At 41.2% G+C, this 57671-nt stretch carries 53 protein-coding genes and 2 pseudogenes (1 of these 55 running past the window's edge); 50 read left to right on the top strand and 5 right to left on the bottom strand.

The genetic code is table 11. From position 1 onward, the window contains the following. From glsA to V6Z54_RS00255, 5 genes are all read left to right on the top strand, one after another. Window positions 1-407, top strand: partial view of a glutaminase A gene (gene glsA / locus V6Z54_RS00275; protein WP_034281651.1) — the 3' end only. Its footprint begins 523 nt before the window's first position; 407 of the gene's 930 nt are visible here — the last part of the coding sequence; its start codon lies beyond the left edge, outside the window; it ends in the stop codon at window positions 405-407. A gap of 122 nt (window positions 408-529) precedes the next feature. Next, window positions 530-811, top strand: coding sequence for a YlaN family protein (locus V6Z54_RS00270; RefSeq protein ID WP_003212509.1), 282 nt, complete (start codon window positions 530-532; stop codon window positions 809-811). 210 nt (window positions 812-1021) lie between these two features. Further along, window positions 1022-2233 (top strand): putative lipid II flippase FtsW, encoded by a 1212-nt coding sequence (gene ftsW / locus V6Z54_RS00265; RefSeq protein WP_338527584.1) that lies wholly within the window; start codon window positions 1022-1024, stop codon window positions 2231-2233. Between the two features lie 79 nt (window positions 2234-2312). Beyond that, window positions 2313-5759 (top strand): pyruvate carboxylase, encoded by a 3447-nt coding sequence (gene pyc, locus V6Z54_RS00260; protein WP_338527583.1) that lies wholly within the window; start codon window positions 2313-2315, stop codon window positions 5757-5759. A 100-nt stretch (window positions 5760-5859) separates the two neighbouring features. Beyond that, window positions 5860-7296 carry a deoxyribodipyrimidine photo-lyase gene (locus V6Z54_RS00255; protein ID WP_338527582.1) on the top strand — a complete coding sequence of 479 codons (1437 nt, stop codon included), beginning with the start codon at window positions 5860-5862 and terminating at the stop codon, window positions 7294-7296. 38 nt (window positions 7297-7334) lie between these two features. Here V6Z54_RS00255 and V6Z54_RS00250 read toward each other — a convergent pair whose 3' ends face one another. Next, on the bottom strand, window positions 7335-8258 hold the full coding sequence (locus tag V6Z54_RS00250) for a heme A synthase (RefSeq protein WP_041084950.1): 924 nt from the start codon (window positions 8256-8258) through the stop codon (window positions 7335-7337). 393 nt (window positions 8259-8651) lie between these two features. On the opposite strand from V6Z54_RS00250, the gene cyoE reads away from it, so the two are divergent. From cyoE to ctaG, 6 genes are all read left to right on the top strand, one after another. Then, window positions 8652-9569, top strand: coding sequence for a heme o synthase (cyoE, locus tag V6Z54_RS00245; RefSeq protein WP_034281660.1), 918 nt, complete (start codon window positions 8652-8654; stop codon window positions 9567-9569). A 279-nt stretch (window positions 9570-9848) separates the two neighbouring features. Further along, window positions 9849-10916, top strand: a complete 1068-nt coding sequence (gene coxB / locus V6Z54_RS00240) for a cytochrome c oxidase subunit II (protein ID WP_041084948.1) — start codon at window positions 9849-9851, stop codon at window positions 10914-10916. A 175-nt stretch (window positions 10917-11091) separates the two neighbouring features. Then, window positions 11092-12963, top strand: coding sequence for a cytochrome c oxidase subunit I (ctaD, locus tag V6Z54_RS00235; protein ID WP_039178285.1), 1872 nt, complete (start codon window positions 11092-11094; stop codon window positions 12961-12963). After that, entirely contained in the window at window positions 12960-13583 is a 624-nt protein-coding gene (ctaE, locus tag V6Z54_RS00230) for a cytochrome c oxidase subunit III (RefSeq protein ID WP_087977219.1), read from the top strand. The genes ctaD and ctaE overlap by 4 nt, the downstream gene beginning before the upstream one ends. A 2-nt stretch (window positions 13584-13585) precedes the next feature. Then, the gene (gene ctaF / locus V6Z54_RS00225) at window positions 13586-13915 is read left to right on the top strand and encodes a cytochrome c oxidase subunit IVB (protein WP_024426910.1); all 330 of its coding nucleotides are present in this window, start codon (window positions 13586-13588) and stop codon (window positions 13913-13915) included. A gap of 30 nt (window positions 13916-13945) precedes the next feature. After that, window positions 13946-14824, top strand: a complete 879-nt coding sequence (gene ctaG / locus V6Z54_RS00220) for a cytochrome c oxidase assembly factor CtaG (RefSeq protein ID WP_338527581.1) — start codon at window positions 13946-13948, stop codon at window positions 14822-14824. A 69-nt stretch (window positions 14825-14893) separates the two neighbouring features. On the opposite strand, the gene V6Z54_RS00215 is transcribed toward ctaG, so the two are convergent. Next, a complete protein-coding gene (locus V6Z54_RS00215; RefSeq protein ID WP_024426911.1) occupies window positions 14894-15259 on the bottom strand; it encodes a YugN family protein in 366 nt (121 codons plus the stop codon). Window positions 15260-15420: 161 nt separating this feature from the next. Between V6Z54_RS00215 and V6Z54_RS00210 the strand changes: the two genes are divergently transcribed. The 9 genes from V6Z54_RS00210 (at window position 15421) to coaD (ending at window position 20479) form a co-directional block, all read left to right on the top strand. After that, window positions 15421-15843 carry a CBS domain-containing protein gene (locus tag V6Z54_RS00210; protein WP_075612378.1) on the top strand — a complete coding sequence of 141 codons (423 nt, stop codon included), beginning with the start codon at window positions 15421-15423 and terminating at the stop codon, window positions 15841-15843. Between the two features lie 122 nt (window positions 15844-15965). After that, window positions 15966-17009: a CAP domain-containing protein gene (locus V6Z54_RS00205; RefSeq protein ID WP_041084945.1), complete on the top strand. Its 1044-nt coding sequence runs from the start codon at window positions 15966-15968 to the stop codon at window positions 17007-17009. A 111-nt stretch (window positions 17010-17120) separates the two neighbouring features. Continuing rightward, complete coding sequence (locus V6Z54_RS00200) at window positions 17121-17534, top strand: YlbD family protein (protein WP_041084944.1); 414 nt, start codon at window positions 17121-17123, stop codon at window positions 17532-17534. Between the two features lie 19 nt (window positions 17535-17553). Further along, window positions 17554-17802 (top strand): YlbE-like family protein, encoded by a 249-nt coding sequence (locus tag V6Z54_RS00195; protein WP_039178297.1) that lies wholly within the window; start codon window positions 17554-17556, stop codon window positions 17800-17802. A gap of 72 nt (window positions 17803-17874) precedes the next feature. Beyond that, complete coding sequence (locus V6Z54_RS00190) at window positions 17875-18282, top strand: hypothetical protein (protein WP_073979455.1); 408 nt, start codon at window positions 17875-17877, stop codon at window positions 18280-18282. Window positions 18283-18339: 57 nt separating this feature from the next. After that, complete coding sequence (locus V6Z54_RS00185; protein ID WP_007499807.1) at window positions 18340-18789, top strand: YlbF family regulator; 450 nt, start codon at window positions 18340-18342, stop codon at window positions 18787-18789. A gap of 65 nt (window positions 18790-18854) precedes the next feature. Continuing rightward, complete coding sequence (locus V6Z54_RS00180) at window positions 18855-19127, top strand: YlbG family protein (protein WP_003212137.1); 273 nt, start codon at window positions 18855-18857, stop codon at window positions 19125-19127. A 280-nt stretch (window positions 19128-19407) separates the two neighbouring features. Further along, window positions 19408-19995, top strand: coding sequence for a 16S rRNA (guanine(966)-N(2))-methyltransferase RsmD (rsmD, locus tag V6Z54_RS00175; protein ID WP_258954567.1), 588 nt, complete (start codon window positions 19408-19410; stop codon window positions 19993-19995). A 1-nt stretch (window position 19996) separates the two neighbouring features. Next, window positions 19997-20479, top strand: a complete 483-nt coding sequence (gene coaD / locus V6Z54_RS00170; protein WP_024426917.1) for a pantetheine-phosphate adenylyltransferase — start codon at window positions 19997-19999, stop codon at window positions 20477-20479. Between the two features lie 13 nt (window positions 20480-20492). Here coaD and ylbJ read toward each other — a convergent pair whose 3' ends face one another. Beyond that, window positions 20493-21701: a sporulation integral membrane protein YlbJ gene (gene ylbJ, locus V6Z54_RS00165; protein WP_305960431.1), complete on the bottom strand. Its 1209-nt coding sequence runs from the start codon at window positions 21699-21701 to the stop codon at window positions 20493-20495. 156 nt (window positions 21702-21857) lie between these two features. Here ylbJ and V6Z54_RS00160 point away from each other — a divergent pair, with 156 nt between their 5' ends. Beyond that, window positions 21858-22637 carry a patatin-like phospholipase family protein gene (locus tag V6Z54_RS00160; protein WP_041084940.1) on the top strand — a complete coding sequence of 260 codons (780 nt, stop codon included), beginning with the start codon at window positions 21858-21860 and terminating at the stop codon, window positions 22635-22637. 4 nt (window positions 22638-22641) lie between these two features. Beyond that, window positions 22642-23670 (top strand): SepM family pheromone-processing serine protease, encoded by a 1029-nt coding sequence (locus V6Z54_RS00155; protein ID WP_039178313.1) that lies wholly within the window; start codon window positions 22642-22644, stop codon window positions 23668-23670. Window positions 23671-23910: 240 nt separating this feature from the next. Here the strand turns inward: V6Z54_RS00155 and V6Z54_RS00150 are convergent, their stop codons facing one another. Next, window positions 23911-25155 carry a nucleotidyltransferase gene (locus V6Z54_RS00150; protein WP_073979509.1) on the bottom strand — a complete coding sequence of 415 codons (1245 nt, stop codon included), beginning with the start codon at window positions 25153-25155 and terminating at the stop codon, window positions 23911-23913. A 206-nt stretch (window positions 25156-25361) separates the two neighbouring features. On the opposite strand from V6Z54_RS00150, the gene V6Z54_RS00145 reads away from it, so the two are divergent. The 3 genes from V6Z54_RS00145 (at window position 25362) to gerR (ending at window position 26754) form a co-directional block, all read left to right on the top strand. Then, window positions 25362-25880 carry a DUF177 domain-containing protein gene (locus tag V6Z54_RS00145; RefSeq protein ID WP_019743276.1) on the top strand — a complete coding sequence of 173 codons (519 nt, stop codon included), beginning with the start codon at window positions 25362-25364 and terminating at the stop codon, window positions 25878-25880. 21 nt (window positions 25881-25901) lie between these two features. After that, window positions 25902-26075, top strand: a complete 174-nt coding sequence (gene rpmF, locus V6Z54_RS00140) for a 50S ribosomal protein L32 (protein WP_008354700.1) — start codon at window positions 25902-25904, stop codon at window positions 26073-26075. Window positions 26076-26214: 139 nt separating this feature from the next. Further along, window positions 26215-26754 (top strand): sporulation-specific transcriptional regulator GerR, encoded by a 540-nt coding sequence (gerR, locus tag V6Z54_RS00135; protein WP_041084939.1) that lies wholly within the window; start codon window positions 26215-26217, stop codon window positions 26752-26754. A 45-nt stretch (window positions 26755-26799) separates the two neighbouring features. On the opposite strand, the gene V6Z54_RS00130 is transcribed toward gerR, so the two are convergent. Further along, window positions 26800-27279 carry an N-acetyltransferase gene (locus V6Z54_RS00130; RefSeq protein WP_041084938.1) on the bottom strand — a complete coding sequence of 160 codons (480 nt, stop codon included), beginning with the start codon at window positions 27277-27279 and terminating at the stop codon, window positions 26800-26802. Between the two features lie 210 nt (window positions 27280-27489). Between V6Z54_RS00130 and V6Z54_RS00125 the strand changes: the two genes are divergently transcribed. The 25 genes and pseudogenes from V6Z54_RS00125 to V6Z54_RS00005 all read left to right on the top strand — a co-directional run bounded on the left by V6Z54_RS00125 (window position 27490) and on the right by V6Z54_RS00005 (window position 57548). Continuing rightward, a complete protein-coding gene (locus V6Z54_RS00125) occupies window positions 27490-28389 on the top strand; it encodes a 2-dehydropantoate 2-reductase (protein WP_269103639.1) in 900 nt (299 codons plus the stop codon). Window positions 28390-28454: 65 nt separating this feature from the next. Beyond that, on the top strand, window positions 28455-30074 hold the full coding sequence (gene bshC / locus V6Z54_RS00120) for a bacillithiol biosynthesis cysteine-adding enzyme BshC (RefSeq protein ID WP_041084936.1): 1620 nt from the start codon (window positions 28455-28457) through the stop codon (window positions 30072-30074). 128 nt (window positions 30075-30202) lie between these two features. Then, window positions 30203-30634: a division/cell wall cluster transcriptional repressor MraZ gene (mraZ, locus tag V6Z54_RS00115; RefSeq protein ID WP_003211163.1), complete on the top strand. Its 432-nt coding sequence runs from the start codon at window positions 30203-30205 to the stop codon at window positions 30632-30634. Between the two features lie 66 nt (window positions 30635-30700). Further along, on the top strand, window positions 30701-31633 hold the full coding sequence (rsmH, locus tag V6Z54_RS00110) for a 16S rRNA (cytosine(1402)-N(4))-methyltransferase RsmH (protein ID WP_060699162.1): 933 nt from the start codon (window positions 30701-30703) through the stop codon (window positions 31631-31633). Window positions 31634-31670: 37 nt separating this feature from the next. Beyond that, window positions 31671-32018 carry a cell division protein FtsL gene (gene ftsL, locus V6Z54_RS00105; protein WP_039178324.1) on the top strand — a complete coding sequence of 116 codons (348 nt, stop codon included), beginning with the start codon at window positions 31671-31673 and terminating at the stop codon, window positions 32016-32018. A 7-nt stretch (window positions 32019-32025) separates the two neighbouring features. Continuing rightward, entirely contained in the window at window positions 32026-34176 is a 2151-nt protein-coding gene (locus V6Z54_RS00100) for a penicillin-binding protein (protein WP_073979510.1), read from the top strand. A 126-nt stretch (window positions 34177-34302) separates the two neighbouring features. Beyond that, the gene (locus V6Z54_RS00095; RefSeq protein WP_041084935.1) at window positions 34303-36222 is read left to right on the top strand and encodes a stage V sporulation protein D; all 1920 of its coding nucleotides are present in this window, start codon (window positions 34303-34305) and stop codon (window positions 36220-36222) included. A 211-nt stretch (window positions 36223-36433) separates the two neighbouring features. Next, the gene (locus V6Z54_RS00090; RefSeq protein ID WP_338527580.1) at window positions 36434-37909 is read left to right on the top strand and encodes a UDP-N-acetylmuramoyl-L-alanyl-D-glutamate--2,6-diaminopimelate ligase; all 1476 of its coding nucleotides are present in this window, start codon (window positions 36434-36436) and stop codon (window positions 37907-37909) included. A 135-nt stretch (window positions 37910-38044) separates the two neighbouring features. After that, window positions 38045-39019 (top strand): phospho-N-acetylmuramoyl-pentapeptide-transferase, encoded by a 975-nt coding sequence (mraY, locus tag V6Z54_RS00085; protein ID WP_034317997.1) that lies wholly within the window; start codon window positions 38045-38047, stop codon window positions 39017-39019. Then, a complete protein-coding gene (murD, locus tag V6Z54_RS00080) occupies window positions 39020-40375 on the top strand; it encodes a UDP-N-acetylmuramoyl-L-alanine--D-glutamate ligase (RefSeq protein WP_338527579.1) in 1356 nt (451 codons plus the stop codon). Window positions 40376-40434: 59 nt separating this feature from the next. Continuing rightward, the gene (spoVE, locus tag V6Z54_RS00075; protein WP_024424259.1) at window positions 40435-41535 is read left to right on the top strand and encodes a stage V sporulation protein E; all 1101 of its coding nucleotides are present in this window, start codon (window positions 40435-40437) and stop codon (window positions 41533-41535) included. A gap of 198 nt (window positions 41536-41733) precedes the next feature. After that, window positions 41734-42828 carry an undecaprenyldiphospho-muramoylpentapeptide beta-N-acetylglucosaminyltransferase gene (gene murG, locus V6Z54_RS00070; protein ID WP_073979461.1) on the top strand — a complete coding sequence of 365 codons (1095 nt, stop codon included), beginning with the start codon at window positions 41734-41736 and terminating at the stop codon, window positions 42826-42828. A gap of 31 nt (window positions 42829-42859) precedes the next feature. Then, window positions 42860-43771 (top strand): UDP-N-acetylmuramate dehydrogenase, encoded by a 912-nt coding sequence (gene murB / locus V6Z54_RS00065; RefSeq protein ID WP_338527578.1) that lies wholly within the window; start codon window positions 42860-42862, stop codon window positions 43769-43771. A gap of 127 nt (window positions 43772-43898) precedes the next feature. Next, window positions 43899-44678 (top strand): cell division protein FtsQ/DivIB, encoded by a 780-nt coding sequence (locus tag V6Z54_RS00060; RefSeq protein WP_073979462.1) that lies wholly within the window; start codon window positions 43899-43901, stop codon window positions 44676-44678. Beyond that, a complete protein-coding gene (locus tag V6Z54_RS00055; protein ID WP_024424255.1) occupies window positions 44675-45364 on the top strand; it encodes a DUF881 domain-containing protein in 690 nt (229 codons plus the stop codon). Before V6Z54_RS00060 ends, V6Z54_RS00055 begins: the two co-directional genes overlap by 4 nt. Before the next feature lie 20 nt (window positions 45365-45384). Continuing rightward, window positions 45385-46110, top strand: coding sequence for a DUF881 domain-containing protein (locus tag V6Z54_RS00050; RefSeq protein ID WP_041084931.1), 726 nt, complete (start codon window positions 45385-45387; stop codon window positions 46108-46110). Next, window positions 46110-46478 carry a small basic family protein gene (locus V6Z54_RS00045; protein ID WP_003210988.1) on the top strand — a complete coding sequence of 123 codons (369 nt, stop codon included), beginning with the start codon at window positions 46110-46112 and terminating at the stop codon, window positions 46476-46478. The genes V6Z54_RS00050 and V6Z54_RS00045 overlap by 1 nt, the downstream gene beginning before the upstream one ends. A 159-nt stretch (window positions 46479-46637) precedes the next feature. Then, window positions 46638-47960 carry a cell division protein FtsA gene (gene ftsA / locus V6Z54_RS00040; RefSeq protein ID WP_024424253.1) on the top strand — a complete coding sequence of 441 codons (1323 nt, stop codon included), beginning with the start codon at window positions 46638-46640 and terminating at the stop codon, window positions 47958-47960. A 33-nt stretch (window positions 47961-47993) separates the two neighbouring features. Further along, window positions 47994-49139, top strand: a complete 1146-nt coding sequence (gene ftsZ, locus V6Z54_RS00035) for a cell division protein FtsZ (RefSeq protein WP_024426931.1) — start codon at window positions 47994-47996, stop codon at window positions 49137-49139. Between the two features lie 308 nt (window positions 49140-49447). After that, on the top strand, window positions 49448-53758 hold the full coding sequence (locus tag V6Z54_RS00030; protein WP_338527983.1) for a S8 family serine peptidase: 4311 nt from the start codon (window positions 49448-49450) through the stop codon (window positions 53756-53758). A 250-nt stretch (window positions 53759-54008) separates the two neighbouring features. Further along, the gene (spoIIGA, locus tag V6Z54_RS00025) at window positions 54009-54938 is read left to right on the top strand and encodes a sigma-E processing peptidase SpoIIGA (protein ID WP_338527574.1); all 930 of its coding nucleotides are present in this window, start codon (window positions 54009-54011) and stop codon (window positions 54936-54938) included. Window positions 54939-54996: 58 nt separating this feature from the next. Further along, window positions 54997-55721 (top strand): annotated as a pseudogene (gene sigE / locus V6Z54_RS00020) (RNA polymerase sporulation sigma factor SigE). Between the two features lie 143 nt (window positions 55722-55864). Then, window positions 55865-56689: pseudogene (sigG, locus tag V6Z54_RS00015) on the top strand (RNA polymerase sporulation sigma factor SigG). A gap of 185 nt (window positions 56690-56874) precedes the next feature. Beyond that, a complete protein-coding gene (locus V6Z54_RS00010; protein ID WP_338527577.1) occupies window positions 56875-57096 on the top strand; it encodes a hypothetical protein in 222 nt (73 codons plus the stop codon). A gap of 290 nt (window positions 57097-57386) precedes the next feature. Continuing rightward, the gene (locus V6Z54_RS00005) at window positions 57387-57548 is read left to right on the top strand and encodes a hypothetical protein (protein ID WP_338527576.1); all 162 of its coding nucleotides are present in this window, start codon (window positions 57387-57389) and stop codon (window positions 57546-57548) included. Window positions 57549-57671 lie beyond the last annotated feature (123 nt).

Below are 57671 nucleotides of genomic sequence, written 5' to 3'. Positions count from 1 at the left end.
ATATGAAGCAATATCATATTATTAGAGGGAACGTAGAAGAGGTTATGGACGTGTATACGAAACAATGTGCCATCATGATGAACAGCTTAGATTTGGCGAAAATTGCTTGTGTTTTTTCATTAGATGGCAGACATCCAGAGACGGGGCAGCAAATTCTTTCAAAAGATGTCGCTAGAATTTGTAAAACCTTTATGGTGACGTGCGGCATGTACAATGCAAGCGGGGAGTTTGCCATTAATATCGGCATACCAGCTAAAAGCGGTGTTTCAGGTGGGATTATGGGAGCGGCTCCATATGATTTTGGGATCGGAATTTTTGGTCCTGCACTGGATGAAAAAGGGAATAGCATTGCTGGGATTAAGCTGCTTGAGCTCATGAGTGAAAAATATGAGATGAGTATCTTTTAATGATGAATGTCTTCTTTTTATTTTTACAAAGCGAACTGTACAAATCTGCTTGCAATTTTGGGCGTTTCGCTTTATGATAAATAGAAGAATTAGGTACTCGCCTGGGGAACGGAGGGATACTTTTGGCGTCAGAAATTTTAGTCGATCATCGGCAAAAAGCACTGGCTTTATTAAAATTGGATGCAGATAAAATTTTAAAATTGATCCAAGTGCAAATGGACAACTTAACGATGCCGCAATGTCCTCTTTATGAAGAGGTTTTAGATACTCAAATGTTCGGATTATCGAGAGAAATTGATTTCGCTGTCCGGCTTGGATTAGTTGATCAACATGAAGGCAAAAAACTACTCGATAAACTTGAGAGAGAGCTTTCCGCACTTCATGATGCGTTCACAAAAAAATAATGATTAAAAACTCAAACTTCCACAACACAAGTTTGAGTTTTTTTGTCCTCTATTTTCTTTTGATGGATTAACGGCAAACGGACTTGATTCTTTCATGAATGACGAACAATATAAAAGAGGTAAAACGGGATCAAACGGAGAAAATGTAGTAGAATAAGAACAGCTAAGAAGATATCAAGCAGTAGAAACAGACGTTAGGAAGAGGATTATATGTTAAAGAGAATGCTAAAATCGTATGACTACTCATTATTGTTCGCCATTATCTTAATCAGCGCATTCGGTTTGGTTATGGTGTATAGCTCAAGTATGATTACATCTGTTATCAGATACGATGCCGCGCCAGATAACTTTTTTAAGAAACAGCTCTTATTTATGATTGTTGGAGCAGCCATCTTGATCTTTACAGCATTAGTTCCATATCAGCTGTTTTCAAATAAGAAATTCCAGATTGGTATGCTGCTGCTTTCAGTTTTTTCCCTCATCTATGTGTATTTTGGCGGTCATATTGCAGGGAACGCAAGAAGCTGGATCAAATTAGGACCTTTTAGTCTTCAGCCAGCTGAATTTGTGAAGATTGTCGTCATCATCTATCTTGCTGCGGTGTATGCCAAAAAGCAGCATTATATTGATCATATTTTACGAGGTGTTACGCCTCCGATCGTGATTGTCTCTATCCTGTGCGGATTTATCATTTTGCAGCCAGACTATGGGACAGCCTTTATCATTGGCATGATTGCCCTTGCGATGATTTTATGCTCAGGTTTTAGCGGCAAAACGCTAGCGAAGCTGCTCGCGCTATTTAGTGCAGTAATGGTCGTCGTGACCCCATTTATTATTCTTTTTTGGGATAAAATTTTCACGCAAAATCGTCTCGGACGTTTTGAGAGTTTCCAAGATCCATTTAAAGATGCAGGGGCTACTGGGCATCAATTGATTAATTCATATTATGCCATTGGATCAGGCGGCTTTTTTGGACTCGGTCTAGGAGAAAGCGTTCAAAAGTACGGGTATCTGCCAGAACCGCACACAGACTTTATCATGGCAATTATCTCAGAAGAGCTTGGCTTTTTCGGCGTATTTTTCGTTCTCGCTCTTCTTGGTTTCATCGTCGTGAAAGGTTTTTATATTGCGAGAAAGTGTGAAGATCCGTTTGGAAGTTTGCTTGCAATAGGAATTTCCTCCATGATTGCGATCCAAACTTGTATCAATTTAGGCGGTGTTTCAGGTCTTATTCCAATTACTGGGGTGACACTTCCGTTTATCAGCTACGGGGGATCGTCTATCATTTTACTTAGCATCTGTATGGGAATGCTGCTGAATATCAGCATGTTTACTGAATATAAAGAGCGTTACAAAAAGAAAAAATCACTGAGCAAACCATCGGTTGAAAAAAATGGATTGCAGAAAACTTTGAATTTTTAGAAAACAAAAGTGTACAGTTTTCATTTCTTCCTTTATTATAGAGTACATATAAAATTTTAAGGGATATGGAGGAGTGAGAATGTCACAGAGAACAATTCAAAAGGTTCTAGTTGCAAACAGAGGGGAAATCGCTATCAGAGTCTTCAGGGCCTGTACGGAGCTCAACTTACGTACAGTGGCCATTTATTCCAAAGAAGACTCTGGCTCTTATCATCGCTATAAAGCAGATGAAGCATATCTAGTTGGAGAAGGGAAAAAACCGATTGATGCCTACCTTGATATCGAGGGGATCATCGAAATTGCAAAACGAAATGACGTGGATGCGATTCATCCAGGTTACGGATTTTTATCCGAAAACATTCATTTTGCAAGACGATGCGAAGAGGAAGGCATTCAATTTATCGGTCCAACTTCTCAGCATTTAGATATGTTTGGAGATAAAGTAAAGGCGCGAGAAGAAGCGAAAAAAGCTGGTATTCCAGTCATTCCAGGAAGTGACGGACCAGTTGATTCGGTCGAAGAAGTCGAAAAATTCGGTGAAGAATACGGTTACCCGTTTATTATTAAAGCTTCACTAGGCGGCGGCGGCCGTGGTATGCGGATTGTCAGATCAAAAGAAGAGCTGAAGGAAGCCTATGACCGTGCGAAGTCAGAGGCAAAAGCTGCTTTTGGAAATGACGAAGTATACGTTGAAAAGCTGATTGAGAATCCAAAACATATTGAAGTGCAGGTGATTGGTGACAATCACGGCAATATCATTCATTTATATGAGCGTGACTGCTCTGTTCAAAGGCGGCATCAAAAGGTCATTGAAGTGGCGCCAAGTGTGTCTCTAACAGATCAATTGCGTGAAGACATTTGCGAAGCAGCTGTCAAGCTGGCCCAGAATGTATCGTACATTAATGCTGGAACTGTAGAATTCCTTGTTGCAAAGGGAGAGTTTTACTTTATTGAAGTTAATCCAAGGGTGCAGGTAGAACACACGATCACAGAAATGATCACAGGTGTCGATATCGTCCAAACCCAAATTCTTGTTGCAAAGGGGCATAACCTTCACAGCAAAGAAGTTGGTATTCCAAAGCAGGAAGATATCTTTACACACGGCTTTGCCATTCAATCAAGGGTCACAACAGAAGATCCGCTCAATGACTTTATGCCAGACACAGGAAAAATTATGGCCTACCGTTCAGGTGGGGGATTTGGTGTACGTCTTGATACAGGGAACAGTTTCCAAGGTGCGGTCATTACACCTTATTACGATTCACTATTGGTCAAGCTGTCCACATGGGCGCTCACATTTGATCAAGCGGCTGCTAAAATGGTCCGAAATTTACAAGAATTCAGGATTCGCGGGATTAAAACAAACATCCCATTTCTTGAAAACGTAGCTAAGCATGAGAAGTTCTTAAAAGGAGAATACGATACATCGTTTATCGACTCAACGCCAGAGCTATTTAATTTCCCTAAGCAAAAAGACCGCGGAACGAAAATGTTAACTTATATTGGTAACGTTACCATTAATGGGTTCCCTGGTATTGCTGAGAAAAAGAAGCCTCATTTTGACAAGCCAGACGTACCGAAGCTTCCTCTCAATCAAGAGATCCCGTCTGGGACAAAACAATTGTTAGATACGCATGGACCTGACGGACTTGCCAACTGGGTGAAAGAACAAAATAACGTCCTTTTAACTGATACAACCTTTAGAGATGCGCATCAGTCTCTGCTTGCGACACGCTTCAGAACTCATGATTTAAAGAAAGTTGCCCAGCCAACAGCAGGTTTATGGCCAGAGCTGTTTAGTATGGAAATGTGGGGCGGGGCTACATTTGATGTTGCGTACCGTTTCTTAAAAGAAGATCCTTGGCAACGATTGAAAGAGCTTCGTCAAGAAGTGCCAAACACACTGTTCCAAATGCTATTAAGATCATCAAACGCTGTCGGATATACAAACTATCCGGATAATGTGATCAAAGCATTTGTAAAAGAATCTGCCGAGGCAGGCATTGACGTGTTCCGTATTTTCGATAGCTTGAACTGGGTCAAAGGCATGACGCTTGCCATTGATTCTGTTCGGGAATCAGGCAAAGTGGCAGAGGCGGCCATTTGTTATACGGGGGACATCCTTGATCCGTCTCGTCCAAAATATGATCTTAGGTACTATGTATCTCTTGCGAAGGAGCTTGAATCTGCCGGCGCACATATTTTAGGTATTAAAGATATGGCGGGGTTATTAAAACCGCAGGCAGCCTATGAGCTAGTCTCTGCTTTAAAAGATGAGCTTACAATCCCTATCCATCTTCATACGCATGACACGAGTGGAAATGGACTGTTCACCTATGCAAGGGCGATTGATGCAGGTGTTGATATTGTGGATGTTGCCGTCAGCTCTATGGCAGGACTCACATCGCAGCCAAGTGCAAGCTCACTTTATTATGCTTTAGATGGACATGAAAGAAAGCCAGACATGAACGTCCAATCTGTCGAACGCCTTTGTCAATACTGGGATTCCGTCAGAAAATACTATCATGAATTCGAAAGCGGCATGAATTCGCCTCATACAGAAATTTATGAGCATGAAATGCCTGGCGGTCAATATAGTAACTTGCAGCAGCAGGCGAAAGGTGTCGGGCTTGGCGAACGCTGGAATGAAGTAAAGGAAATGTACAGACGTGTGAATGACATGTTTGGTGATATTGTAAAGGTAACACCATCCTCTAAAGTAGTTGGAGATATGGCACTTTATATGGTGCAAAATGATCTAACAGAAGAAGATGTCTATGAAAAAGGAGCAACACTAGACTTCCCGGATTCTGTTGTGGAATTATTTAAAGGCTATTTAGGCCAGCCGCATGGCGGATTCCCAGAAAAACTACAAAAGCTGATTTTAAAAGGGGAAGAGCCTCTTACTGTCAGACCTGGTGAAAAGCTAAAGCCAGTGGACTTTGAAGACATTAAGAAGCAGTTCAAAGAATCTCATGACCTGACGTTAACAGAGCAAGACGCAATTGCGTATGCCTTATATCCGAAAGTCTTTTCTGAATTTGTCCAAACAGCAGAAAGCTATGGTGACATCTCTGTTCTTGATACACCAACGTTCTTCTACGGGATGAGGCTCGGAGAAGAGATTGAGGTAGAAATCGAAAAAGGAAAAACCCTAATTGTCAAACTCGTATCAATTGGTGAACCGAATCCAGATGCTACAAGAGTTCTTTACTTTGAGTTAAATGGTCAGCCGCGTGAAGTGGTGATTAAGGATGAAAGCATCAAATCCTCCGTTCAAGAAAAAATGAAGGCGGACCGCTCGAATCCAAATCACATCGCCGCATCGATGCCAGGCACTGTCATCAAAGTACTCGTGGAAAAAGGGCAGAAAATTTCACAAGGCGAGCATTTGATGATCAATGAAGCCATGAAAATGGAAACGACTGTACAAGCCCCATTTTCTGCGGTCGTAGATGAAATACATGTGACAAATGGAGAACCAATTCAAACCGGTGATCTGCTCATTGTATTAAAGCCTGAATAAGAAGTGAGACACATCCACCGTGATGTGTCTTTTTTTTGAGCGCATTAAAATGTGCAGCAGCAAGTGAGAGTGATTACACTATAGAGTGAGGTGAAGAAGGTTGGACAAAATTGTTGTGATTTGGTTTCGCCGGGATATGCGATTACATGATCATATCGCCTTATCAAAAGCGATCACATATGCAAAAAAACACGAGTACAAATTATTTGCTCTTTATCATCTAGATCCATTTTTTACTGAAATGGACCTCGATTTAAACAACGAACATTTTTTTCAAAACTTGGCGTATTTCATCAGGGAAGCAAGAGAATCTCAAATGTATGTTCACCTTCTCCATGACGATGTCTTGCGCGCCTTTCAGCAAGTTATCGATGTGTATGACATCAAAGCTGTCTTTTTTAATGAAGATCAAGTGGGAATCGGACAAAGGCGTGACCATCACGTAACCGCTTTTTTAGAAAAGAAGGGCATTCATGTGTCAAAATGGCAAGATACTCATCTTCACGGGGCGCAAGATATTTTAAAAGCGGATGGCACTCATTATCAAGTGTTTACTCCATACTATCAATCATGGCGAAAGCAAGAGAAGCAGCCTGTGATAAAAGTTGACAAATCATTTCTCAGCAGCGCTCATACGATTTGTGATGAGTCACTTTCGCACAAAGGAAACGTCAAACTACGCAGCATGATCAAGAGATGCTCAAGGAAATTTGATCAAATTGGCTCACACAAAGCGATGAACACGCTGCATGACTTTATTCAAAAAAGACTAGCGCGTTACCATGAGAAAAGAGATATTCCATCTGTTTTTGGAACGAGCAAGCTGTCACGATTCTTAAAAACAGGGACCATCTCAATTCGAACGATCTTTCATGCGGTTCATGAGGAAGCGCTGTTTGAAGACGAGGGCAGAGAAACCTTTATCAAAGAGCTGGCATGGCGAGATTTTTACCATATGATTTATGCTCATTATCCAGAGATGAAAGAAAAAGAAATTAATTCGGCGTTTCAAGGAATGAAATGGAATGAAGATGAGACGCTGTTTAACGCATGGTGTAAAGGTGAAACAGGCTTTCCCCTCGTTGATGCAGGGATGCGGCAGTTAAATGAGGAAGGCTGGATGCATAACCGTTTAAGAATGGTCACCGCCTCATTTTTAACAAAGGACTATTTGATTGATTGGAGAAAGGGAGAAGCGTATTTTGCAAAAAAGCTTGTGGATTATGATGAGGCTTCGAATATCGGAGGATTTCAGTGGGCAGCTTCTGTTGGGACAGATGCCGTACCGTACTTCCGTATTTTTAACCCAACGACTCAGTCAAAGCGATTTGATCCGAGCGGGGAATATATTAAAAGATATGTACCAGAGCTTAAGCATGTCGATGAAAAATGGATTCATGAACCAAGTAAATTGCCGATCGATGAACAACTGAAATCGAGCTGTGTACTAGGGGATACATACCCGCTGCCAACAGTTGATCACGGGGAAAGACGCAAAAAAGCCATCTCGCTATTCGAAGAAGCTAAACAACAATAAAAAAATCCCCCTCTCGGCATGATTGGGGGATACAAATCTTATTTAAATGGCTCTTTGCTTTCATATTTAAACCGGGCAATAAGTAAGCAGAAGTAGCATAGTACCCCAAACAAACAAGAAATAAAGAATGAATGAGCCAGCGCGTAACCAAGTGCAAGCTGAGAATAAACAGACATCACACCTGAAATGGCTTGAAGTGTAATCAGAATGGCAGAGATGATCCATCCATAATACAGCTGCTTCTGTTCTTTATAATGTTTCATGGCATGGAACATAGCGACAAATATCCAGACGAATAAAAGAAGTGCTGCTGCTCGGTGAGACATTTGAACCCACTGATTAAAATACGTTGGAAGTGCACCGTCTTTTGAACAAAACGGGAAGACAGAACAAGCAAGGCTTGACTTTGTATGTCTCACATAAGCGCCCGTATAGACCACGATATACGTATACGTGATCAACCCATAAATATGGAACTGCATTTTTTTGCCAATATGAAGCGGCTTCACAAGCTTTGTTTCAGATCTGGTTGCTTCAAAGACAAGAAGGGCAAGCAGTAATACTGAAGCAAATGAAATGAGTGAAATACCGAAGTGCAGTGCCATCACAAGTGCGTTAGAACCAAATACGACGGCAAGAGCTCCTAACAGCGCTTGAAGCATTAAGAATATAATGGACATGATGACCAAAAATTTGGTTTCACGGAATACTGGACTGATTTTTTTCCAGCATAAGACCGCCAGTGCCAGAACAAGAATGGTGGAAACCCCTGTTGACATGCGGTGACTCCATTCGATGATGGAAGCGGGGTTCATTTCAGGAAAGAAACGACCGTGGCAAAGGGGCCACTGTCTACCGCAGCCAAGACCCGAACCGGTTTTCGTAACAAGCGCACCGCCAATCAGTACGATCAGCATCACAAACGTTGTGATCACGCTCAATAGCCTTAAAGCAAATTTCATCAAATTATTTCACCTTCTCTAAAAAACTTCTGATGTAAATGAAAACCTCACATGCTCTCAAGTTTAAGCCAAATGCGTGTTCTGTTGCAATTCATAATGACCAAAGTTCACAAAAAAATGATATGTTAGTTCACAAAGTTTACAGATTTAGAGTGCTTGATCTTTCTTTGACAGTCTGATAGAAATAGAGGAGAGAATATTTCATTTTGCACCACCTTCTGAAACACACATATATCCTAATAAATTCACGAAAAGTTCACAAATAACTTCAAGTTTGTCGTTTATTATTTAATAGGATGTTTTTTTACAGCTGTTTATCTTGTATGATAGAGTTGTAATGATTTTACGTGTCATTCGTTCGTTTGAAGGTTTGGGCAAGGGAGGTTATACACATTGGCAAATTCCAAAACAGCCGCGGAAGCAGCTATTCATGGACAAATAGAAGAAACAACAGCGTGGAAAGATTTTCTTGCTCTGATTAAAATGGGCATCGTCAATTCCAATTTCATTACGACATTTACTGGAATGTGGCTTGCTTTTTATTTTACAGGTATGAGTTTTCTTGGAAATCTTGATATTGTGCTGTTAACAATGATTGGTTCTTCTCTTATTATTGCCGGTTCATGCGCGATTAATAATGCGTTTGACCGTGATATTGATATATTAATGGAAAGAACAAAAACAAGACCGACGGTTACAGGTAAAATTCAGCCGGGGCAAGCGTATGCATTTGGCATTTTGCTTGTTGTATTAGGACTTATTATGCTTCTGATGACGACCATTACATCAGCAGTGATTGGATTTATTGGAGTCTTTACTTATGCGGTTCTTTACACCATGTGGTCTAAACGCCATTACACCATCAATACAGTTATCGGAAGTGTATCTGGTGCGGTTCCGCCATTAATCGGCTGGACAGCGGTCACAGGAACAATTGATACAACGGCTTGGGTTTTGTTTATGATTATGTTCATTTGGCAAATCCCGCACTTCCTGTCACTTGCGATTAAGAAAACGGAAGATTACCGTAAGGCGGGCATTCCAATGCTGCCAGTTGTTTACGGCTTTGAAGTCACAAAACGCCAGATCATCATTTGGACAGCATGTCTTCTTCCACTTCCATTTTTCTTAGGTGGATTAGGATGGCCGATTGTCGCACTTGGTACACTGCTTAATATTGGATGGCTTGTTATTGGCCTTATGGGCTTTAAAATGAAAGACATCATGAAGTGGTCAACACTCATGTTCGTTTATTCATTAAACTACTTAACTATCTTTTTCGTAGCGATGATTATTATTACACTATTCTAGAGTAAAATACACTTTGATCACATCAAAACAATGGCTATATCTTATAACACAACATTTTCTAACAACTATGAAAGCCGCCTGATATTCAGTTCTATTTAGGCGGCTTTCTGTTTATACATAGATGGTATTTTGAGTAAAAACATCATTTTTTTATGAAAAGAGGAAATGTAAGTGCTTTTATAAGAGGCGGGGGTTATCGATGGGTGAGAAGTGATTTTATAAATAAGAGGTAAAAAGCGAAAGGCAAAGGAGATCAAGCAAAAGGGGTTGGGACAAATTATGATAAGAAAATGGCGTGTTTATTCACTGTTTCTCTTACTGACGCTCGTTTTAGCGGGCTGTGGTGAACCATACTTATCAACACTCAAGCCAGTTGGGGAAGTAGCAGATAAACAGTTTTTCCTAACGGTACTGAGTACACTCATTATGGTTCTTGTCGTCATTGTTGTATCGATCATTTTCTTTTACGTCATCATTAAATTCAAACGTTCTAAAGTGGGAGAAGATACGATTCCAAAGCAGGTGGAAGGGAACCGCAACCTAGAAATCACATGGACAGCGATTCCGATTCTTCTACTCATTATTCTCGTTGTACCTGTTGTGGCATACACGCTTGAACTAGGGGATACAAGCGCTATGGATAAGAAAAAACGAGATCCTGAAAAGACACTTGTTGTCAATGTAAGAGCAAGCTTATATTGGTGGGAATTTGAATACCCTGATTATGGGATTGTCACAAGTCAGGAATTGATCGTACCAACAGATCAAAAGGTGTACTTTAAGCTGAAAGCATCCGATGTCAAACACTCATTCTGGATTCCATCGGCTGGTGGTAAAATTGATACAAACACAGAAAATGAGAACAAATTTTATTTAACCTTTGACTCGAAACGAACGAAAGATGCAGGGGAATATTTCTACGGGAAATGTGCGGAGCTTTGCGGACCGTCACATGCTTTAATGGACTTTAAAGTTAAAACGCTTTCTCAAGATGAGTTTTTAGGATGGACGAAAAAAATGGCTGATTACAAGAAGCCTAAATCCACAAAAGATCTCGCTTTAGAGGGTGAAAAGCTATTTAAAGAGAAAAACTGCTTGAGCTGTCACGCAGTAGAGCCTGGTGACGAACGGCCGGAAGCAGCAAGGACAGCACCAAACCTTGCGACCTTCGGAGAGCGGACGAAAGTAGCTGGAATCAAAGACATGAACAAAGAAAATGTGAAAGCATGGCTGAAAGATCCAGAAAGCTTTAAACCAGGGAATAAGATGACAGGAACGTACCCTAAATTAAATGACTCAGAAGCAGATGCACTTTACGAGTATTTAAAAGGTCTTAAAGTCGAGTAACAACTAGAGCAGATATGCAAGAGGGTATGTGATCGATGTGAAGTTTTTGTTAAGAGCTCCCGAATATGTCTCTACAACCGAGAAGTCGTCATCTGTCAGACATAGTCTGTTTAAAGGATCGTTAAGAAAGACATCTATATGAAAAGGGGCAAATGGGAGATAAGAGGGGGATTTCATGGTGAGTACAATAGCTAAAAAGCGGGGGTTTGGCGCTGTCTTATGGGATTACTTGACAACGGTTGACCACAAAAAAATTGCCATATTATATTTAGTGGCAGGGGGATTTTTCTTTTTGGTTGGCGGAATCGAAGCGATGTTTATCCGTATTCAGCTAGCCATCCCTGAAAGTGATTTTGTCAGTGCAGGGGTTTACAATGAAATCATGACGATGCATGGAACGACAATGATTTTCCTGGCAGCTATGCCGCTTTTATTTGCATTAATGAATGCGGTTGTACCAATTCAAATTGGTGCACGTGACGTAGCATTTCCGTTTGTGAATTCACTTGGTTTTTGGTTATTCTTTTTCGGAGGAATTTTCTTAAACCTTGGATGGTTTATGGGTGGAGCACCTGATGCAGGCTGGACTGCATACGCTTCGCTCACGCTGAATTCAGAAGGGCATGGAATGGATTTCTATATTTTAGGTTTGCAGATAGCGGGTATTGGTACGCTGATTGCCGGGATTAACTTTCTTGCAACGATTATTAATATGAGAGCGCCTGGTATGACGTATATGAGAATGCCGCTCTTTACTTGGACGACATTTGTCGCCTCCGCACTTATTTTATTCGCATTCCCGCCGCTGACAGCAGGGCTTGCGATGCTGATGCTTGATAGAATGTTTGACACGAGCTTTTTCAATCCAGAGCTTGGAGGAAATACAATCATCTGGGAGCATTTGTTCTGGATTTTCGGACACCCAGAAGTATATATCTTGATCCTGCCGGCATTCGGAATCTTCTCTGAGATCATTCCAGTGTTTGCAAGAAAAAGACTGTTTGGCTACTCGTCCATGGTGTTTGCTACTGTATTGATTGGTTTCCTTGGATTCATGGTGTGGGCGCATCACATGTTCACAACGGGGCTTGGACCTATCGCCAATGCGATTTTTGCCGTAGCGACCATGGCAATTGCGGTGCCAACAGGAATTAAAGTGTTCAACTGGCTGCTCACGATATGGGGCGGTAATGTGAAGTTTACAACGCCGATGCTTTATTCTGTTGCCTTTATTCCGTCGTTCTTACTTGGCGGGGTAACCGGAGTCATGCTTGCGGCAGCTGCAGCGGATTATCAGTTCCATGATACGTATTTTGTTGTGGCGCATTTCCATTACGTCATTATCGGCGGGGTTGTATTCGGTATTTTAGCAGGTGTGCATTACTGGTGGCCGAAGATGTTTGGAAAGATACTGAATGAGAAACTTGGAAAAATTGGCTTTGTGCTGTTTTTCATCGGTTTCCATTTAACTTTCTTTATCCAGCATTTTCTCGGTCTATGGGGCATGCCGCGCCGGGTCTTTACGTTCCTGCCAGGTCAGGGTCTCGAGCTTGGGAACTTGATCAGTACGATTGGGGCACTGTTTATGTTTGTAGCTGTTGTGATCATGCTGATTAATATCATCTGGACAACAGCAAAAGGGGAGCGTGTATCGAGCGATCCTTGGGGAGATGGAAGAACACTTGAATGGGCAGTGTCTTCGCCTCCGCCAGAATACAACTTTAAACAGCTTCCGCTTGTGAGAGGACTAGATCCATTATGGATTGAAAAAATGGATGGTAAAAAAGGAATGACAGCATCTGAACCGCTCGATGATATTCACATGCCGAATAACTCCATTTTGCCTGTCATTATCTCATTCGGTCTATTTGTGTCAGCGTTTGGTTTCATGTATCGTCAAGAGCACGACTGGGGGCTTCCAGTGATCTTCATTGGTCTTGGTATTACGTTTGCGACCATGCTCGTTAGGTCTCTGAAAGATGATCATGGATACCATATTCACAAAGAAGATTTGACCGACGACGATGATAAAGGGGTGAAAGCATAATGGAACCACAAAAAATGACGGCGGAAACCTTTCCGGCTTCTCCTGAGAAAGCCACGTTAGAAGGGAAGAATAAGTTTGTCGGGTTCTGGCTGTTTCTTGGAGGAGAAACCGTTCTGTTTGCATCGCTTTTCGCCACGTATTTGGCGCTGAAAAACTCAAATGCAGGCGGAGCAAAAACAACTGATATGTTTGACCTCACACTTGTCTTTATTGCCACAATGCTTCTATTAACGAGCAGTTTAACGAGTGTGTATGCCATGTATCATATGAAAAACTTTGCCTTTAAAAAGATGCAGCTTTGGCTTGGTATCACGGTCCTTTTAGGTGCTGGATTTTTAGGGGTTGAGATTTATGAGTTTTATCACTACGTGCATGCGTATGAATTTACGATTACCAGCTCAGCTCTTGGTTCTTCCTTCTATACACTTGTAGGAACTCACGGAGCTCACGTTGCCTTCGGACTTTGCTGGATTACCGCTCTCATGATCCGAAATATGAGACGCGGACTTGATTTATACAATGCGCCGAAATATTATGTGGCAAGTCTCTATTGGCACTTCATTGATGTTGTGTGGGTCTTCATCTTTACCGTTGTATATTTAATGGGAATGGTGGGATAAGAATGGGAAATAAAAACACAAATCAGTCCAAAGTCGACCTTGTATATCGTAAAAAGAAAAATGCCGAAGAAATGAAGCATCAGCTCATTTCTTTCGGCTTGATGATTGGATTAACATTTGTTGCGTTTTTAACGATCGCCTCAGAAGACGTTGGAAACTGGTTCGCTGTACCGTTTATTTTACTGCTTGCAGGCATTCAGGTGGCTTTTCAGCTTTATTATTTTATGCACATGAACCAAAAAGGGCATGAAACACCCGCCTTGTTTCTATACTCAGGTGTGTTTGTTGCGTTTATTACCGTATTAGCCTTTTTGACCATTATATGGTGGTAAACCCGCTTTGCCCTTGAAGGAGGCGCAGCAATGGAAAACTTAGAAATATTCGGATTTCGGGCATTATGGAGCCCTTATTATTTGACATGTATTGTGATAGCAGCTGCTCTTTATCTGCTTCTTGTGACAAAGGGGAAGCACCGTGCGACCGTGAAAGAGAAAACGTTATTTCTGACCGGGCTTGTTCTATTATATGCTGTGAAAGGGAGCCCAATTGATTTAATGGGGCATATTATGTTTAGTGCACATATGGCGCAAATGGCAGTGCTCTATTTAGTTATCCCGCCTCTCCTTATTACAGGATTGCCTGCAGCCATCTGGGAGCGGATCATTCAAACACCAGGTATTCAAGCCGTTTTCCGTTTGTTTTCCAAGCCTTTAATTGCACTGCTTGGGTTTAACGGCTTGTTTTCGCTGTATCACATTCCACTTGTGTTTGATTTTGTGAAAACAGATCCGTTTTACCATGCATTGATGACGGTTGTTATTTTTATCGCTGCCTTTTTCATGTGGTGGCCGCTTGTCCATAAAGTTCAAAGTCTGCCGCAGATCACAGGCATTTTGAAGCTTGGATATATCATGGCAGACGGGATATTGATGACTCCGGCCTGTGCACTTATCATGTTTAGTGAGGCTCCGATCTATGCAACCTATTCTAATGCAGGTGCATGGATACAAGCACTGCATTTATGTGTGCCAAGTGATATGCTTGCAGGCCTTGCTCTCACTGGCCCTGAAATGTTCCACACCTTGCCGCTGCTAGAGGACCAGCAGCTAGGAGCCATTTTGATGAAAATTATTCAGGAGATTGTGTACGGCTCTATTCTTGCTGTTGTCTTTTTTGACTGGGCAAGAAAAGAAAGGGCGAAAGATGCCGTACCAGATGCGCTTATTCCGAAATATGAATAAAAAAAGCACAGCCAGATGGCTGTGCTTTCATCTTAGAAAAAGGGCTAAAAGATATTTTTGCCCTTTGTTTTATGCTTCAGCCGTCATGGCTTCTAGTTTTTCCTTCAGCTGTGCAAGTGTTTTTTTGCTTGATTGGATGAGAGACTTAGGGAATTCTTCGCCTTCGCCATATTCAACGCCATGTGGATAATAGTGTTTTCCAAGTAATGGTGTTAGAAGCTGGATGTGTGCCTTTTTGGCACCGACATCTCCTTCGGTGGCGTAGCCGGAAATTCGTAAATAAAAGGTTCCTTCTACCATGCTGTACTTTCTGTCGTACGTCACACGCTCATAATCCCATTGATCGGCTCGTACAAATCCTTCACTTTCCATAATGAAATCTAATTTATTTAAGTCAGCTGATACCTCTTCAATCCCCGTACCTTCAAACTTCACCCAAAACCCCTCCTTATAAAATTTCCCTTTACTGACAATCATAGTATGAAAGCGTTAAACTTTCAACTGTGAAAGGTATGTTCTTTTATAAGCTGGTTACAGTAATAAAGAAAATAACGGATGGAGGAATCAACGTGAAAACGAAAAAAATCAAAGATATTATGACAAAAAAAGTAGTGACATGTCAGCAAGATGACAATACGTATGAAGCAGCAGTCAAAATGAGAGATGCTGATATCGGTGCCATTCCAGTGGTTGACGGAGATCAGCTCGTTGGAATAGTGACAGACCGTGACCTTGTGCTCAGAGGCATTGCAGAAAAAAAGCCAAACTCACAGGAAGTGGGCTCGCTGATGACGAAGGAAGTACTAACAGCTGAAGAAGATGCAACACTTGAAGAAATTGTCCGACTCATGTCAGAGCATCAGCTCCGCCGCATTCCCGTTGTAAAAAACGGCGCATTAACAGGGATTGTCGCTCTTGGAGATTTATCAGTCGAAGATTTATCAAATGATCGCGCGGGAGAGGCACTGACAGAAATCTCTCAACAGGATCAAAATCATGGGCAAGGATTTCTTCATTAAGAGGGGCATATTTTAAATTCGTGTTAAATAGGCTGTATTGTCGTTGATAAATGGAGCAAGTTTTGTTTAAATGACAGTAGAAGGTACTTTTTGTACCTTGCCAATTTAACGGAGGTGTTTATTTGAAAACTGTGCTCAAAACACTCCTCATCCTCCTGATTATATCTGGAACGTACGTTCTGTTTATTCAATATGGATCTTCACCAGAAAAAGAAAACAGCAATGAACCGAAGGTGTCTAATGAAGAAACATCTAGCGATAAGCCGATCAATATCCCAAAGAAGGGGCTCATGTCCTTTATGGGGAAATCTTCAAACGAAGTGCTTAAACAGCTGGGAGAACCAGATCGCATTGATCCTTCCGCATATGATTATGACTGGTGGATTTACAACCAATCGAAGAAGCACTATATTCAAGTAGGGGTAAAGGATAGTAAAGTGGTGACCTTGTTTGCAACAGGAGACGGACTGAATGTTGAACCATTTAAAATCGGTCAAGCCACGAGTGAAGTATTTAAGAAAACACAAATTGCACCTTACATTCATGTAGAGGATGAACAAAATTCATACCGCTTTGAATTCTCAGAAGATGATATGAATACAAGACCCACTGTGAAAGTGGGAGATGATGTGTATGTTCAGCTTTACATGGATAAGTTTGAAAGCACCCTTTCAAGTATCAGGGCCTTCAACGCAGATACATTTGTGAAACAAAAGCCGTATGAGGTGGTCTACCGAGGTCAATTGGTAGAACCTGAGCCGATATCAGGCGAAAAGTGGAAAGATATCGAGGCTTCCAGTCAAAAACAAATTTTTGATATGACCAATATTATCCGCCATAAGTACAACCTGCCGATCTTAAAGTGGGATGATGAAACCTCTGAAGTGGCTTTTATGCATAGTGAGGACATGAAAGAGAATCATTATTTCTCCCATGAATCTAAAAAATACGGTACGCTGAAAGATCGGTTAGAAAGAGGCGAGGTGGGCTTTCAGCTCGCAGGTGAAAACATTGCCTATAACTATGTCGATGGACCTGCAGCGGTAGAGGGCTGGCTCAATAGTGAAGGTCACAGGAAGGCGTTATTAAATAAAGATTACACGCATCTTGGCGTAGGGGTGAAAGAAAAATATTACACCCAGAATTTCATCAAGAAAACATCTTAAACGAAAGCAGCTGCATAAGTCGCAGCTGTTTTTTTGATGTTTAAAAAGAGGCTCACCAAAATAGATGCTGGTGTATATAGTATAGTAGGCATTTGTATGGGGGGTGAGGATATGACAAACAAGCAAAAACAAACATCCATTGATGAATTTAAACAATTCGTCAGACGCCATCCGAAGTTAATTCAAGAAGTGCAAACGCAAGAAAAAAGCTGGCAAAGTGTCTACGAGAATTGGGTCATGTTTGGTGAAGAAGATGAAATGTGGTCACCTTACCGGCAAACGAAATCTGAAGACGCTAAAGAAGAAAAAGCCTCTAAGCCAAGTGAAGCAGGAAAAGCAGATTTTATGTCTAAAATGGTTTCTGCTGTGAAAAAAATGGACGCTGATCAAATGAATGAACAGATTAACAAAATGAGCCAGTCTATTTCCTCTTTACAAAGCTTACTCGGCCAATTTTCATCCAATGGTTCAAAGAAAGGTTCATCTGGAGGCAGTCAGCACCCATTCTCCTTCAGGAAAGATTAAGTGAAAGGGGATGCTTCTGGTGCGAAAAGAAGTACAGGAATTTGTCATGGCCGAAGAGGATCGAATCAAATTCATAAGGCAGCGTCCTCTCTGGTACAGACAGCTGACGCGACATCCTGAAAATCTATCGTCCTTTGAATTAGATAAAATGAACTTTTACGAAAAAACCATTCCTCATCGTGTAAGTCAGTTGAGCAATAGCGTCCAAATGGCTGAAATGATGATTCAAATGTTCCAAGCAATGCGCAATCAAAATGGAGCCGGTTGAGGCTTTTTTGAGTTGATTAAGATGTCTATTTCCTGAGCATCCTATAAAAGTAGATGAAAGGAGAATCAGATGATGAAATGGATGCTGTCAATAGGCGCATTGCTTTTTCTTGTTACCGGGTGTCAAAGTCAACATGGAGAAGAGCAAGTGAACAAGCAAGACCCAGCATTACCAGTCATGCAGCAAACCCAAAGCGAAATGAAACAGCAAGGCTTTTTGAAATACAAAGTGCAGGGATCGTCTGTCTATATAGAAAGTACACTTCAAGATTTTCATCTTCAGCCAGAGCGTCTAAAAAAGAACGAGAAGGCGGGATATTTCACAGTGTATGTAGACGGGAAACGTGCAGGGAATGAGTATACTGCGGCATTTGTGGTCAAGCATCTTTCAAAAGGAAAGCATAAAATGACCGTTGTGCTGAATTCCCGTCATCCAGAATATAAACAGAAAAGAGAAACATGGGATGTATTTGTCACGTAAAAGCATTTTCTGATCCATAGGTTTCGTGGTAAACTATGAATTGGAGGTGCAACATTTATGTATGCGACAATCGAATCTGTGGAGCTCCAAGAGGAAGCAAATCAATTGGCTGCCATGATTCTTCAGTCGGAGGAGGCTGAACATTACCGCAACTGCTTTAAGCGTCTCCAGCAAGACGAAGAAGCCCAACAAATTATTGCCCATTTTACAAAAGTAAAAGAGCAATATGAGGATGTGCAGCGGTTCGGCAAATACCATCCGGACTATAGAACGATCTCAAAGGAAATGCGTGAGGTCAAAAGAAAGCTAGATCTTCACGATACAGTGGTTGATTTCAAAAAAGCAGAAACAGCGATTCAATCCATCTTAGATGAGATTAGTATTGAAATCGGTCAAGCTGTATCAGCATATATTAAAGTTCCAACAGGGAACCCATATTTTGATGGTCTATCATCATGCGGCGGTGGCTGTGGATCAGGTGGCAGCTGCGGCTGTAAAGTATCTTGACGAGACTTGAATGTCTCGTCTTTTACATAATAAATGAAAAGAATTGAAAAGCGGCAGGTGAAAAGATGGAAACCAAACGTCAAGGGATGGTCGTCTGGCTGCATTCGTTAAAGCAGTCAAAAGCGCTAAGAAAATTCGGGAATGTTCACTATATTTCAAGGAAAATGAAATATGCGGTGATCTATTGTGATATGAATGATCTTGAGCGCCATATGGCTAAGCTTAGCTCGTTACCATTTGTGAAACGTGTTGAGCCTTCATATAAACCTTTTATTAAGTTAGAGTACGAGTCCAAATTGGACAAAGCAAAAGAGTATGATTATAAGGTGGGCTTTTAAAGACACAAAAAAATCCCCGCGGCATCACCCGCGGGGTCCTTCTATTCTTAATGATTCATTAAGGAGAAGGCAAAGGGAGAGGAGAAACCGGAGGAAGAACTTATGGGGAAACGTAAGTCTTCTCCGCGGTTGGCAACAGCACCACATCAGATGCTGTTATAAGTAGTATGACCCCGGATTTCTTGATCTATACATAGAAAATGAATGAAAATCCGCGCATTGTTCCTCGAGGAGTGATGTGGTAAGATAATGTTGAATTTTTTGTCATAAACAATGACCAATAGAAGCAAGCAGAAAAAGTGGTGGGAAAATGAGAGTCATCTCTGGAACGAGAAAAGGCCGCACACTTAAAGCGGTACCAGGTCAATCAACACGACCGACGACAGATAAAGTGAAAGAATCGATATTTAATATGATCGGCCCGTATTTTGATGGCGGATGGGCCCTTGATTTATTTGCAGGAAGCGGTGGTTTAGGAATTGAAGCGCTTTCTAGAGGATTCGATCATTGCATATTTGTTGATCGAGATATGAAGGCGATTCAGACGATTAAAGGCAACCTGAATCAATTGTCGCTAATGGATCAAAGTGAAGTGTTTCGAAATGAAGCAAAGCGTGCACTCGCAGCTGTTGTGAAACGAGAGGAATCCTTTCAAGCCATTTTCCTTGATCCGCCCTATAAAGATCAACAGCTAAAAGTACTTCTTGAAATGATTGACGAGCACGCCTTGTTAACAGATGACGGCGTGATCGTGTGTGAGCACGACAAAGATGTGAAGCTGCCAGAAGAAGCAGGACAACTTCACATTACAAGACAGGAACTGTACGGATTGACTGGTATTACGATCTATAGAAAGCGGGGAAATTAATATGGGGAACATAGCCGTTTGTCCGGGCAGCTTCGATCCAGTCACATTGGGGCATTTGGATATCATCAAAAGAGGTGCAAAGATTTTTGATGAAGTGTATGTATGTGTATTAAATAATTCATCTAAAAAACCATTATTTACTGTTGAAGAACGGTGTGAGCTTATTCGCCAAGCGACGAAGGAGCTGCCAAATATCAAAGTTGAATCCTTTCACGGCCTGCTCGTTGATTACGCGAAACAAAAAGAAGCCAAAGTTATTTTACGCGGACTAAGGGCTGTGACGGACTTTGAGTATGAGATGCAAGGCACCTCAATGAACAAAGTGTTAGACGATGAAATTGAAACGTTTTTTATGATGACCAACAATCAATATTCCTTCTTAAGCTCCAGCATTGTCAAAGAAGTAGCGAAATATCATGGGGCAGTCAAAGATCTTGTACCAAAAGAGGTAGAAGCAGCGCTGAAGGAAAAATTTAATGGATGAGTGCACCTGGCACTCATCCATTTTTTAATTTCCGATAGTATAGCGCGATATACACAATCAAGCTGCAAAGTGTGATCAAAGGACCAGCTGTCACAAGCTGATTCCAAAGCACGCTGCTGAACATGACGACCTGCTGGCCTGCATCAAAGGCACCCGCCGGGAGAGCGATGTCTGATCGAGAGACATAAAGAGGCCTGAATAATAAAAAGGCAAAAACAGCTGCATAAATCCCGTGAAGCAAACGGGCGAAGAAAAACGGTTTAAAGCGGATATCGGTTGCCGCTAGAATGCCGGCGACTTGGGCTTGAACAGAAAACCCGCTGAATCCTAAAATAAAGCTGACGACAATGGTTTTAGCGAGAAGGGTGACTTCCTGTGCCCCCGTCATCTGGCTCCCTAATGTGATTTCAAATAAACCGGCAATCATGGCAAGGTCTAATTCTGGCGGAAGATGCATCGTTTGCAGCATATATCCGAGCCCTATGGATAAAAGGTCTGTCACATGGACAACTGACAGCATTTTGCTAAACACAGAAAATAAGATAATAAAGCCGCCAATCATAAAGAGTGTTTGGACGGATGACATGACTGCATCACTTAAAATTTGGCCGAGCGGCCTTTTCTCTGCGAGTCTTGCTGTATGAAGAGCATTGAAAGCCTCTTTAAACGGCGGGATTAAAAATTTCTTGCGGCTTCTTAGATGCGCATCATGCCGCGCTTTATATCCCCGCATCGTCACACCAACAGCAAGGTTCCCTAAATAATGTGCGCTTGCCAATACAATGCCTAAAGCTGGGTGATGAAAAAAACCAACAGCCACCGCACCGAAAATAAACAATGGATTCGATGAATTTGTAAAGGAAACGAGACGCTCTGCTTCGATCCGCGTCAGCTGCCTTTCCTGCCTCAGTCTTGTCGTTAATTTCGCACCGGAAGGAAACCCTGAAGCCATTCCCATTGCTAGGACAAATCCGCCTACACCTGGCACCCGGAAGATGGGGCGCATAAATGGCTCTAATAATACCCCGACAAATCTGACAATCCCAAAACTAATTAATAGCTCGGACAAAATAAAAAAAGGAAGCAATGATGGAAATACAACCTCCCACCACATTGCAAGTCCATTTTTTGACGCTTGCAAAGAGGCTTGTGGGTGTGTAATCACAGTGGCTGTTAAAAAAATAAAAAAAGCAGCGATGAACAGAGTGTTCCATTTTTTCATGGAGATTTCGCCCCTTGCTGTTATGATCTATTGGCGAGCTCGTGATTGTAGAAAAAGAAATTAGCCGAGCCTGTCTTCTATTACTATACGAGCAGTAGGGGCATGTTTAGACCTATAGATTCGTATATATGCATAGAAAGAGGAGGGTGGATTTTCATGAAGCGACCGATCATCGGGCTTGCACTAGGCTCCGGGGGTGCGAGGGGAATGGCGCATATCGGGGTATTGTCTAGTCTTGAGAAGCAAGGGATACAGGTAGATATGATCGCAGGAAGCAGTATTGGCGCACTTGTTGGGAGCTTTTATGCGGCAGGACAAGACGTAGAAAAAATGAAAAAACTTGCACTTGTCTTCAGAAGAAAGTATTATGCTGACTATACACTGCCAAAAATCGGTCTTTTAAAAGGAAATCGAATTTTGCAGCTGATTCACACGTTTACATATGGGAAAACATTCGAAGAATTAAGAATGCCCCTTGCGGTGGTTGCCTGTGACCTCGAAACAGGGGAAAAGGTTGTGTTTAAAGAAGGGTCTGTCTCACAAGCAGTCAGAGCAAGCATCAGCATTCCAGGCGTGTTTGTTCCTCACGAAATGGGCGGCAGACAGCTAGTGGATGGAGCGGTTGTTGACCGCATTCCTGTGTCTGTTTTAAAAGAAATGGGCGCAGACCTTATTATCGCCTCTGATGTATCAAGGGTGAAAAAAACAGAAAAGGCGACGAGATTATCGGATGTGATCATGCAAAGTTTGGACATCCTTCAAAATGAATTGGTCCGTCATCAAACCATTCATGCAGATCTCATGATTCGGCCGAGGCTTGAAACATTTAGCTCCAGTTCGTTCACACAGGTTCAGGAGATGATTGAAGCTGGTGAGCTCGCCGCAGACCAATTAACAGGTAAACTGAAAGATGTCATTGATAAATGGGAGTGTTAATCGAATGAAAAAATTGAATATTCGCTGGCTCAGCTTTTTTGTCGTTGTTCTTGTCTTATTTGGCTTAACTTTTGTCAAACTACCGTATTACGTGACAAAGCCAGGTGATGCAACAGAGATTGCCCCTCACATTCAAGTGGACGGTGGATACGGTGAGAAGGGCAGCTTCTCTCTTATGACGATTAAAGTAGGTCCAGCCAATCCGTATACGTATTTGCTTGCGAAAATGAATAAATATGACGAGATCGTCCCAGAAGAAAATATTAAAGCGGACGGAGAGTCGGATGAAGATTATATGAAAAGACAGCTTCAGCTGATGAAAAGCTCTCAAGAAAATGCCATGATTGCAGCGTATACAAAAGCAGGTAAAAAAGTAGATTATACGTTTAATGGGGTATATGCGAGCTACGTCATGAAAGGCATGCCTGCTTACGGTAAAATTGAAGTGGGCGACCGGATTAAAAGCGTCGATGGCAAGACGTATGACTCTGCTGATAAAATGGTGTCGTATATCAGCCGTCAAAAAGCAGGTACATCTGTCCGTTTTGTCCTTGAACGAAACGGCAAGGATATCACGCAGCAAGTGAAGTTAAAACCTTTTAAAGAAGAGCCGAATCGAGTCGGAATTGGCGTATCATTATTTACAGACCGAAATGTGAAAGTCTCGCCTTCTATTAAGGTGGATATTGAAAATATCGGCGGCCCGTCGGCAGGTTTAATGATGTCACTTGAAATTTATAACCAGCTAACAAAAGAAGACGAAACTCATGGCTATGCGATTGCAGGGACCGGAACGATTGACGCTGATGGTACGGTCGGGCCAATTGGCGGAATTGATCAAAAGGTCGTTGCAGCAGATAAAGCAGGAAAAGATATCTTCTTTGCACCAAACGATAAAGGTGATCCAAACTCCGACTACAAAAATGCAGTGAAAACAGCGAAAGATATTAAAAGTGATATGAAAATCGTTCCTGTAGACACAATGCAGGACGCACTGAACTATTTAAATAAGTTAAAAGAGAAAGCATCTTAAGTAAAAAAAGAGCAGCCCTTATCAAGGCTGCTCTCAGCGTGTAGACAAACCCTCGCATTCGGTGTCAGGTCTCTGCGCCGGTACTCACGAATGTCAAATTCGCTCCGTTCCGGTGCTCGCCCTTCCTAGACTTCAAAGGTTTTCTATCACGCTGAAAAGAAGACAAAGGACTAAAATAAAGATCATTTTAGCCCTTTGTCAACAATCAGAGAGCAGCCCTTATCAAGGCTGCTCTTTTTATCAAGATTGGAAGAGACCAGTCTCTTCATCATAGCGGATCGGTGAGGTTTTAAATTCTGCTTCTGTTAACTTTGTTTGCATTGGTTCGCTGATAGGAAGGCTGAAGACGCGGGAAGCGCGAATGTCAAGATCAAGGGCAGGGTGTGAAAAGGAAGACAGCTTGCTGATGAGCGGTACGTCCAATTCTTTTTTGACAAGTGATAAGTATTGCTGTCCTTTCTTTGACATACCAAGTAAACGAATGTATGGCGTGTGTTTCTCGTTTAGCAGCTCATGCATGACAGTTTTCTTTACCCTCATTAAAAGGTGCGTATTCATCCGCTGCAGCCTTGTCCACGTATATCGTTTTGTTTTCAAAAGTGATAGATATTCCTCGTAGGAGGACGCATGTGTGATCGCCTTTTGCATGCGGTGTTCGATGCCTTCTTCGATTTCATAGATGCCTTCTAGTTCCGCTGTATCCATTGTGTGAAACACATGTTTTAAGAAGCTGAAATAGTCTTCTTGTGTATGTAAAAGATCATAAGAAGAATAATAGTCGTGTAATTGCTTAAGCGAAGCTTCCGGGAGATAAGAGGCAACAGTCTCAAATGATCCATTCTCTTTTAAGGCTTTTCGGATGCTTGTTGCGCTTGCGATTTTCTGATGTTCAGGAAGCTCTTGATCATGATAGCCTGATGCAATTCTTTGAGAGGTAAAGGGCTCTATGTGAGGAGATCTCTCTAAGATGGCTTTGACATAATGGAAGCCTAAAATGTTATTGGGCTTAGACAAATCCAGTAAGTGTTTAGGATCAATGATCTCTTGAAACGCAGCGGCAGAGGCAGCTGGATAACTAAGCCCTTCTTTGACCTTTAATTTTGTGAATAGATCAATTTCTTCTTTTTTCTCATGCCAAGCGTGAGCTGTTCGCTCAAATGCTTTGATATCTCCGTCCTCGCTTCCGAAAAAAAGGGAGCGGCATTTTAAAGCGTCTAGAATGGACACAGCGCCGTTTGCAAAGGTTTCTGCCTTTTGCACTGCATATATGTATGGAAGCTCACATACGATGTCTACACCGTTTTGCAATGCCATTTTAGTACGTGCCCATTTAGAGACGATGGCAGGCTCTCCGCGCTGGAGGAAGGAACCGCTCATGACGGCAATGGCTACATCTGAGGAGGTATGTGTTTTCGCCTGACGAACATGGTAGGCATGTCCATAATGAAATGGATTATACTCGACAACGACTCCTGTTGCTTTCAATAGATGTTCCGCCTTTCTTGCTATGGTTAAATGGTCTATGCTACAGTAGCATAAGGGAAAAATGAAGCCCATTTTTTTCAGTGTAGGCATTCCGTGAACTGATGTCAAACAACGCTTTGACATCACAAAGGACTGTAAAGAAAAAATATTGACAAATAGCATGATGAAAGCTATAATCATGTTTGTTGCTCTTAGAGGTGATACAATTGAAATGGACAGTTTATCAGTTACATCAAAAAGCTAAAAACAGCTTCGATTTTCATGAGACGGTTGACTTAAATGAACTTACTAGCCTTCATTCAGATATACGTCGCATTTCACCAGTAGAGGTGAAAGGGACTGGAGTGATCGAATCAAAGCAAGTCGCATTTGATTTAACCATCACAGGTGAAATGACATTGCCTTGTTCAAGAACGCTTGTTGATGTAAATTATCCATTTGCGATTTCAACGAAAGAACTATTTGTACTTCATAAGACAGACGATATAGAAGATGAAGACGTATCTGTTGTAGAAGACGATATCATCGACTTAACGCCTATTGTCAAGGAAGAAATTCTTCTTGAAGTGCCGATGCAAATCTTTTGCGATCAAACAGACGTAAAAGGTGCTGCACCACAGGAAGGGAATGACTGGGCGGTCATTTCGGAAGATGCACATCAAAACCGAATTGATCCGCGTCTGGAAGGCTTGAAGAAGCTCTTAGAAGAAAATAATGAATCTTAACTCTTTAAGGAGGTGGGAATAATGGCTGTACCTTTTAGAAGAACTTCTAAAATGAAAAAAAGATTGCGTCGTACGCATTTCAAACTACAAGTACCTGGTATGGTAGCTTGCCCAGAATGCGGTGAAATGAAAATTTCTCATCGTGTCTGCAAATCTTGCGGAACATACAAAGGCAAAGACGTAAAAAGCAACTAATGCTTGATAAAAAAGCGTAAGGGAATCTTCCCTTGCGTTTTTTTATTTGTCTATTTTTTTAGGTTTCTCTCCTGCAAATAGTCTATCTACTCTAGTAAGCGCATATGATGTGGTATTCAGATTCAGGGGGGATGATCAATTGACGATTACAAGGCAGGATGCATGGACACAAGATGAAGATTTACTTTTAGCAGAAGTCGTCTTAAGACACATTCGTGATGGAGGAACGCAGCTTTCCGCATTTGAGGAAGTTGGGAAAGCATTGTCAAGAACAGCTGCAGCATGTGGATTCAGATGGAACTCATACGTCAGAAAACAATATCAGGCCGGCATTGAGCTGGCGAAAAAACAGCGAAAAGAACTGCGTAAAAAGATTGGGATTCATTCCTCGGGTTTACCACAGAATACGTTAACGATAGAAGAGAAGGCATCTTCAGATCAGGCTGAATTGACCTTGCGAGAAGTGATTCAGTTTTTAGAGCAGCTTGAAAAAGAACCTGCTGGCTCTGCTTATTTACGCGAAGAACTAGCGGATGCACAGCATCAACTAAAGTCGCTCACGGAAGAAAATGAACATTTGAAGAGGCAATTAAAAATGACAGAAGAAGATTATCGGGCACTCATTGGGATTGTTGAAAGAGTCAAACAGAATATCAACTTAAAAGAATATGCTAAATAAGAAAACGCCCCTCACAGAGAAAGGAGGGGCGTTTTGCCATCAGTATTAAGCGGATTCACCTGTATTCTTTTGAATATGGGCGGGCTCCCAGATGAGTGGATTTTCGCCTTTATCGCGTTCCATATCATATTTGACCGCTTCAAAGCCCATTTTATCCCAAAAACCCGCAGATTTGACGCGTGGATTGGTCCGGATAGGCATTCCGAAGGATTTGGCGAAATCAACAAGTGCCTCGCCGTACCCTTTACGCTGATACCCAGGAAGCACTTCCAGCTTCCATAGCTCTAAATAATCATGATTGTGGTCAAAATACGTTGTCGTCGAGCCGTCCACTTGATATAGGCTCATACGTGCGACCAGCTTATCTCCAAAATAAATCCCATAAAATGGAGAGTTGCTGTCATTTTCAATCATATTACTTTCAAGGTCTTCAAGCATGGATAGTTCTTGTATCCCATATTCTTTAAATTGTTTAAATTCCTCTAAAGTTTTGTAATTGATTAGAAGTCGTTTTACTTGTGTCATATGATCTTCCCCCTTACACACATAATGTCGACAGTGATGTCATTGAAGGCGTTTTCACCCCATCCGCCTCAAAAAGTTTTTACACTTATTATTATAGTTTTTAAATTAAAAAAATTCAATCGCGGCGCGCCAACTGCTTTTTGCATCACGGCATGAAACTGTTAAAATGGTTGATATGATGAAGTAAACAGAAAAAGGGAAGTGCGGCAGTTGAACATTGGAATCATTGGCGGCGGTGCGATTGGTCTGCTTTGTGCCAGTTATTTATCACAGCATCATGACATCACTGTTTTAACAAGAAGAAAAGAACAAGCAGAGGAGATTCAAACATCAGGAATTAAGCGAATGGTAAAAGGAGAGACATTCTGGTCGGCTGCTCAGGCACGGGCAGGCATTACAGGACGATTTGATCTGCTGATTGTGACAGTGAAATATCATCATTTGCAAGAGGTGCTTGATGAACTATCGACATTACCTCGTCAGCGAATCTTATTTTTACAAAATGGCATGGCCCACTTATTAGATTTAGAAAACTGGAAAACGGCGCATACAATTTATATAGGTGTCGTAGAGCACGGGGCCATGAAGGTATCAGATCATGCAGTAAACCATACAGGGATTGGTGTCATCAAGTGGGGGGCTTTTCATCCTGAGGATGCAGCTGATGTGAGAAATGCTTTAAACGGAACGCCGGCTCATTTTCAGATGATTTATACGGATGAATGGAAAAAAGTGCTGGAGGAAAAACTGCTAGTCAATGTCTGCATTAACCCGCTCACGGCATTATTGCATGTGAAAAATGGGGAATTGATCGTAAATCCTTCATATGAATACATGATGAAATGTGCATTTGAAGAAGCATTGTCCATTTTAGGTCTGCCTGAAAAAGAGCAGCTCTGGTCACACGTCGTTTCAATTTGTAAGAAAACGGCCGCCAATCAATCGTCGATGCTTCAAGATATCGTCAAAGGCCGTGAAACCGAAAGAAAAGCCATCGTTGGCTATCTTTTAAAAAAGGCTCAAGCTCAAGAGATTCTGGCGCCTCATCTTACTTTCTTCAATCGAAGCTTGGAAGTATTGGAAAAAAAGCAAACAAAATCTTTTGAGTGAGCTCATTTACATGCTATACTTTTTTCGGGAAACTAACTATTTATTGAAGAAAGGAAGTTCTAAACATGCAATTGACTGAACTTTCCATCCGAAGTCAGAATTTATTCATACGTGATTATATAGAAGAAAAAAAAGAGATGACTGCTTTTTTTGATTATGATATACATTCTGAGCACACATGGAAAAAGAGATACGACGATCTCATGGAAATGAGCTTCCCGCGCGAGGCTTTAGCAGATTATATGAGCGCATACCACGCAAAGTTTGAATCGGCAGCGATGCGTCAGAACATTGAAAAGATCCGTGACAAGCGGAGTGTCATGGTGGTTGGAGGACAGCAGGCCGGCCTACTTTCAGGACCACTTTATACCATACATAAAATCATATCCATTATTCAGTTCGCAAAAGAAAAAGAATCAGCGCTTGGCGTTCCTGTGATTCCAGTCTTTTGGGTAGCAGGTGAGGATCATGACGTAGATGAAATTAATTTTGTCTACACATCTGGCGACAAAGGTCCAGTCAAGCAAAAGCTGCCATTACATAACGTTAAAAAAACTGCTGCAAAAAGAACACCGCTGCATCAAGAAAAAACAGAGAAATGGCTACGTGACGTGTTTTCAACGTATGAGGAATCTGCATATACAAATGGCTTGCTTGATCAGCTTCTTCGATGTTTACGCAAATCACAAACGTTTACGGATTTCTTTGAATGGATTGTATGCGACCTTTTTGAAGAAGATGGACTTCTTCTATTTAATTCAGGAGACTTAGGCGTTAAACCACTTGAGCGTACGTTGTTCAAGCACATTGTCGAGACAAATGATGCGGTCACAGCTCGTTTGAATGAAACGCAGGCTGCCATGAAACGAGCGGGATATCAGCCGATCATTGAAGCTGGTGACAATCAGGCGAACCTGTTTTACGAATATGATGAGGAGCGTTTCCTTATTGAAAAAGAAAACGGCCAGTTTTCTATATCAGAAGTGGGGCTTACATGGACGAAAGAAGAGCTTTTGCAGGAAATTGAGGAGCACCCAGAACGGTTCAGCAACAATGTGGTGACACGCCCCTTAATGCAGGAAACCCTTCTCCCGACACTTGCTTTTATGGCAGGACACGGTGAAGTCAACTATTGGGGAGAGCTGAAAGGAATCTTTGAGCATTTTAAATTAAAGATGGCACCTGTTCTTCCAAGACTGCACGTGACCATTCTTGAAAGGCACATCGATAAGAAGCTGCCGGCTAGAGAACTTTCTGTAGAAGAAGTGCTCACAAGCGGAGTAAAAGAAAAGAAAGAGGCTCACTTTGAGCAAAGCCTTCCAGACAGCTTTGTTCAAGCCGTTGATCATGCGAAACGTGAATTAGCGAAAGTTCACAGTGTATTGAGGCAAGAAGCACTGGAGGTTGAACCAAACTTCGAGCAGCTGCTAGATAAAAATGCCAAATTTATCGAAGATCAGCTTCAATTTGTTTATCAAAAGGTGGCGCAGCGTGTGGAACAGAAGGAAGGATATATCCTTCGGGATTTTGAACGGATTGAAAACAGCTTAAAACCACTAGATGCCCCGCAAGAAAGAATTTGGAATATCATGTACTTTTTAAACAAATATGGTCCAGAATTCTTCAAAACGTTCAAAAATCTGCCATTTTCATTTCAAAACAAGCAGCAAATTGTCAAACTTTGAAATAAAGTTTTAATGAACCCTGACTAGTTCAGGGTTTTTTTTTATGTAGAAACAGTGTAAAATAAGTTTTGTGGAGAGAAGTGGTGGATAGTGGAGAGTAAGGGTGAGAAAGTGGGGCTCTGATTATCATGTTCATGGGTGAATACCAACATACGATTGATACAAAAGGGCGCATGATCATCCCTGCTAAATTTAGAGACGGTCTCGGAGAACAGTTTGTGCTGACGAGAGGGCTTGATCAATGTTTATTTGGCTACCCTATGAGTGAGTGGAAACTAATTGAAGAGAAACTCAAAGCACTGCCGCTAACGAAAAAAGATGCACGTGCGTTTACCCGGTTCTTCTTCTCCGGCGCAGTTGAATGCGATCTGGACAAGCAGGGGCGCATTAACATCGCATCAAACCTACTCCAATATGCAAAACTCGAAAAAGAATGTGTGGTCATCGGCGTTTCAAATCGAATTGAGTTGTGGAGTAAGTCGATCTGGGAACAATATACAGAAGAGCAAGAAGATTCTTTTGCTGAAATTGCTGAAAACATGATTGGGTTTGATATATAATAATCCCTTGTGCAGCAAGCTTTCTACACATTCATTTCTATTTGAAAAAGGTGGGACCATAACATCATGTTTCAACATGAGACAGTATTATTAAAAGAAACAGTTGACGGTTTAAACGTCAAAGAAGACGGTACATATGTAGACTGCACGCTGGGCGGAGCAGGTCATAGCTCATATTTACTATCTCAACTATCAGAAAAAGGTACATTGATTGGATTTGACCAAGACGATGCTGCACTGGATCATGCACGAGAGAAGCTCGCGGATGCTAAAGCGAACATTCTTTTCATAAAGAGCAACTTCCGATATTTAAAAGAACGTCTGAATGAACAAGGCATTACAAGCGTAGACGGTGTGATTTTTGATCTTGGGGTTTCATCTCCTCAGCTCGATACACCAGAGAGAGGCTTTAGTTATCACCATGATGCACCTCTTGACATGCGAATGGATCAAACAGCCGCATTGTCGGCAAAGCAAGTGGTGAATGAATGGCCATTTGAAGATCTAGTTCGGATTTTCTACAAATATGGGGAAGAAAAATTCAGTAAGCAAATCGCACGAAAAATTGAAGAAGCTAGAAAAAAAGCACCAATTGAAACAACAGGTGAGCTTGTCGACATTATCAAAGAAGGAATTCCCGCACCTGCAAGACGAACTGGCGGACATCCAGCAAAAAGAGTGTTTCAAGCGATCCGAATTGCTGTAAATGATGAATTGAAAGTTTTTGAAGAAGCACTAGAACAAGCAATAGAGTTACTCAATCCGAAGGGGAGAATTTCTGTCATTACATTCCATTCACTTGAAGACCGGATTTGTAAAAGTACATTTAAAGAAATGTCTTCTCTTCCAGAACTTCCGCACGGACTACCAGTGATTCCAGAGGGACTTGAACCAAAGCTGAAGCTGATCACGAGAAAGCCAATCGTTGCATCAGAACAAGAGCTGGAACATAACAACCGTGCCCGTTCAGCGAAGCTCCGAATTGCAGAAAAAAAGTAAAACGACACCATAGATGATGATAAAAAGGAGGTTTCTTATGAGTAATTTGGCTTACCAAAGAGAAGTAAAACAATATCAAACAGAGCAGCAAGGCCAATCGGTTGTTATTAAAAGAAGAGGTTCTATCACACTTGGTGAAAAAATCTTACTTGTCATGTTTGTCATGGCTCTTATGTGCAGCTCCATTCTCATCATTTCTAAAGCCTTTGCTGTTTATCACGCTAATATTGAAGTGCAGAAATTAGAGCAGCAAGTATCTTTAGAATCGAAGAAGATTACTGAGCTTCAAAAGGAAAAAGACTTGCTGAGTGAACCAGAAAGAATTATCGAAGCTGCGAAAAAAGCAGGCTTAAGCATTTCGAAAGATGTTAAGAAGGTCGATTAAGATGGCGATGCCTAAAAAGAATAAAATGATGAACAGAGGCGCGGCAATTGCGAGTATTTGCTTCGCCCTGTTTTTCTTTATCATCCTTGCACGTTTTATTTATATTCAGATTACAGGAACGGTCGATGGTCAAGTGTTAGCCGCAAAGGCAAATGAACAATATCAATCGAAGAAAACACTTGAAGCCAAAAGAGGGTCTATTTTAGACCGAAATGGGAATGTGATTGCCGAGGATACATCTGTCTATAAACTCATTGCGATCATGAGCAAGAAAATGACGGTCGATCCAAAGCACCCAATGCATGTCGTCGACAAAGAAAAGACAGCAAAAGAGCTGTCAAAAGTAATTGATATGAGCGAAAGCGAAATTTTAAAGCGTCTGAATACTAAAGGTGCGTTCCAAGTTGAGTTTGGTAAAGCTGGGAAAGACATCAGTTTTTCAACAAAGGAAAAAATTGAAAAGCTAAAGCTGCCAGGGATCGCATTTGAAAAAGACACGAAGCGATATTATCCAAACGGCATGTTTGCTTCAAATCTGATCGGTTATGCAAGATTAGATGAGGCGACAAAGGACATGTCAGGCGCGATGGGACTTGAGAAGGCGCTGAACAAATTTTTAAAAGAAAAAGACGGCTATGTGACATATAACAGTGACAGAAGTGGATGGGCTCTTCCAAATAGTAAAGAAGACATTGTCGCTCCGAAGGATGGAAAAAATGTCACGCTGACAATCGATCAAAAAATCCAAGCGTTCCTTGAAGAAAGTATGACGCAGGTTGCCAAAAAATATAAACCGAAGAAAATCATTGCTACAGTCGTTGACCCAAAAACGGGCAAGGTGCTCGCGATGGGACAGCGGCCAAGCTTTAATTTAAATGAATTAGACATTACGAATTATAACAATGATGTCATTTCATATGCGTTTGAACCAGGTTCAACGATGAAAATCTTTACACTTGCTGCGGCAATCCAAGAAGGGGTCTACCAAGGCAATGATAAATATCAATCTGGTACTTATAAAGTAGGCGGCGGCCTTGTAAGAGACCATAACAACGGAAATGGCTGGGGGAAAATTGACTTTCATGAAGGTGTTCTCCGTTCGTCAAACGTAGCCTTTGCAAAGCTGGCAAAAGAAAAGTTAGGCTTCACGCGCTACGAACAATATTTGCAGAAGTTCCATTTCTACGACAAAACAGGTATTGACTTGCCGAACGAAGCGTCTAGTAAAATCAATTACAGATACGAATATGACAAAGCATCGACTGCTTACGGTCAAGCGTCTGCTATTACACCGATTCAACAAATCGAAGCAGCGACAGCGATAGCAAACGGCGGAACGATGATGAAGCCATATGTCATTGATCATATTACAGACCCGAACACAAACAAAACGATTTTACAGCACGAACCAACAGTAACTGGAAAACCAATTTCCTCAGATACAGCAAAGCAAGTACGTGACATTTTAGGTGAGGTTGTTTCATCGAAGATTGGAACAGGTCAGCCTTATCAAATCAAAGGCTTTGACGTTGCTGGAAAAACAGGAACAGGACAAATTGGCGGTGCCGGCGGTTACCTCCAAGGAAGAAATGATTACGTCTTTTCATTTATGGGAATGGCGCCAAAAGATGATCCAAAGCTGCTCGTTTATGTAGCTGTACAGCAGCCGCAGCTGTCTGACACAGAAACTGGCTCTGCCCCAGTTGCACAAATCTTTAACCCAGTGATGAAAAATAGTCTGCTATATTTAAATATTGCACCAACAAAAACAGACGATAAAAAATCAGGCGAACAAAAAGTGAAGCAAGAAACAATGCCTTCATTCTTAGATTTAGAAGTGAAGCAGGCGGAAACAGAAGCTAAAAACAAAAACTTAACGCCTGTTGTCATCGGCGACGGCCTCTCCATTAAACGACAGTGGCCAAGTGCAGGTTCTGAATTCTCTGAAAGCCAGAAAGTTTTCTTGAAAACAGCAGGAAAAACCATCAAAATGCCTGATATGACAGGCTGGTCGAGAAGAGAAGTCCTTCAATATGCATCCATTTCCGGTGTGCATATCGAAACAAAGGGACAAGGATATGCTGTCAAACAAAGTGTTAAAAGTGGAGCGGAGATTTCAGATAAAGTCGTCACTGTGACATTTAAAAGCCCGAATTAACTGCAAAACCTAGCAAACGACTTGCTAGGTTTTTTTTTGCCGAGCGGGATAGACGAGACGTTCTACATAAGGACGGGCCTGCATATGATGGAAACAAGCCATATGTATGTAAGGAGTGAACCGGGCGTGCGAGTATCAAGTGTAACAGTGAGAAAACGATTGCTTTTCGTGCTGCTGATTGGGGTGATCATTTTTTTCATCATAGATACTAGATTAGGATATGTACAGTTTATTATGGGTGAAAAGCTCACAAGCTTAGCAAAAGATTCATGGAGCCGGAACCTCCCGTTCGAACCAGAAAGGGGAGATATTTTGGACCGAAATGGGGTGGAACTTGCGACGAACAAAAGTGCCCCATCTATATTGGTCGTTCCGCGGCAAATTAAAGATCCCGCAGAAACAAGCAAGAAACTGGCGGCAGTACTGAATATGTCTGAGGAAAAAGCGTACAAGCATGTCACAAAGAAAACATCAATCGAACGAATTTCTCCAGAGGGGAGAAAAGTATCTCATGAAAAAGCAAAAGAAGTCAGAGAGCTTGATTTAGATGGTGTTTATGTTGCGGAAGACAGCATCAGACACTATCCGTTCGGCAGTTTTCTTTCTCATGTGCTTGGCTTCGCTGGAATTGATAATCAGGGTTTACTTGGACTGGAAGCCTATTATGATGATGACTTAAAAGGTGAAAAAGGCTCTGTAAAGTTCTATTCCGATGCAAAAGGGCAAAAAATGCCAGATGAAGCAGATGATTATACACCACCTAAAGATGGCCTTGATATGAAGTTAACTGTCGATGCGAAGGTACAAACCATCATAGAGCGGGAATTAGATAACGCGCAGGCAAAATATAACCCAGATGGGATGATCGCGATTGCGATGAATCCGAAGAACGGTGAAGTGCTTGGGATGTCGAGCAGACCGGACTTTGATCCAGCGGACTATCAATCAGTTGACCCGAAAGTGTTTAACCGAAATCTCCCGGTGTGGAGCACATATGAGCCAGGGTCGACATTTAAAATTATTACGCTTGCAGCAGCCTTAGAAGAGAAAAAAGTCAATTTAAAACGCGATCATTTTTTTGACAGCGGATCTGTAACAGTAGATGGTGCAAGGCTTAGGTGCTGGAAAAAAGGCGGGCACGGATCACAGTCATTTTTAGAAGTGGTGCAAAACTCATGTAACCCTGGCTTTGTTGAACTGGGGGACCGTCTAGGAAAGGATAAATTATTTTCTTATATTAAAAATTTCGGGTTTGGCCAAAAAACTGGAATTGATCTTCAAGGGGAAGGCCGAGGCATTTTGTTCCCGCTGGACCGAGTTGGCCCTGTAGAGCAGGCGACAACTGCCTTTGGTCAGGGTGTATCTGTTACGCCGATACAGCAAGTAGCTGCCGTAGCCGCAGCGGTAAATGGCGGAACACTTTACACGCCGTACATTGCAAAGGAATGGATAGATCCAATCACAAAAGAGGTTGTGAAAAAGCAATCACCGATTGCCAAAAAGAAAGTGATTTCAGCAGAAACATCAAAAGAAATCAGATATGCGCTTGAAAGTGTAGTCGCTCAAGGGACTGGCCGAAATGCATTTGTTGAAGGATATCGAGTTGGCGGAAAAACAGGGACAGCACAGAAGGTAAAAGACGGCAAGTACATGGAAAATAACCACATTGTGTCGTTTATCGGCTTTGCGCCTGCTGATGATCCAAGTATCGTTGTATATGTGGCTGTAGATAACCCGAAAGGCACCATTCAATTTGGCGGGACAGTTGCTGCACCAATTGTGGGTCATATTATGCGGGACAGCCTGCCTGAAATGGGTGTGAAAAAAAGAAAAGGACAAATTGAAAAGAAGTACCAGTGGCTGGACACAAAAACCATTGAGGTACCGAATCTTGTAGGGGGATCTGTTTCAGACCTTGAATCCCTCCTGATTAATCTTAAGATCGATGCTTCTGGAACTGGCAGTAAAGTGGTGAAGCAATCACCTGCTGCTGGGACGAAGGTCAAAGAAGGCTCCACCATCAGATTATACTTAAACGATGAATAATAAAGAATGAACAGAGGGTAGCCGCACTCATTCGGCTGCCTCTTTTTGTTGAAAGAGAAGGTCTGTTTGAAAAAAAGAACCTAAAGTGTGTTTTTTCCAAGAGAAACTTAAGGAATACGCTGGATGTATCCTTTTTTTTACGATAAAATATAGACTGTGTGTTTTTTTCGCAAGACATGCACGTGAACGAATTTGAGAGGTTTGATATGAAATGAAATTACAAGAACTCCTTACATACTTTAAAAGTGAAAACAACGAATTAATAAACGAAAATCCTGATATCACTTCCATCGAAATGGATTCTAGAGAGGTGAAAAAAGGAAGCCTTTTTGTCTGTATAAAAGGCTATACAGTAGATGGACACGATTATGCTGAAAAAGCGGTGAAAAGCGGGGCTGCAGCGATTGTAGCAGAACACCCTCTTAACATAACAGATGTACCAGTCATTATTGTGAAACACTCTCAAAGAGCTCTTGCAAGAATAGCTGATGCGTTTTACGAACAGCCAACTCATAAGCTGAATCTCATCGGGATCACAGGCACAAACGGAAAAACTTCCACAACACACATGATTGAACAAATGATGAGAAAAGCCGAAAAGAAAACAGGCTTAATCGGTACGATGTATATGAAGGTGAATGATGACATTCTCGATGTGAAAAACACGACACCTGAAAGTGTCACACTTCAGAAGACCTTTAAACAGATGCTTGATCAAGATGTAGACACAGCCATTATGGAAGTATCATCACACGCACTGCATCTTGGCAGGGTACATGGATGTGATTATGATATTGCCGTTTTCACAAACCTTTCGCAGGACCATCTTGACTACCACAACACAATGGAAGAATATAAACATGCGAAAAGCTTGCTGTTTTCACAGCTGGGCAGTGCCTTTCATCACGATAAGCCAAAGCATGCGATTTTAAATGCGGATGATGATGCTTCGAGTTACTATGAAAAAGTGACAGCTGCTGAAGTCATGACATATGGCTTAGAGCAAAAAGCAGATGTCATGGCAAAGAATATTCAAATCAAGCCGAAGGGAACTCAATTTGATTTAATCACTCCAATTGGCACCAAAAAAGTGACAGTTGCCCTCATCGGTAAGTTTAATGTGTACAACATCCTAGCAGCTGTATCAGTAGGGATCGTATCTGGCTTAACATTTGAAACGATTGTAAGTGCTATTGAAGAGCTGGAGGGAGTCAAAGGCCGATTTGAACTTGTGAACTGTGATCAAGATTTCCCTGTGATCGTCGATTACGCCCATACACCTGACAGCTTAGAAAATGTCCTGACAACGTGTAGAGAATTAACAGAGGGCAAAATTTTCTGTGTGATAGGCTGCGGCGGCGACCGTGATAAAACAAAGCGTCCTCAAATGGCCCAAATCGCTGTGAAGTATGCAGATGAGCCTGTATTTACATCAGACAACCCAAGAAGCGAAGATCCTTCAGCTATTTTGAAGGATATGGAAAATGGTGTGCCAGACGCATATTATCATAGCTTTGTGAATCGCAAACAAGCCATCTTTTTTGCAATTGCCAATGCGAAAAAAGGCGATACAGTCTTAATAGCGGGTAAAGGCCATGAGACATATCAAATCGTTGGCGATCAAGTGTACGACTTTGATGATGCAAAGGTTGCTATGGACGCTATTTTAGATCTAAACAAATCTTAAAATGATGAAAAGAGTGTAATGAAATGAAGCATTTTGTACAAAAACAACATACGAAGAACGCGAATGAATACCTTAATAATGAATGCAATTTTCTGATGGAAAACGGCTTTGGAAATTCGGAAGGAGTAAAGAACGATGCTTGAACAGGTGATATTGTTTACAATCATAATGGGATTTTTAATCAGTGTTCTTTTATCCCCGATTTTTATTCCGTTTTTAAGAAGACTTAAATTTGGTCAAAGTATTAGAGAAGAAGGACCACAGTCTCACCAAAAGAAATCAGGTACTCCGACAATGGGCGGAATTATGATTATCTTTTCTATCACAATTACGACGATTGTGATGATCAACAAATTTTCTGAGATTAGTCCAGAAATGTTTTTATTGTTATTTGTCACGCTTGGCTACGGTCTATTAGGATTTTTAGATGATTATATTAAAGTAGCGATGAAACGAAACCTAGGTTTAACATCGAAACAGAAATTAATCGGTCAAATTGTGATCGCAGTGATTTTTTATGCAGTCTTCCATTATTATCAGTTTGCAACGACGATTCGTATTCCAGGAACAGATGTCAGCTTCGATTTAGGATGGGCTTACTTTATTCTTGTTATTTTCATGCTTGTCGGAGGTTCTAATGCTGTGAACTTAACGGATGGACTGGATGGTCTATTATCTGGAACCGCTGCTATTGCCTTTGGAGCCTTTGCTATACTGGCTTGGAATCAATCACAGTACGATGTAGCGATCTTTTCAGTAGCTGTTGCTGGAGCCGTTCTTGGGTTTCTTGTGTTTAACGCGCATCCTGCAAAAGTATTTATGGGTGATACAGGGTCGCTTGCTTTAGGCGGAGCGATTGTAGCGATTGCCATTTTAACAAAGCTTGAAATTTTACTTGTCATTATTGGAGGAGTATTTGTTGTCGAAACGTTATCCGTTATTCTTCAAGTGATCTCCTTTAAAACAACTGGAAAAAGAATCTTTAAGATGAGTCCGCTTCACCACCACTATGAGTTAGTTGGCTGGTCTGAGTGGAGAGTAGTTGTCACCTTCTGGACAGCTGGTTTATTACTTGCTGTTTTAGGAATTTACATCGAGGTGTGGTTATAATTGAATAAGATGCAAATGTTAAAAAACGAACATGTACTAGTATTAGGTCTTGCAAAAAGCGGATATGCGGCAGCTTCAATTCTTCATGAGCATGGAGTGAATGTTATAGTAAATGACCAAAAGCCGTTTGAAGAAAATGAACCTGCTCAACTTCTTTCTGAAAAGGGGATTGATGTCATTTGTGGCAGCCATCCTCTTCGTATGTTCGATGATAATGAAATAACGATTTTAATTAAAAATCCAGGAATTCCATATGAAAATGTGATGGTTCAAGAGGCGATTCGACGCCAAATTCCAGTTTGGACGGAAATTGAATTAGCTTATCATTTAACCTCAGCTCCTTTTATAGGGATTACTGGATCAAATGGAAAAACCACTACCACGACTTTGATTTATGAAATGCTGAAACACGACAGTCAAAAAACTTTAGTGGCAGGTAATATTGGCACAGTTGCCAGCGAAGTCGCTGCAAAGGCAGCTGGCGATGAGTGGATCGTAACTGAGCTGTCTTCTTTTCAGTTAATGGGAACAGTTGATTTTAGACCTAAAATCAGCTTAATATTAAATATTTTTGATGCCCATTTAGACTATCACCACACTCGTGATGAATATGAAAAAGCAAAGCAGAAAGTATACGCACATCAACTTGAAGATGACATAGCTGTCATTAACCTCGATGATCCATCAGTCGTAAAACTGGCTGAAGCTTCAAAAGCAAAAAAAGTGTTTTTCTCGGTGAAAGGGCAAGTAGAACATGGTGCGTATATTAAAAATGGTGCGATCTACTACCTAAATGAACATATCATTGATTTAAAGGATGTTGTTCTTCCTGGTGAGCATAACCAAGAAAATATTTTGGCAGCTATTTGTGTTGTGAAAAATGCAGGCTGTTCAAATGAAGCGATCGCACACGTTCTCATGACATTTAGTGGAGTGAAGCATCGTCTGCAGTTTGTAGATACAATTCAAAGCAGAAAATTTTATAACGATAGTAAAGCCACCAATATACTAGCAACAAGTAAAGCATTGTCAGCTTTTAAGCAGCCGACCATTTTACTAGCCGGCGGGCTTGATCGCGGTAATGAATTTGATGAATTGAAGCCTTTTATGAAAAATGTAAAAGGAATCATCACATTTGGTGAGACGGCACCTAAGTTTGTGAAGCTTGGTGAAGAACTGGGAATACATCACGTAAAACATGTCGATAATGTTGAACAAGCAGTACCTGCGGCGTTTAACATTTCTGAAGAAGAAGACGTGATTTTATTATCCCCGGCTTGTGCAAGCTGGGATCAACATAAAACATTTGAAGAACGTGGAGACATGTTTGTAAACGCCGTGCATATGCTTAAATAAGGGCTTGTCTCTCATAATGACTGACAGCCCAAATGAATTATGCTTGGGGTGTCGGTCTCTTGACGAATAAGAAAACTTCTCCGGACTTTTTGCTTGTTGTCATTACGTTACTTTTATTGACGATTGGTTTAATTATGGTGTACAGCGCTAGTGCTGTGTGGGCATCGTATAAATTTGATGATTCGTTTTATTTTGCAAAAAGACAGCTTTTGTTTGCCGGAATCGGAGTTATCGCGATGTTTTTCATTATGCGAGTCGATTATTGGACGTGGCGGACGTGGTCAAAGATATTGATTGCTGTTTGTTTTCTCCTTTTACTGCTTGTACTCATTCCAGGTATTGGTATGGAGAGAAATGGATCAAGAAGCTGGATCGGTGTCGGTGCGTTTAGTATTCAGCCCTCTGAATTTATGAAGCTTGCGATGATTGCGTTTCTTGCAAAATTCTTATCTGAAAAACAAAAAAATATCACATCCTTTCGTAAAGGTTTCGCACCAGCATTAGGCATTGTGTTTTCTGCATTTGCCATCATAATGCTGCAGCCAGATTTGGGAACAGGGACGGTAATGGTTGGAACCTGTATTATTATGATATTTGTTTCAGGTGCGAGAATTGCTCACTTTATATTTCTCGGTCTTTTAGGGCTCAGCGGATTTGCTGCACTCGTCTTATCAGCGCCCTACCGCATAAAACGAATTACATCGTACTTAAATCCTTGGGAAGATCCACTAGGCAGTGGGTTTCAAATTATTCAATCCTTATACGCTGTTGGTCCAGGCGGTCTGTTCGGAATGGGTCTCGGTCAAAGTAGACAGAAATTCTTTTATTTACCTGAGCCTCAAACAGACTTCATCTTTGCGATATTGTCTGAAGAGCTTGGCTTTATAGGAGGATCACTCATTTTGCTGCTCTTTAGTGTTCTATTATGGAGAGGCATACGAATAGCACTTGGAGCCCCAGACTTATACGGAAGTTTCCTAGCAGTTGGCATCATTTCAATGGTTGCCATTCAAGTGATGATTAATATCGCAGTTGTTACTGGACTCATCCCTGTGACAGGTATCACGCTCCCATTCCTAAGTTATGGCGGCTCATCACTGACATTAATGCTGATGGCAATTGGCGTACTTTTGAATGTAAGCAGATACGCTAGATATTAATGTGCTGCTAGTTCATGAAACCATGATGATATTTATTTTGCAAAAGTACAAAAAAATGATTTGAAGAGTGAAAAAGACAGCTTTCGTATTGAAAACATGTTTTCTGACTCTTCTTTACAGGTTTTAACGGAGCCCTGTTGTTTAAAACAGGGTTTATACTTTGTTCAGAGCAGAAAAAAATTGAGGGGAAATGGTATAATGCGTATAGTAATCAGTGGAGGCGGAACAGGCGGACATATTTATCCGGCCTTAGCTTTTATTAAAGAAGTGAAAAGACTGCATCCTAATGTAGAATTTTTATATATTGGTACTGAAAATGGACTTGAAAAGAAAATTGTAGAAAGAGAAAATATCCCTTTCAAGTCCATAGAAATTACAGGTTTTAAAAGAAAGCTTTCCTTTGATAACGTAAAAACGGTGATGAGATTTCTAAAGGGCGTTCAAAAAAGCAAATCTTACTTAAAAGAATTCAAACCAGATGCGGTCATTGGAACAGGTGGTTATGTGTGCGGCCCTGTTGTTTATGCAGCTTCTAAGCTGAAAATCCCGACTATTATTCACGAACAGAACAGTCTGCCTGGAATCACAAATAAGTTTCTGGCGAGATATGTTGATAAGGTAGCCATCTGCTTTGAAGAAGCAAAGGCACATTTTCCTTCTGAAAAGGTTGTATTTACGGGAAACCCTAGAGCCTCTGAAGTCGTCTCTATAAAAGAGGGGAAATCTCTGAAGGAGTTTGGGCTGGATGAAACGAAAAAAACGGTTCTTATTTTTGGCGGGAGCCGGGGTGCTGCGCCGATTAATAGAGCTGTCATTGACATGCAAGATGAATTAAAGGCTAAGAACTATCAGCTTTTATATATCACAGGTGAGGTTCATTATGAAAAAGTGCTGAACGAACTAAAGGAAAAAGGTGCAGCACCTAATATGATTACGAAGCCTTTCTTGCATCAAATGCCGGAGTACTTGAAATCAATTGATGTGATTGTTGCAAGAGCGGGTGCCACGACAATTGCTGAAGTAACAGCCCTTGGAATTCCAACTATTTTTATTCCAAGCCCATACGTGACGGCAAATCACCAGGAAATCAATGCAAGATCACTAGAAAAGCATGATGCTGCAATCGTTTTAAGAGAATCAGAGCTTTCTGGAGAGAGCCTCCTTCATGCCATTGATGAAATTGCTGGTAATGAAGAAAAATTAAACGAAATGAGCCGTTTAACAAAAGAACTTGGAGTACCAGATGCGGCTGGACGTTTATATAATGTATTAAAAGAAATTACGACTACATGATGGAATGATATTAGGTAAGGCGGAGGGTAATATGGAGAACTTGAAGAATGAATTATTAGAAGCGCAAGTCGGTAAAGTGCTTGAAAATGAGCCGCTTGCAAATCATACGACAATGAAAATAGGCGGACCGGCAGATCTATTGATCGTTCCTAAAGATATCGATGCAGTTAAAACGATCATGGATCAGATAAAAAAACACCACGCGGACTGGACGGTTATTGGGAGAGGATCGAATTTACTCGTACTTGATAAAGGAATACGTGGCGTTGTCCTGAAGTTAGGCGCTGGACTTGATCATTTAACTGTAAATGATGAAGAGATTACAGTTGGCGGCGGCTATTCTGTTGTAAGGCTTGCAACGTCTCTTAGTAAGCAGGGTCTTTCAGGGCTGGAGTTTGCAGCTGGTATCCCGGGATCTATCGGCGGTGCTGTTTATATGAACGCAGGTGCGCACGGATCTGATATCAGTAAGATCCTTGTGAAAGCGAGAATCTTATTTGAAGATGGAAGCATCGAGTGGTTAACAAATGAGCAGATGAACTTTAGCTACAGAACATCTGTCCTTCAAAAGGAACGACCAGGCATTGTTCTCGAGGCCGTGTTTAAGCTCAAACAGGATGATCGCGAGAAAATCACAAAGAAAATGCACCAAAATAAAGACTATCGCAAGGAAACACAGCCTTATAATCGACCATGTGCCGGAAGTATTTTTCGAAATCCGCTGCCTGAATATGCAGGACAGCTTGTAGAAAAAGCGAATTTAAAAGGGTATCAAATTGGCGGTGCAAGAATCTCTGATATGCATGGCAACTTTATTGTGAACGCTGGCGGGGCTACTGCTCAAGACGTGCTGGACTTAATTCAGTACATCCAAAAGAAAATTAAAGATGACTACAATGTAGATATGCATACAGAAGTAGAAATTATCGGTGAAGCAAATTAAAAGCTAGTTTTTATGAATGATGGCATCACAGGAAAACAAACGGCATGAAAGAATGCCGTTTGTTTTCTCATCAAAATGATGACCCAAAGGTGTGGACAAGCAGCTTTGAATGGGGTGAAGAATATATATGCGGCCTGATCATGAAAATGAAAAGATCGTCAATATAGAAGAACGAATTCCTAAAATTAAAGAACAAAGGAAGCAGAAAGCGAATCGGAGACTAATTTCTTTTATTCTACTGTTTTTTATCATGGTTCTAATCATTATTTATTTGCAGACACCAATCAGTAAAATCTCTTCTTTAACTATTACGGGTAACGAGCATGTCCCTACAAAACAGCTTGTGAAACTTTCCCAAATTAAAGAAGGCGAAACAGAGTTTTGGAATTTAAATAAAGATTTAACAGCAGATCATATTAAACAAAACAAACTGATTAAAAGTGTCAGTATCAAAAAACATTTTCCGAATAAGGTCAGTATTGCTGTCAAAGAATATGCCAATATTGCGTATCTTCAAAAGGGAAATCTATACTATGAGCTTCTTGAAAATGGGACAGCATTACCAGAAGAAGTCACACCAAGTCATGCAGGACCTATTTTTGTGGATTGGGACAATAAAGAGAAGCTGAAGCAAACTGTAAGATCTTTAAATCAGCTGCCAGCCTCTATTCAGGAACTCATCTCTGAAATATATTATGTGCCGACAAGCTCAAACCAATGGCTCGTTAAATTTTATATGAATGACGGGAACACTGTGATTGCATCGATTAAAACATTCGCTGATAAAATGAAAACCTATCCTGCCATTGTAAAAGAACTTTCTCCTTCTGAAAAAGGCACAATCCATATGGAAGTGGCGACGTATTTTGAATCGTTTAAATCTAAGAAAAAGGAAGATGAACGTTGAGAGGCAAAACAGTTATTTTCTCAATTGTAATGCTTGTTCTTGGTTTTCTGATTTCTTTTTCATACCAATATACTAAGCAGCATCAGGCAGATGTCATTCGCACAGAGCAATGGAAAAAAGAATACTCCTTGAAAAGTCAGCTGACAAAGCAAGAAAAGGCGAATCAGAAACTTGAAAAAGAATTATACAGTCTTCAATCACAGGTTCAAGCCACTGAGTCCAATTTGAAAAATGAAAAAGAGCAGTATTTTAATGTATTGGAAGATGTTGAGAAATACAGGATGTTTACAGGAGAGATCGGCGTAAAAGGAAAAGGGGTAAAAGTATCCCTTGAAGATGCATCTTATATCCCGAGTGGACAAAATGTCAATAATTACATTGTTCATGAGAGCCACATTTTTCATGTGATAAACGAACTATTTATATCAGGGGCCTCTGCCGTATCTATTAATGGACAGAGAATTACACACCAATCATACATACATTGTAACGGCCCAGTTGTCACAGTTGACGGTGTTCAGCATCCAGCGCCGTTTGTCATTTCTGCTATCGGTGATCCGGCTGTGTTAATACCTGCATTAAATATTGCAGGAGGAGTGGTCGATCAGCTGACAAGTGATCACATTTCGATGACGATTGAAAAAAAGGATATTCGTATGAATCCTCTTTTAAAACACAAAGATTAAAAGTGAAAAGGTGAGTGGTGTTGAGGAAAAAGAAGCCTTTACTTAGTTTGACAGCCTTAATGGTGATATTCGGCATCATGGTCTCCATCCAATTTAATTCATTGCAAAAGCCCAAAGTTCGTGATACTCGCGATGTGTGGGAGCTAAGAGAGGATTTATCTGCATCTAAAAGTAAAGAATTGGATTTACTAAAAGAAATTGACAAATACGATGAAATGCTGAAAAAGTATGGTCATCAAGGTGATCAATCAAAAGAAGCTCAACTAACAAAAACATTAAAAGATTTAAAAGAAAAGGCTGGTTTTACAGAAGTAACAGGGGAGGGAATTGAAGTTGACATCTCTCAGCTCTTCTCTAAGGATCTGACCGGAGAAGAAGTGAAAAATATCCCACCTGATCTTCTGAAAAAGCTAATCAACGAGGCCAATATGTATGGGGCAAAACATATTTCCATTAATGACCATCGTGTGATTAATACAAGTGTGATTCGAGATATTAATGGCACGACAAAAATGGATGGCTACAGCTTAGATGGTGATGAAGTGACCATCAAGATGATCAGCGACCAGGCTGACAAATTATACAGCCGTTTAAATGTATCAGATATTGGTGATTTGTTTGCTCAGGAAAATTTCGGCTTAAGTATTAGCCAGCCGAAGCAACAAATTCAATTAAAAGCATATGACGGTGCAATTCAGGTAAATGAGTTGAAGCCTCTTGACGATGTAAAGGAGGGAAAATCTTAATGTGGCTTCCTGTACTTGGCTTAATCATAGGAGTTGCGATCGGTTTCTTAACAAATTTTACGATACCGAATGAGTATTCTAATTATCTTTCCCTCGCTGTACTTGCTGCACTTGATACATTGATTGGTGGAATCAGGGCACATCTGCAAGGGGCATACGATGAACTAGTGTTTGTATCAGGCTTCTTCTTTAATATTATACTTGCAATAAGTTTAGCTTTTCTGGGCGTCCATCTTGGTGTAGACTTGTATTTAGTCGGAATGTTTGCTTTCGGCGTTAGATTGTTTCAAAATATAGCAGTTATTCGAAGAATTCTACTAACTAAATGGACAATTTCTAGAGAAAAAAAGAAAAAAAGTGAGTCATAAAAAAGGATATACATATGATGTAACGAATATTTTCAGTAATCCTAATAAAAAATGTTGATTTTTTAAGTTTTGTTACACACTTGTAAAAACACATTCATTGTATTGTTGTTCAGCAAATAATAGAATAGAAAGTATTGATATGTGAGGAGGTGCCATAGAATGAACAACAATGAAATTTACGTCAGCCTTGACATCGGTACATCCAATATTAAAGTCATCGTCGGAGAAATGGCGGATGATTCGCTTAACATTATAGGTGTTGGAAATGTCCCTTCAGAAGGGTTAAAAAAAGGATCGATTGTTGATATAGATGAGACAGTTCATTCTATTAGACAAGCATTTGAACAGGCTGAAAGAATGGTAGGTTTTCCTTTACAAAAGGCGATTGTCGGAATTAACGGAAACCACATTCATATTCAGAATACGAGCGGCGTGGTCGCAGTATCTAGTGAAAACAAAGAAATACATGCTGAAGATGTGAGACGTGTCTTAGATGCTGCACAGGTAGTATCTATTCCTCAAGAACATCTCGTCGTAGACGTCATCCCGAGACAATTTATCGTCGACGGAAGAGATGAGATCACTGATCCGAAAAAAATGCTTGGTGTTCGGCTAGAGGTGGATGGATCGTTAATTACAGGTTCTAAAACGATTCTACATAACTGGCTCCGATGTGTAGAGAGAGCTGGAATTGAAATTATGGATATTTGCTTGCAGCCGCTCGCATCGGGCTCAGCAGCATTATCGAAAGATGAAAAAAATCTAGGGGTAGCTCTCGTCGATATTGGCGGCGGATCTACAACGATTTCCGTATTTGAAAACGGGCATCTCTATTCTACTCACAGTATCCCTTTGGGCGGAGAGAACATTACAAAAGATTTGTCTATAGGACTTAGAACTTCTACTGAAGAAGCTGAACGAATCAAAAAACAATTTGGACATGCATTTTATGATGAGGCATCGTCTGAGGAAACATTTGAAGTTTCTGTCATCGGTACCGATCAGAAACAGACGTATACACAGCTTGAAGCGGCTAATATCATCGAAGCTCGGCTGGAAGAAATCTTGCTCTTTGTGGCAGAGGAATTAAGAAATATGGGTGTCCATGATTTGCCTGGCGGATTCGTTCTAACAGGTGGACAGGCGGCTATACCAGGTATCCTTTCTCTTGCACAAACGGTCTTGCAAAACAATGTTAGAATTGCGAGTCCAAATTATATTGGGGTGAGAGAACCTCAGTATATGACAGGAGTGGGTCTGATCCACTTTGCTTATCGCAATGCAAAGATTCAGGGCAGACAGGTTGGATTCCAAATGCCGGATGAGGCGTTTCATGAAGTAGGCGCATCCATGGAGCCGGTTTCTTCTGCACCACAAGTGAAAGAAGCGCAGCCAAGACCGAAAGTAAAACAAAAAGCACAAGAAGAGACAAATAAAAAACCGGGCAAAATGAAAAAACTATTTAATATGTTCTGGGAATAGAATTAGATTTTCGACGGATTAGGAGGATTCAGCATGTTGGAGTTTGAAACAAATATAGACGGCCTAGCATCAATTAAAGTAATCGGAGTAGGTGGAGGCGGAAATAACGCTGTCAACCGAATGATCGAAAATGACGTACAAGGTGTCGATTTCATTGCAGTCAATACAGATGCACAGGCGTTAAATCTATCAAAAGCAGAAACGAAAATGCAAATCGGTGCTAAGCTGACAAGAGGGCTTGGAGCAGGTGCGAATCCTGAAGTCGGTAAAAAAGCTGCTGAGGAAAGCAAAGAACAGATTGAAGAAGTATTAAAAGGTGCAGACATGGTCTTTGTTACTGCTGGTATGGGCGGTGGAACTGGTACGGGTGCTGCACCTGTCATTGCAAAGATCGCAAAAGATTCTGGTGCATTGACAGTTGGAGTCGTGACTCGTCCTTTCACATTTGAAGGAAGAAAACGTCAGCTTCAAGCAGTCGAAGGAATTGCTTCTATGAAAGAAGCAGTTGACACATTAATCGTCATTCCAAACGATCGCTTGCTTGAAATTGTTGATAAAAACACGCCAATGCTTGAAGCATTCCGTGCAGCAGATAACGTGCTAAGACAAGGTGTTCAAGGAATCTCAGACCTTATTGCCACACCAGGTTTAATCAACCTTGACTTTGCTGACGTGAAAACGATCATGTCCAATAAAGGTTCTGCTCTTATGGGTATTGGTGTTGCAACAGGTGAAAATCGTGCCGCTGAAGCTGCGAAGAAAGCTATTTCTTCACCACTTCTGGAAACGGCAATCGACGGTGCACAAGGTGTTATCATGAATATTACTGGTGGTACGAACCTAAGTCTTTATGAGGTACAAGAAGCAGCGGACATTGTGGCTTCTGCATCTGATGAAGATGTAAACATGATTTTCGGTTCTGTCATTAATGATAACTTGAAGGATGAAATTGTGGTAACCGTGATCGCAACTGGATTTATTGAGCAAGAGCCAGAGGTGTCAAAACCACAAAGAAATCCATTAGGGCAAGGATTAAAGCAAAATCAATCCATTCCTCAAAAACGTGAAGTCAAACGTGAGGAACATCAGCAGTCATCATCTCAGCCGAGACAAAATACACAATCAAGCGATGATACGCTGGATATCCCAACGTTCTTGCGCAATCGAAATAAACGCTAATCGAGTATCACTCATCCCCTTCCACCGGAAGGGGATTTTTTCATGTCTCATATATAAAGAAACCCGTATCACTACTAATCAAAAAGTCTTAAATCTGTCTGGATTACTTTATTTAACATGTGTATTTAGACTTAGGATGGTTAAGTAAAAAGAATCATTTTTAAATCCTATTACAAAAAGCGACAAAATGATGAACTTTATTTGACTACATTAAATAGAACACCATGAATTTTGTCATGAACAAAGGAAAGGGAGGAGTGAGACCCGCACTCTGTTTGACCATTTGAGGAGGAGGGATTTGATTGAAAGTGAAGTTTCGCAAAACCGCCGGCTATCGTTTGATGAGTCTTTTGGTGATTGGTACTTTAACGATGACAAGCTTTGGGATGGTTCAAGCAAAATCGACTTCTACCTCATATCAAGAGGAAGCTGTATCCTCCAAGAAAACAAAAGCAAAGATATCATCTAGATTAATGAAACAGTTTCAACAAGAAGACAAGGTGACCTTTTTAGTCAAAATGAAGGAACAAACAAATGTCAAAAAAGTGGCGAAGGATGCTGTGTCAAAAGCCAAAAAACAGAAGTTAACAGCTGCTAAAACGCAGTACACAAAAAGATCAGCTGTTGTATCAGAACTAAGAGCAACATCTGAAGAGACGCAGGAAGCGCTGCTTGCTTATTTACAAAAGGCACAAAAGAAAAAGCAAGTAAAGGATATTCATTCGTACTATATTGTGAATGGTCTCGCTGTGACGGGAACGAAAGAAGTCATGGAAAAGGTGGCTTCCTTCCCAGAAGTAGATCAAGTGCTGCCAAATGAAATCCGTCAAATTCATCGTCCTGTTGATTTGAAGACTTCAAAGCCGAACAAACAAATCAAAGCAGCAGATGGAATCGAGTGGAATATTTCTCAAGTTCATGCCCCAGAAGCATGGGCTTTAGGCTATGACGGTACTGGTACCGTTGTGGCAAGTATTGATACAGGTGTGGAATGGGATCATCCTGCATTAAAAGAAAAGTACCGCGGATTTGATCCTGCACGTCCGAATGAACCTTCTCATGAATTCAATTGGTACGATGCAACGACAGGTTCTGAAACGCCATACGATGATTTAGAGCATGGTACACATGTGACGGGAACGATGGTTGGCTCTGAGCCAAATGGAGAGAATCAAATTGGCGTCGCACCAGGTGCAAAATGGATTGCGGTGAAAGCTTTCTCAGAAGATGGTGGATCAGATGCTGATCTGCTTGACGCAGGTGAATGGATTTTAGCTCCAAAAGATGAAAACGGAAACCCTCATCCAGAAAAGGCACCAGATGTAGTCAATAATTCTTGGGGCGGCGGGCCTGGTCTTGATGATTGGTATAAAGATGTGGTCAATGCTTGGAGAGCGGCAGATATCTTCCCAGAGTTTTCAGCTGGTAATACGGATTTATTTAACCCTGGCGGTGAGGGATCTATTGCAAATCCTGCGAACTATCCAGAAGCCTTTGCGACGGGTGCAACAGATCAAAACAACAAATTGGGTTCTTTCTCTTTGCAAGGTCCCTCTCCCTATGGCGTCATGAAACCAGATATCGCGGCCCCAGGGGTAAACATTCGTTCTTCTATACCTGGAAAAGGGTATGAGGATGGCTGGAATGGAACCTCGATGGCAGGTCCGCATGTTTCAGCTGTTGTGGCTCTTCTTCGCCAAGCACAGTCAGATCTGTCTGTTGAAGAGATCGAAGAAATTCTCATTGATACTGCAAAGCCGCTGACAGATCAGCAATTCCCGGAATCCCCTAACAATGGCTATGGGGCAGGATTAGTTGATGCAAGAGAGGCGATCACAGCATTAACAGATGGAATTGGCAAGATTGAAGGACAGGTAACAAAAGAAGGGGAAGATACGGAACGACCTGTTTTTTCTCATAAAGGACCGAATGAAATTTTTGCCTCTACGCCAACTCCTCTAAGCATCACAGCCGAAGATGAAGTAGCTGTGACAAATGTCTCCTTGAGCTATCAAGTGGATCAAGGGAAAAGGGAGACGCTGCAAGCAAAACGTACGGATGGAAATCATTTAAAGGGGACATATGTTGTCCAGCTACCAGAACTTGAGGGAGAAAACGTCACGTACCGATGGATTGTGAAAGATTTTGGAGAAAATGAAGCCGCATCAGAACCGTATACGCTTCCGATTAGAACATCCATCACGACTGGCTACTCGCAAGATTTTGAAGCATGGCCTAGTGGATGGTTCAGTGGTGGAACAAAAGATCCTTGGCAGTGGGGAAAACCGACCACAGGTCCGAAACAAGCCTTTACTGGAGATCATGTCTATGCCACAAACCTAGACAGTCCTTATGAAAATTCAACAGATGCTCATTTATCTATGCCGATGATTGCTGTACCTGAGTCAGGCTCCTCCTTTTTACAATATCAATACTGGCATGACCTTGAAGCAAATTATGACTATGTGCATATTCATGTGCAGCCTGAGGGGGAAGATGCTGTCCAGGTGGCAGCCTATACAGGTAAAACAAGTGCATGGACAAAAGGAGAAGTTGATTTATCTGCCTACAAAGGTCAGAACGTGAGAGTTATTTTTCAGCTAAGAACAGATGGCAGTGTGACAAAAGACGGTTTTTATTTAGATGATGTGAAAATAACAGATGAAGCCTTGCCTCAAAAGGCAAAGAAACAACTTGGCGTCATCAAAAAAGAAAAGCCTGCACACGAGCAGAAGAAACCCGTTGATCCGAAAAGGGCAAAGCCTGCTAAAATAAAAGAAAAACATGTCCAGATGAAAAAGGAAAAAAGCTTAGATGCTCCGTCAATCAAAGCTCTTCCGATGAAGGCAGAAATCAGTGTGCTTGAAAGCGGCAAGTCCACGTACACAGATGAAGCGACAGGGAGATATCAGCTTTCTCATGGTGCAGGGGAGTTTACAGTGAAAGCTGAAGCATATGGGTTTGAATCACGCACCCAAAAAGTCAATATTTCCTCAAGTGACACGGCAGAGGCGAATTTCTCTTTGCAGCCACTTGAGAAACGAACGATCTCCGGGACAATTGTAAACGAAACAACGGGTGAAAAAGTCAAGGATGCTACGGTTTATCTTGTAGAGGATGCGAAAATTGAGCCGGTCAAAACAGATGAATCTGGCGAGTTTTCTCTAGAGGCATTGAGCGGTGTGTATACAGTCAAAGTATTTGCGAAAGGGTTTAAAGGATATTCGTTTACAGCGGATGTGACAGAAAAGCCGCTTGAAAAAGCAATTAACCTGGAACCTTTCATTGGTTTTGCTGGCGAAATTGGCTACGATGACGGAACAGCTGAAAATGCACGAGCGTTCTATGATCCTGGCAATGGCTGGGCGGTGAAATTTTCATTAGAAAAGGGGAAGAAACAAGCGCAAGTCACAGGTGGGCTTTTCCGTTTCTGGACAACAGAGTGGCCAGCTCCTGGCGGGAATGAATTTGCGGTTGAAGTGTATGATGCGTCCGGGAAGGACGGCGCTCCCGGTGAGAAAGTCGCTGGACCTTTCAAAGCGAATGCGCTGCGCAATGGTGAATGGACAAAAGTAGATTTAGAGGATCAAGCCATTACGGTGGAGGGAGATTTCTATCTTGTCTATATTCAAACGAAAAAGAATACGGAATCTCCAGGCCTTGCAACAGATGAAGATGGACCAAATGCTGAAAGAAGCTGGCAGCTGACAAGCGGTTCCTTTTCTCCTTCTCCAAAAGAAGAGGGAAATTATATGATTCGTGCGCTTGTCCAATATGAAGCTGATGTACCAGAAATAACATCTCCAAAAGCAGGAACGATCACGAGCAAAGATGAACTGGAGATTGAAGGAAAAGCCTCTCCAGGGCTTGATGTAGCGATCTATCAAAACGATGAAGAGATTGCCAAAGTGAAAGCAGACCAGTCAGGTGTTTTCAAAGAGGAGGTCACAGTGTCAAGCGGAGAGCATGTATTCACGGCTGCCACTGTTACAGATAAAGGTGCAACGAAAAAATCCAAATCAGTAAAGGTGATCATTGATCAAACAGCCCCAGCGTTAACGATAGATACACCGAAAAAAGGGGAAAAGTCTAACAAAGAATCTCTCACTGTAGAAGGAAAGGTAACGGATGCTCATCTTGATCAAGTCACTGTGAATGGAAAAAAGGCAGCAATAAAAGGTGGGAAATATTCTGTAAGAATACTGCTTGAAAACGGGAAAAATACGATCAAAGTAACAGCGAAAGATGCAGCAGGAAACAAAACGACTAAAAAAGTCGATATCGATGTTCAATACGAAGCACCTGAGATTTCGAAGCTGACACCAGCAGAGAATGTCAATCTATCATCAGGTGAGTCTGTTAAAATTTCATTTAGCAGCAGAGAAAAGCTAGACGCAACGTTTGTCATTCATATGCCGCTGACAAACGCTAGATCAAAGCTGCAAAATACAACAGAGCTGCCGCTTCGCGAGGTAGCTAACGGAACATATGAAGGCTACTGGACAGCTACCTCTACCGCCAAAGCAAAAGGTGCAGTCATTGAAGTGATTGTGCGGGATGATTATGGAAATGTCACACGACAAAAGGCTCCAGGCACATTAAATATCAATGAAAAATAAACCTTAAAAAAAGGCACGACTCCTTGGAGCGTGTCTTTTTCGTTTCGAACAATTGTTTGGAGGCTTGTCCGGTAGAACACTCTCTTGCTTTGTGCTCTCATTCCTCGACAAAAACAATAACAATCCACCAAAAGTTCTCTATCATCCCCAACAAGAATTGACAGACTTCCATCTCTTGGCTGTTTTATACTGGTACAAACAAGTGCAAGTACTGCTTTTGATTCTTTGTTTCAGATGAAAGGAGCAGAAGGTGGTCATTTATTTAGATGTGATTTGGCTGTTAAACTTTTGTTTTGATCTATTGCTTCTCTTACTCACTGCATTTATTCTCAAACGACAAGTAAAAAAACGGCGATATATGTTAGGAGCTCTGATTGGATCGAGCATTGTTCTCTTGCTCTTTACACCATTTGCAATGTTTGTGTCACACCCTATAGGCAAACTGCTTTTTTCTGTCTTGATCGTGCTTGCAACTTTTGGATTTCAAAGATTTCGTTCCTTTTTTCAAAACTTGTTTGCTTTTTACTTTGTCACATTTTTGATGGGAGGAGGCATGATCGGGGTTCATTCGTTTTTACAAACCAATACTGTTATTCAAAACGGCCTGCTGATTTCACAAAATGATGGCTTTGGTGATCCCGTTAGCTGGCTTTTCGTTTTAACTAGCTTTCCTGCGATTTGGCTCTTTTCAAAGAAAAGATTAGGAGAGGTCGGTGCGAAAAAAAGACAGTTTGATGAACAAGTACTTGTGGAGATACACATTCACGGAGAGACCATCCGGCTAAAGGGACTCGTCGATTCTGGTAATCAGCTGTATGATCCTATGACGAAAACACCTGTGATGATCGTTCAGGCCGATCAGCTCATGTCCATTTGCGGAGAGCCTTTTATAGAGCTTATGAAGCAGTCTCATCCTGTTGAAGTGATGCAAAAGCTCGATGAGCGATTTCCGCTTCTTGATCGTTTACGACTTGTTCCATATCGAGCGGTCGGGCATGATCACGGGTTTCTTCTATGCTTAAAACCAGATACGGTCTTCATTTATTCAAAAACGCATATGATCCAGCCAGCCAAGTGTTTTGTAGGCATGAGTCTAAGCGGTTTATCAGCAGATCAGGAATTTCAATCCATCATTCATCCAGATATGTTAGACGGAAAAATCATCCAAGGGGTGTCTTAAGTTTTGGTGATGTCTTTTATCTTACGAGGTCAACTTGACATTTAGAAGGGAGAAGAAGATGAAAAAATTAAAATTTAAATTCACTTACTACTGGTATAAACTCCTCATGAAGCTAGGTATAAAGAGTGATGAGATTTATTATATTGGTGGTAGTGAGGCGCTGCCGCCTCCATTATCAAAGGATGAAGAGCAGGAACTGCTTGTCAAATTACCAAAAGGTGATCAAACAGCAAGGGCCATTCTGATCGAAAGAAATTTGCGGTTGGTTGTTTACATCGCAAGAAAATTTGAAAATACAGGGATTAATATTGAGGATTTAATTAGTATTGGAACCATTGGCCTCATTAAGGCAGTCAATACATTTAACCCAGAAAAAAAGATCAAGCTTGCGACATATGCTTCGAGATGTATTGAAAATGAGATTTTGATGTATTTGCGCCGAAATAATAAAATTCGTTCAGAAGTGTCGTTTGATGAACCGCTCAACATTGATTGGGACGGAAATGAACTGCTTTTATCAGATCGTACTTGGAACAGATGATGATATTATCACGCGGGATATTGAAGCAAATGTAGATAAAAAACTTTTGAAAAAAGCGTTAGAGCAATTAAATGACGCCGCGAAAAAGCAGATCATGGAGCTCAGGTTCGGATTGGTCGGCGGTGAAGAAAAAACCCAAAAAGATGTCGCTGACATGCTAGGAATTTCTCAGTCGTATATTTCAAGGCTTGAAAAAAAGAATTATTAAACGATTACAAAAAGAATTTAACAAAATGGTCTAAAAAAATTTTTTTGAAAGCTCTGTCCCTTTGCTGTCAAAGGAATCAACTTCTTTTCTCATGATTCTCATCATCACTCGTGCATATTTTTCCATCCCAAGGAGATACTGAACTTTGTACAACAGCTCCTGTAGGGAGGGAAAAAAGTGTCCAGAAATAAAGTGGAAATCTGCGGAGTCGACACTCCAAACTGCCTGTTCTGAAAAACGACGAGATGAGAAAATTGTTCAGACAGCTGCAAGATGAAGTGACGATACAGCAAAGAGAAAAGCTAGTCAATGGCAATTTGCGGTTGGTTTAGAGTGTGATTCAGCGTTTTAACAACAGAGGCGAGTATGTGGATGATCTCTTCCAAGTAGGCTGTATCGGATTAATGAAATCAATTGATTATTTTGATTTAAGCCACAATGTAGATTTTCAACTTATGCGGTCCTATGATCATAGGAGAATCCGTCGATACTTGCGTGATAACAACCAATTCGGTGTCTCGTTCACTAAGAGATATTGCCTATAAAGCATTCAGGTCCGTGAGAGGCTGATCAGTGAGACAAGCAAGGAGCCAACGGCAGAAGACATTGCAAAGTGCTGGAAGTGCCTCATGAGGAAATTGTCTTTGCCCTAGATGCGATTCAAGATCCTGTTTCTTTGTTCGAACCGATCTATAATGACGGAGGAGATCCGATTTATGTGATGATCAAATTAGTGATGATCGGAACAAAGACACACAATGGGTAGAAGAATTGGCCTTAAAAGAGGGAATGCGCCGATTGAATGATCGAGAAAAAAATGATTCTCCGCAAACGCTTCTTCCAGGAAAAACGCAAATGGAAGTCGCTGAAGAAATCGGGATTTCTCAAGCACAAGTCTCAAGACTTGAAAAAGCAGCCATCAAACAAATGAATAAAAAATATCTTTTAAAGCCGCGCTTCATGTGCGGCTTTTTTCATTCTTGTGAGAGAGCACGTCTCTAGTATTGACTCTGTTATTTTTTCATTTAATCTGTTTCTAACAAATGTTATTTTAGATATCATTTGTTAGGGAACACTAAGCGGAAAGAAGGGTTATTATGACATTCCATGATGAAAGAAGGCTGCTCATAAAGGTTGCGCATATGTATTATGAAGAAGCGCCACTCAATCTAAAATAGCAGAAGCTGTTGGGGTTAGCCGTTCGCTCATATCGAATATTTGCAAAAGCACGTGAAGCAGGAATCGTGGAAATCATTATTCATGATGAAGTGAATCAACAATATGGATCATTAGAAAGAAAAATAGAGCGGAAATATGGGCTGCGAGAAGTCGTCTGTGTGGAAACGCTCAGCCAAGAAACAACAAAAAGCGAATCGCGCCGTGCAGCGGCAGGCTTTTTGTTAAAGTGATAAAGGATGGACAAGTTATCGGTTTTTCTTCAGGAACACTTTGCATGAAATGCGAAGCGCTTACGTCAGTTCAGCACTTTCATCCGTGACATTTGTTCGCTTGTCGGGGGTGGGGGAAACGAAGATGTTGATATCCACGCCATCTATATTATTGCAAGGTGCACAGAAGCACTCAAATCTAAATGTGAGTTTTTTACATGTGCTGTTATGCTTGATACGAAAGAAGCGAAGGACGTACTAATCCGGCAGCCATCAATCAAAAAGTGATTAAACTAGGAGAATCATCAATATTGCGGTTGTCGGAATTGGCGGGTTCCGCAGCTTCAACGATGGTGAAATCTTATATGACAAGCGGTGAGGAGGATATTCTTCAAGCGAAGGATGTAGTGGGTGACATTGGCTATACTTTATTGATCATCAGGGAAGTGTATCCCACCCGTGAACGACGGTAATGGCATAAGCCCGCAAAAGCTGAAGGAAATCCGCTAGTCATTGGTGTCGCTGGAGGAGAGAGAAATTGAAGCGATCAGGCAGCATTAGAAGGTGGATTAATTCATTAGTAATATAACTCAGTA

The organism is Bacillus sp. MAG717A (assembly GCF_036884855.1).
GTDB classification, from domain to species: Bacteria; Bacillota; Bacilli; order Bacillales; family Bacillaceae; genus Bacillus; species Bacillus safensis.
This window is presented reverse-complemented; position numbering and strand designations above follow the sequence as displayed.

What these genes read in the sequence shown, in the direction of transcription:
- ftsW (WP_338527584.1), top strand. Translation starts at nt 1,022, where the DNA reads ATGTTAAAGAGAATGCTAAAATCGTATGACTACTCATTATTGTTCGCC.
- pyc (WP_338527583.1), top strand. Translation starts at nt 2,313, where the DNA reads ATGTCACAGAGAACAATTCAAAAGGTTCTAGTTGCAAACAGAGGGGAA.
- V6Z54_RS00250 (WP_041084950.1), bottom strand. Translation starts at nt 8,258, where the DNA reads ATGAAATTTGCTTTAAGGCTATTGAGCGTGATCACAACGTTTGTGATG.
- coxB (WP_041084948.1), top strand. Translation starts at nt 9,849, where the DNA reads ATGATAAGAAAATGGCGTGTTTATTCACTGTTTCTCTTACTGACGCTC.
- ctaD (WP_039178285.1), top strand. Translation starts at nt 11,092, where the DNA reads ATGGTGAGTACAATAGCTAAAAAGCGGGGGTTTGGCGCTGTCTTATGG.
- ctaF (WP_024426910.1), top strand. Translation starts at nt 13,586, where the DNA reads ATGGGAAATAAAAACACAAATCAGTCCAAAGTCGACCTTGTATATCGT.
- ctaG (WP_338527581.1), top strand. Translation starts at nt 13,946, where the DNA reads ATGGAAAACTTAGAAATATTCGGATTTCGGGCATTATGGAGCCCTTAT.
- V6Z54_RS00210 (WP_075612378.1), top strand. Translation starts at nt 15,421, where the DNA reads ATGACAAAAAAAGTAGTGACATGTCAGCAAGATGACAATACGTATGAA.
- V6Z54_RS00200 (WP_041084944.1), top strand. Translation starts at nt 17,121, where the DNA reads ATGACAAACAAGCAAAAACAAACATCCATTGATGAATTTAAACAATTC.
- V6Z54_RS00190 (WP_073979455.1), top strand. Translation starts at nt 17,875, where the DNA reads ATGAAATGGATGCTGTCAATAGGCGCATTGCTTTTTCTTGTTACCGGG.
- V6Z54_RS00185 (WP_007499807.1), top strand. Translation starts at nt 18,340, where the DNA reads ATGTATGCGACAATCGAATCTGTGGAGCTCCAAGAGGAAGCAAATCAA.
- V6Z54_RS00180 (WP_003212137.1), top strand. Translation starts at nt 18,855, where the DNA reads ATGGAAACCAAACGTCAAGGGATGGTCGTCTGGCTGCATTCGTTAAAG.
- coaD (WP_024426917.1), top strand. Translation starts at nt 19,997, where the DNA reads ATGGGGAACATAGCCGTTTGTCCGGGCAGCTTCGATCCAGTCACATTG.
- ylbJ (WP_305960431.1), bottom strand. Translation starts at nt 21,701, where the DNA reads ATGAAAAAATGGAACACTCTGTTCATCGCTGCTTTTTTTATTTTTTTA.
- V6Z54_RS00160 (WP_041084940.1), top strand. Translation starts at nt 21,858, where the DNA reads ATGAAGCGACCGATCATCGGGCTTGCACTAGGCTCCGGGGGTGCGAGG.
- V6Z54_RS00155 (WP_039178313.1), top strand. Translation starts at nt 22,642, where the DNA reads ATGAAAAAATTGAATATTCGCTGGCTCAGCTTTTTTGTCGTTGTTCTT.
- rpmF (WP_008354700.1), top strand. Translation starts at nt 25,902, where the DNA reads ATGGCTGTACCTTTTAGAAGAACTTCTAAAATGAAAAAAAGATTGCGT.
- V6Z54_RS00130 (WP_041084938.1), bottom strand. Translation starts at nt 27,279, where the DNA reads ATGACACAAGTAAAACGACTTCTAATCAATTACAAAACTTTAGAGGAA.
- bshC (WP_041084936.1), top strand. Translation starts at nt 28,455, where the DNA reads ATGCAATTGACTGAACTTTCCATCCGAAGTCAGAATTTATTCATACGT.
- mraZ (WP_003211163.1), top strand. Translation starts at nt 30,203, where the DNA reads ATGTTCATGGGTGAATACCAACATACGATTGATACAAAAGGGCGCATG.
- rsmH (WP_060699162.1), top strand. Translation starts at nt 30,701, where the DNA reads ATGTTTCAACATGAGACAGTATTATTAAAAGAAACAGTTGACGGTTTA.
- ftsL (WP_039178324.1), top strand. Translation starts at nt 31,671, where the DNA reads ATGAGTAATTTGGCTTACCAAAGAGAAGTAAAACAATATCAAACAGAG.
- V6Z54_RS00100 (WP_073979510.1), top strand. Translation starts at nt 32,026, where the DNA reads ATGCCTAAAAAGAATAAAATGATGAACAGAGGCGCGGCAATTGCGAGT.
- V6Z54_RS00090 (WP_338527580.1), top strand. Translation starts at nt 36,434, where the DNA reads ATGAAATTACAAGAACTCCTTACATACTTTAAAAGTGAAAACAACGAA.
- mraY (WP_034317997.1), top strand. Translation starts at nt 38,045, where the DNA reads ATGCTTGAACAGGTGATATTGTTTACAATCATAATGGGATTTTTAATC.
- murG (WP_073979461.1), top strand. Translation starts at nt 41,734, where the DNA reads ATGCGTATAGTAATCAGTGGAGGCGGAACAGGCGGACATATTTATCCG.
- murB (WP_338527578.1), top strand. Translation starts at nt 42,860, where the DNA reads ATGGAGAACTTGAAGAATGAATTATTAGAAGCGCAAGTCGGTAAAGTG.
- V6Z54_RS00060 (WP_073979462.1), top strand. Translation starts at nt 43,899, where the DNA reads ATGCGGCCTGATCATGAAAATGAAAAGATCGTCAATATAGAAGAACGA.
- V6Z54_RS00045 (WP_003210988.1), top strand. Translation starts at nt 46,110, where the DNA reads ATGTGGCTTCCTGTACTTGGCTTAATCATAGGAGTTGCGATCGGTTTC.
- ftsA (WP_024424253.1), top strand. Translation starts at nt 46,638, where the DNA reads ATGAACAACAATGAAATTTACGTCAGCCTTGACATCGGTACATCCAAT.
- ftsZ (WP_024426931.1), top strand. Translation starts at nt 47,994, where the DNA reads ATGTTGGAGTTTGAAACAAATATAGACGGCCTAGCATCAATTAAAGTA.